The sequence below is a fragment of the Thalassobacillus sp. B23F22_16 genome (assembly GCF_043496955.1).
In the GTDB taxonomy this organism is placed as follows: Bacteria; Bacillota; Bacilli; order Bacillales; family Halobacillaceae; genus Thalassobacillus; species Thalassobacillus devorans_A.
On sequence record NZ_JBIEKD010000015.1, the window covers coordinates 1 to 56,211 of the forward strand.

Below are 56,211 nucleotides of genomic sequence, written 5' to 3' on the forward strand. Positions count from 1 at the left end.
CAGAATGGCTAATAAGAGTAACCAAAGAAAGAAGCCAAAACAGCTTCTCTTCTTAAAATTGCCCAAAAATAATTTAAAAAACCTTGGAGAGTGGGAGACTTGACAGTTTCGTTCATATCAGGAGGCTCATCACTCGCCCACGGAAAGCGAGTTGTTCCCCAACGCCCCTTTCTCTTACCCATTGTCTCGAAATCAAGTCTTCGACTTTTCGGTCCTATTGTGTAATAAAGCTATTATGAAAAATCAAAAACAAAGTTTAACAGAGCCTTAATCTAAAGAATCCAATTCAATTTCTTCCGGCAGTTTCTTTGTTGCTCCGGGAATTTTACGCGATTCGAAATCCACTACATCAGAGGAGTAAACTTTGATACTCACTTGTCCATTTATTACGTTTGTCCGGATCAGCAATGGTTGATTGTACACATTTTTAAAGGTGAAATCGGGCCCGTACCAGCTGACGGTAGCATCTCTTCCTTCAGGAACATAGGGGACTCGCTTGCTATGGGAATAGCGCTCAAGAATCTTCACTCCGGCATTATCCACTGCATTATACATCGTGGATGAAATTTGACAGATCCCTCCGCCTATCCCTTCTGTCACTTCCCCTTTGACGATAACAGGGGCAGGCTTATACCCTTTCTCTTTTGTTCGTTTGCCCACTACCTCATTGAAAGAAAATGTTTCTCCCGGAAAAACCACATGGCTGTCAATTGCTTCAGCAGCAAGCCGGATATTGTGGGACCGTTCTTTGTTTTTAGGGTTGAAATAAGTGACATAACTTCCAATTTCCTGTGTTCGGATGTTTGCCAGCAATTCGCTGTCCACTTTTGGATGAACAGTCAGTTCTGGCACCTCGATTTTCGAGCCTCCACTCCCGTACAAATAGCTGAACAACCCTTCGATGAATCTTTCCCGGTGCAACTGGCGTCCGACTTTCTCCTGGTTTATATTCCCGTTCTTCTCGATCTTGGCATTTTTAGCTTGTTCATGTACTTCCCTCTCTACCTGGACGACCAGTTGGTGAATTTTTTCCAGGTTAAAAAAAGGATCAAGCAGTTCGTTTTCAACAAATTGATGACGGTTGATGTGCTGAATCACCTCATCATCGTGGGTGATCGCTAAATCTTCATCATAAGTCATCGGTTGTATAAAAAATAAAACGGTTACTATCACATTAAGCATAGGCATCCTCCCACGGATAGTATGGCAAAGATACGCATCGTTCATGTGAAAGAGACGCACAGTTAAATTTTGGCATTGAAAAAGGAGAAGGGGTTACCCTCTCCTCAGCCTGTATCCAGTTTCTTTGGATATTATAAAAAGTCAGCTGCTTTTTTTCATAGCCTGCTGTTCTTCTGAACCTTCCTCGTACTTTTCCCAATTTATTGACTTCTCTAAAAGGATGGCCACCAGGACTCCAACAATAAAACCATTCGAGACAAGCGGCTGCACCAATGCTGGAAGCTGATTAAACAAGGAAGGATCAACAAACATGATCCCTACACCCACTAGTACCGGCCCTGCCAGTCGATGAATCGTAACCGAATTAAACTGATACCCACCCAGGCTCTTAAGTGAAGTGCCGAAAAGTTGCAAGTAAGCAACAAACAAAACAGCATTCCCAACAGTAATCGGCAAAGTTGCCAGCACCCCACCGAGGATGGGGATGATGCCTAATAATGACATCAGCCCTCCCCCAATCAGGAACGGCTTACGATTGAAAATACGGGTGCTTTCCAAAAATCCAACCGACGATGCAAATGGGGCATAAGATACAAGCCCGAACACACCCGCTGTCACCGAATAACTCCCAGTAAGCATGTAAGAGCGGAGGAACTGTCTATCAGTCGGAGTTTTTCCTAATAACTGAGAAGCAGCACGAACGGAAGCAATCGTATTGCTTAAATTAATCATACTGGCTAAAAAGGTAATCACGATAATTCCTATATTCAGGTTAGGAGGACCAAACGGGAACAATAGCAGCCCACCATTCGATTGAATGACAGTTCCCTGTTCAGAAGGAAAAAGTATCAGATAAAGCACCCATCCAGCAACCATTCCAATCAAAATTGCAAAATTACTCACGGTAGGCTTCCCTTTTATCTTCAGCAAGCTGACAAGTATGACAATTCCAAAAGAAAACAAGCTGACAGGTATATTCAGCGTACCTCCTTTATCCACTTTCAGCATGCCCTCAAAGAAGATAAGTATCAGTTGGAAGGTCAATAAAAACAAATAAACACTCATTACCATTGGCGTAAATATCCGCTGTATAAAAGTAAGCATGTTGAATAAACCCAATAAAAGGACGACAACCCCGGCAAGAATCATACCCGTAGCAATGCCACCTCCAATGGAAGTCAAACTCATCCCCATTGCTGATGCCGCTACGCTAAGGTTTAATATTAACCCCCATATGACCCCAGAAGGCCCTTCCATAAGTGGATAGCGGTGACCGATCCACCCTTGCAATACACAGGCTATTCCTGTAAAAATCAGTGCGCTTCTTAGGATGGAGGCAATTTCTTCTTGAGATAATCCAAAAGCAGCCCCTACCGAAATCGGTACCACTACCGTATTTGCAAAAATGAAAAACAACCACTGCAGTGATGCAGCAGCTGTCCCCCATGATGATAGCCGATTCATCAAAACACCTCTTCTTCATAACAGATACATTCTTTTCATTCTACTACTTTTTTCAGCTTCCAGCCATTTTCCAAAGTAAAACACAACCTTTCTCCTATTAGACCAAAGACTGTGGATAGAGAACCAGCTAAGTGTCCAAAAAAGACTGCCTCTCACATAGGAGGCAGTCTTACAGTTAACCGATATATATTCCTTTTTTCAATAAATTCATTTCCATTAGATAGGTCTCCATTGCCTGCTCTTCAGACAATCCCTGGGCGAATTTCTCAACGAAGTTGCGGAAGGTAACCGCAGTGAGAATTTGCATGATATGATATAACTCCTGATCACCCACAATATTGAGTTTACGTTTATCTATTTGAGCACTGACTTCATTGAAGTCATCGACACTTTCCTCATCACTGAATATCCCAAGAAAACTATGTTCGACTTTGTGCGTCATATTAAGAAAAGCATTCTTCATGAAACTGATATGTTCCTCCTCATGCAGCATACATTCAAACATGACTATCATCGCTTCAATCAGGTCCCCATCATGGTGTTGCAAAAAACTGATGAATTTGTCCTTCCGTTGCTTCGCCATCTTATCGAGAAGATAAAAGTAGATGTCTTCTTTCCCTTCGAAATACTGATAAAAGCTGCCGCGTGGTATTCCGGCAGCTTTGATGATATTCGCTATCGAGGCTTCAAATAATGGGACACGGGAAAATTCTTTCTCCGCAGATTGTAACAGGATTTGTTTCTTCTCTTCCGGCAAATTGAAAAATGTTTGTTTCGGCAATGTACTCCCACCATTCTCTATGTAAAGAAACACCAGCAAGTGGTGTTTCTTTTTCTAAAACCCTCTATATAAATTAAGTTTTTCCTGTCTTTTTTCTTCTTCTAAAAACGCTACAAAATGCTTCATTGCATTCATCGGCTGGGATTTCACCTGATCGGTGTAATCCTTTTTGGCCTGTTCAGTTGCAACATCGCTTCTTCCGATACGTTCCACAATGTAACGGACGCTGCGCTCCTGAATTTCGATTTGCTTATGCTTTGCTTCTTTAGATAATGCCATACCGACTGCTCCAATTAGAGCATAAATACCTACTGAGATCCAGTTAACCTGTTCGTCAGGCAGCATAAATAAAACTGTCAGCAAGTTCACTACCGAGATTGCTATTAAAGGGAAAGACAAGAAAACATATTTAGCTGCTTTTTTAGTAACAGGAGATAGGTTTCTCTCTAACTCCTCCACCTCTTGCTTGACAGAATTCGGCATATCCGTCATGGAAAAATTCATGTAATTTCCCCTTTTCTTATACTTTAATCCTTTAACAAAATTAAACTTTGATGAAGGATAAGAAATGAATGTACTATTCAATCTTCCCTTTGCGCCAGTTCCTTAATCATTGGTTTTTTACAAAATTTCACATCTATTCCTTTACCTTGTAAATCAAAAGCCAGCTTCTTCAGTCTCTCTACATAAATAGGATTGATTTCCATATGTGTATGCACCTCAATGTGACATTATGTCATGCTATACTTTAATAATATATGACACAGTGTCATAAGTCAATCTTTTTCCATGACAACATGTCACCTTCCACTACTAGTTGTGTTCCCTTAAAAATAATAAGATAATCACAATTTTTCTTTCCTCTCCTCTTGAAATCTTGACGAATTTTTGTTAAAGTACAATCAATTAAATATTTTTCTTGCTTCAATAAGTTGAAGCGGGATAGAGGTGCGAAGACCATCAGTACACAATAGGAGGATCATGAGGTCCAGCGAGAATTGTGGAAAGGGGAATTCGCCGAAGCGAAGAGAAACTCATGTTCTCAACGTTGGGTCTGCTATTGAATAAATACAGGACTGTCATATAGGCGACTATATGGAGGGCTATCTTACGCAAAGGAACGGAGTATACACGTTTCTACTGCAACAGCGATCCCTCGTTGTTGTTTTTTTAATGCGATAAATGGGAATGGCTCTATAAAACGCCTCTTATTTAAAATTTTACAAAAGGGTGTGAAAAGCTATGAATTTCGGCCAGGTATTAACCGCTATGGTTACCCCATTTGATCAAAATGGCGAGATCGATTTCAATGCTACACGTACATTAGTCAACTACTTAATTTCTAACGGTTCGGACGGTTTAGTAGTAGCGGGGACGACGGGTGAATCCCCTACATTGTCAGACTCTGAAAAGCTTGAGTTATTCCGCTTCGTTGCCCAGGTCGCAGAGGGACGAGCGGCAGTCATTGCAGGAACCGGTTCCAATAATACACGATCATCCATCGATTTGACCAAACAGGCAGAACAAACGGGTGTTGATGCAATCATGCTTACAACCCCGTATTACAACAAGCCTTCCCAGAAAGGGCTGTACCAGCACTATAAAGCAGTCGCTGAAGCAACTTCATTGCCTGTGATGTTGTACAACATTCCAGGACGAAGTGCAGCAAAAATTGCACCGGAAACAATTATCCGCTTATCTGAAATTGAGAATATCGTTTCTGTAAAAGAAGCAAGTGGTGATTTAGATGCGATGACAGAAATCATCACAAAAACCGATGCAGAGTTCACCTTGTACAGCGGTGATGACGGCTTGACCCTGCCTGTGTTAGCGATTGGCGGAACAGGAGTTGTATCTGTATCTGCTCATATCCTCGGTAATGAAATGCAGGAAATGGTCAACAGTTATAATTACGGAGATGTCAAACGCGCAGCTACAATTCACCAGGAAATCCTTCCGGTGATGAAAGCAATGTTTGCCCAGCCAAGTCCTTCTCCAGTAAAAGCAGCCTTAAACCTGATGGGCATCCATGTCGGCGACGTTCGCCTTCCGATGGTCCCATTGACAACAGAAGAAATCAATACGTTGCAGCAAAGTCTGCCACCGTATAAAGTTACAGCGGCAGGTTAAGGTAATGAAAAAGCGATGAAACCATGATGCTGGTTTCATCGCTTTATTTGTTTTATGCAGCAAGTATATGTTTATCTATTTGCTTTGATGTAAAAATACACAGAATTCCCAGCAAACATAGGCTGGCAGCGATCAGCGTGCCACCTGCAATAAAGGAAACAATTAAAAAATAAATGCCAATACCAGTTGTAAACCAGCCGATAATCAACAATAAACCAGCCAGAAACTCTAACCCTGCTTTCACTTGGATCACTTCTTCCTGCGATTAACTGAGTCTAAAAAAAGATATCGATAAAACGATCACCACTACCAATAGCTGAATGATAACGCCGGCAACACTACATATCATCCCTGTAGTGGCCAACCCTTTGCCGTCTTCATTCTTTTGATCCATTTCCTTCCTTGCTTTCTTTGCAAAAATAATACCGATTACCCCAAGTACGATTCCTGCTAAAGGCATCAGGACAAAACTCCGAGAACTAAAGATATGACAGCATGGCTATTGGGTGGTGATTTTTCACGCATGACCTTATCCCCTTTTGTGTGAATTATATCGTTGGTCGATTGCTTTGAAGAATAGCTTATTAAATGTATTCACCAGGCAACACTTATATACAAGTAATCAGGGAATAAGAATTATTTTATAGCTTCTGCCTTCCTTGCTACCTCTAATAGCTGACTTTTACTGATATCATCGTTTGCAAATACTTCATAATTCACCTCATCATTTTTCCATCTTAACGTTTTTAGATCACCATTCTTACCATATCGCCCCTGTTGGGAGTCACTGATTTCTATATCCTCTGTTGTAAAATCCAGGGCATTCCCATTCTCATTAATGGCTCGGAATAAAAAAGATTCATTTCCTTCACTAGTATACTGAATAGCAAGCATTTTCCCTTCTCCCATCTCCGGAGTATCGACCTGTATATCACTAGGTTCGAATGGTATTTCCTTTGGCACCAATGGATCAAAACTTAACGCATCCACGGCTTCTTCCACACTGGAAGTATCGTAAGTATGCATTTTTTGAGTGCTGCATCCAGCAAGTATGAAATACAATATGGCGGTGATTGTCATTAATTTTTTCAATAGAAGCATCTCCCTTTCGTGTTCAACCATTGCATTATTGAATATGACCTGTCAGAATGGGGAAGTTATACCCAAAGAAAATAAGAAGGCGACGGTGAAATTTTGATAGAAGTAAAAACATCTACTATTTCTGATGACGAACTTGATAAAGGCGTATTTGCTACAAAAGATATAGCAGAAGGTGAACTGATTCACCAGGCACCAGTACTCCCTTATCCGAATGAAGAACATGAGCATATTGAGAAAACTCACCTGGGCGACTATGTATTCGAGTATGGCAAAAACCACACGGCATTTTTGTTAGGATATGGGATGTTTTTCAACCATTCCTACCAGCCGAACGCATATTACGAAATAAATTTTGATAATCACTCATTTGAGTTCTACGCTTTCAAGGATATAAAAGCTGGAGAAGAAATCTTCATCAACTATAATGGCGAAACGGAAAACGATTCCCCGCTTTGGTTTAATGAAGATAATGATGATTGAACATGCACCCGATTTTCGGGTGTATTTTTTATACTTTAATAAAATCTAAGGCTTTCCCCATATGGACTTGGCGGTAACTAAGTTTTTCCAGTAAAATCATGAAGCTTTTTTGAAAGCTAATTAGTATACATACTGTAAGAAATAAACGAATAAGTGAGGTGTTGAAAATGTTCCCACGTATCTTTCATAAAGCAAACCGTCCTACCAAAATAGCCCTCTTAGCCGGTTCTATACTTTTGCTGCTCGGTGGTTTGATAAAACTGCTACTCCTTTAGGTCATCGGGAAAATGCGCTTCCTCTTTTGGCCATTGCAGGATTTGTAAATATAAGAGACAAAACCATGATAATTGAGCCATGTCATGTTATATGAGTGAAACCGCACCAATTATATTAGACATTTTTGAAAATAAGAGAGACAAATTTTTCCGAAAGAGAGACAGTTTTTAAAAAAAGAGAGAATTGAAGTCTTGTTATGAGACAATAGGTAAGCTAATTAGAACGACCATCACTTCTCTGTCCATATCAGCATCCTCATTATTCCCACGTTACTGTATATTCTTTTCATTTGCTGTTGGTTTTCCACCTTTCTATATGTACGAATGACATAGCCAAAAGTTTTCAATATTATCCAATTTCCTTAGAAAACCTGGCTTACACGTAGGTAGTGTTTTATTAAAAAAAGGTTCCGCTCTCCGCGGAACCTTATGTTCTGATCTCTACTTCTTCCCTTTTTTCAGTTGGTGTCCTGGTAAACTTCGGAAATCGGAAAACAATGGCCAGTAGGCCAGACAAAGCAAGCAGTATCGGATAAAAACTGTAAGGGACGATTTCCACCGGTGAAATCTTTGCTACCCCGGCAGCTGCAAGGATTTGAGCTCCATAAGGAATTAAGCCCTGTACCGCGCTTGAAAAGATATCAAGCAGGCTTGCCGACCTCCGGTTATCAATAGCAAACCGTTCAGAAATTTGTTTGGCAAGCGGCCCGGCCGTAATAATGGAAATCGTATTATTCGCTGTCGCGAGATTCACTGCTGAGACCAGACCAGCAATCCCTGATTCCCCACCTTTATTGCTATGGATTCGATTCGTGATCCTTTCCAGCAAAAATTCAATACCGCCATTTCTCCGAATCAGTTCAACCAATCCGCCAAGCAAGATGACGAGCATCGTCAGTTCCTGCATACCAGTAAAACCTTCACTGATCAACGTCACAAAGTCCATTATGGAAAATTCTCCAAGTGCCAGGCCGACAACTCCAGCAAAAATGATACCGCCAATCAACACAAAAATCACATTGACACCAGCGATAGCAAATCCAAGTACTCCAAGGTATGGCAGTACTTTGACGAAGTTGAATGGGTGGCTTTCCTCAATAGAACCTGCTGCATCGGCACTTAACACACCGAAAATGACAGCAGTTATTACGGCAGCGGGTAAAACAATAAAAAAGTTCGCTTTAAACTTGTCTTTCATTTTTGTCCCTTGTGTCCGAACAGCAGCAATTGTCGTATCAGAAATGATCGACAGGTTGTCCCCGAACATCGCACCGCTGATTATAGCACCCATTACTAACGCCACCGGGACACCTGTCTGTTCAGCAACTCCCAGTCCAATTGGAGCCAGCGCCACAATTGTCCCAACCGAAGTCCCCATGGAAATTGAAATGAAACAGCCAATCACGAACAACCCAACGACAAGCAGGCTTTGCGGAAGTATGGTAAGACCCAAATTCACCGTCGAGTCAACCGCTCCCATTCCTTCCGCTACAGAAGCAAACGCGCCTGCTAATAAGAAGATGATGACCATCAGAATGATGTTCGGATGCCCGCCCCCTTCCGCAAGCTGCATTACTTTCGTTTGGAATGTTTCTTTGCGGTTCATAAACAAGGCGGCAAATATAGCAACGAACACCGCCACAATGACCGGCATCTGATAGAAATCACCTGTAATAAGACCAGATCCGATAAATAATAAAATGAACATACCAAACGGAATCAGCGCGAACGGATTCCCTGTTATTTTTTCACTTTGCATATAAAAAACCTCCACTTTTATTATGCCCATTCCTGTTGTAATTTTGACCATGAAAAAAACTTCTTGCAGACGCAAGAAGTTACTGGTTATTTTCCTGCTTATCTGCCAAGTACCATGACTTGCTGGAATTAGCACCTTCCTATCCAGGAGGTTGCTGAAGCTTCATCGGACCAGTCCCTCTGCTTCTCTTGATAAGATCTCGATTTAATTATGGTTTGCTCATGCACTATTTTCACACTTTACAATAGAAAGAAGCTAGATGCAATAACTTGATTTTTCCATCCTCCCCATCGCCAATTAAAGAAATGCACCAATCGATCGTTGACAGGTGCATTTCTTGTTATTATTTAAATTTATAAACTCGAGCCTCATAAGGCTTGAATTTAACAGATTTTAAATTTTCCTCTGAATCAATCTCATAGTTGCTGAGCAAAAGCTCTGCCTCTTTATTCTGTAAGTTTGCCGGCAGCTCAAAATCAGCATCTTCTTCAAAAAGATTCGTGACAACCAATACAACCTCATCCTCCAACGCGCGAGTATAAGCATAAATACTATCGTGGTCTTCTAATACAAGGTCATAGCTGCCATAGATAAGAACGTCACTCCCTTTTCTCAAATCAATCAGCTGTTTGTAGTAATGGTAAATGGAGTTTGGATCCTCTATCCCTTTTTGTACATTGATTTCTGCATAATTCGGATTAAGCTTCAACCACGGCGTCCCAGTTGTAAAACCGGCATTCCTGGTATCGTTCCATTGCATCGGCGTCCTTGAATTGTCGCGGCCGTTTTTCCAAATGACCTCCATGATCTCTTCGTGAGATTTCCCCTCTTCTAATTCGTTGAAGTACATATTTTTAATGGCTACATCATTATAGTCCTCGATGGAATCAAACTTAGTATTGGTCATCCCGATCTCCTGCCCCTGGTAAATGAACGGCGTTCCCTGCATCAAAAAGTACATGGTCGCCAGACATTTTGCCGACTTATCCAGAAATTCCTTATCATTTCCCCAGGTCGAAACAGATCTCGGCTGGTCATGGTTTTCCAGGAATAAAGCATTCCACCCCCTGCCTTCCAGCCCCTTCTGCCATTTGGTTAAAATTTCTTTCAAGGAGTGGATATCAAGTCCGCCATCGGTATTTTTACCCCAGAGGTCAAGATGCTCGAATTGGAAGATCATATTGAACTTGCCGTTTTCCTCCCCGACCCATTTATCGGCTTGCTCGACTTTAACACCGTTAGCTTCACCAACAGTCATAATGTCGTAATTGTCAAATGTCTTTTCTTTCAATTCTTCCAGAAAAATCTGAATGCCTTCACGGTTCATATGACCTTCGAAGGAAGGGACAAACTTCTTGTTTTCCGGGTTAGGGAGATCTGGGAAGCCCGGGATCTTTTTAATATGGGAAATCGCATCGATTCGGAATCCGTCAATCCCTTTATCGAGCCACCAATTGACCATTTCATAAAGATTTTCACGCACTTCCGGATTCTCCCAATTCAAATCGGGTTGCTTCCGGGAAAACACATGCATGTAATACTCCTTGGTCTTCGCATCAAACTCCCATGCTGACCCGCCAAAAATTGATTCCCAGTTGTTCGGCTCCTTGCCGTCTTTTCCAGGATGCCAAATATAATAGTCCCGAAATGGATTGTCTTTGGAAGAGCGGGATTCGATAAACCACGGATGCTCATCAGAAGTATGGTTGATGACAAGATCCATGATCAGTCGCATACCACGCTTATGAACCTCTCTCAACAGCTGATCGAAATCAGCCATTGTTCCAAACTCCTCCATGATACCTTTATAATCACTGATATCATAACCATTATCATCATTCGGCGAGCTGTAAATCGGACAAATCCAAATCACATCTATTCCAAGATCCATCAGATAATCCAGCTTGGAAATAACACCCTGTATGTCGCCGATGCCATCTCCATTTGAATCCATAAAACTTCGCGGATATACTTGATATGCTACTGCTTCTTTCCACCATTTTCTGCTCATAATAGACTGCTCCTAACCTGTTGTCGTTAAATTATATCGTTAATGTGCAATCGATTGCACAAATAGACAAAAAAATAACAAGGTCAAACAACGACCTCTACTAGTTTCTCTTCATTTATCGTATAATTGCTTTTATCTATTGTCAAGCAGTAATTGAAATCGATTACATCCATTTGCTGTGCTGTTTATCCTTTACTTGTATATCTCCAATTATTTGGTATTATATAAAGGATTGATTGTTAGCGTCTTCTTCAACTATAAGTCAAACTTAAAGGAGTAATTTGATGGAGAAGGAATTCAGATATATCGGAGAAAAAATAGTAGATCATCGTTATGAATTGACAGAAACCTTTAATGAAGAAGTAATGAAGGTATATCCGGAAAATTTCGCTGAAACCGGTATGCCCGAAGCGGAATATTATAAAATTCGAGCGGATTTATTCAAATCCTTCGGAGAAGTTTTATATAAAGATGAAAAAGAAGTGCAGCAAAAGGTTTATGAGTGGGCAGAAGTAGCTGCTAAACGAACGATCGACTATCATGTATCCCTGACGGAGGCTCTTCGGGTCCTCTCCTTCTTTCAACCCACCATCTGGCAATTTTTTCAGGAGGAATTAGATCAGGAACATATCACTCCAAGGACAGTCATTGAAATATCCAGGAAAATTGACCGGCTCGTCGATATCGTAACCCGCGTATATGGCAGAGTACATGAAGAACACCAGCAGATGATAGCAGATACCGCGCATAGTGCCCTGGAAGAGCTGTCAGTTCCTATGGTGCCGATCGCAGAAGGACTTGCCGTCATCCCGCTTGTCGGGGCTATCGATACCCGCCGGGCCGCTTTAATTAATGAAGTCGCCCTGACAGAAGCAAATCGTCTTGGCCTCGAAGAAGTGATATTTGATATTTCTGGTGTTCCAGTATTAGACACTATGGTAAGTAATGAGTTGTTCACAATCATCAATTCATTGAGCCTCCTTGGCATCGACACCCGAATCAGCGGAATCCGTCCTAAAATAGCTCAAACCATCACTTCATTAGGTATCAACTTCAAAGGGATCAAGACATTCGCAAGTCTTCACCAAGCGCTCGAAGACTGCGGAATAAAAAGAGTAGAGGTAGATGCTCACATAAAGTAACAGAATACCAAAGACAGTTGAACCGTAGAAGCTCTTATTGCAGGGCTTCTTTTTAAATCGCTCATAAGCTAAAATCCTTCACTTACAAAAACTTCTGAATAGAATGATATTTATCTTGCATCTCCATTGCTCTCGTTAAATTACGCCGCTATAATGAGTATATTATTCTTTTTTCGAAGGAGGAACTTGGTTTGCCTATCAATATTCCCAAAGATTTACCAGCAGGAGAAATTCTTTCAGAAGAGAACATTTTTACGATGGACGAAGAACGGGCGAAAACCCAGGAGATCCGTCCTTTGAACATACTGATCCTGAACCTGATGCCAGAAAAAGAACGGACCGAGACTCAATTGCTGCGGTTGCTCAGTAACTCTCCACTTCAAGTAAATGTCGAGTTTTTACATACCGCTACTTATGAGTCGAAAAATGTGAGCAAGTCACACTTGCAGCAATTCTATAAAAGCTTCAAAGATATCAAACACCAGCGTTTTGACGGCATGATCGTGACCGGCGCGCCAATTGAACAGTTGCCGTTCGAAGAAGTGGTATACTGGGAAGAACTTACGGAAATTATGGAATGGACAAAAGACCATGTCACTTCCGTCATGCATATATGCTGGGGGGCTCAAGCCGCACTTTATCACCATTATGGTATTGGTAAATATGAATTGCCTCAAAAGTTGACCGGAGTTTTTAAACATCGCTTACTACAGGACAATATTAAGCTTGCCCGAGGCAGTGATGATGAATTTGTGGTGCCTCACTCTCGTTATACCAGTGTTCCTGAGGAAGAAATACTGGCACACGATGACCTGATTCTCTTATCTTCTTCTGAGGAAGCTGGCCCATGTACGATCCTTTCGAAGGATCAAAAACACGTAATGATCACCGGCCACATTGAGTATGATGCCGAAACACTAGGAGACGAATACCACAGGGATACAAATAGAGGGCTGGATCCTCATGTACCTGTTGATTATTTCCCCGACAATGACCCAGAGAAGAAGCCATTAAACCGCTGGCGTTCTCATGCGTATTTAATGTTCTATAATTGGCTGAATTACTATGTATATCAGGAAACGCCGTTCGCCTGGAAATAACGTAAAAACTTATTTAAAGGGAAAAAAATAGATAGACAGATTCCAAAAATTGTATTATTATATATACAGGTTTAAGCTTTATCAAATTGAATAAAACTCCAAAGGGGAGTAGCTGACAGTTATGTCGACAATACGTGATCATTGATCACCGGCTTAACTGGCAACATTACGTTGTTTGCGAGACCTTTGCCTAATGCGGTAAAGGTATCAATATGGACTTCATAAGACCTTTACCATGTCATTGGTAAAGGTTTTTTTATTGCCTGTAAGGGGGAGGACAGTATTTAATCTTTATATCTATCACTTCAAATATGTGGGTAACGAGGTAAAACATCCTTTATGTCAACTTTAGATCAGGGAGGTAACATCGTTGATTACGAAAGTGTTAAGCAAGCTAAAAATCGGATCACCTAAAGTGGATTTGATCTTAAATAGGAACGAGCTCACCCCTGGCAGCACCGTCTCCGGTTCCTTTCATTTACATGGCGGCTGGGTAAGCCAGAGGGTGAACCGGCTGGAGTGCGACTTGGTGAAAGAACAAACTGGCAGAAAACCAGAATTCGTCGAGCCCGTAACCACGGTATTAATGTCAAAGACTATTGAAGCGAATGATAAAACGGAAATCCCTTTCCACTATCAGTTACCGGAAGAACTTCCACCCACCACAGATACCATTACCTACCGCTTACGAACAAAGATTGTTTTTAAGGATGATGTCAAAAGCTTTGATCATGACGAAATCATCATTAGTAATTAAAAAACAACTAATATAAAGGAGCACATGAATTGGACATTTCTTTATTGATGGAATATGGATGGGTATTATTGATTCTCATTGGTTTAGAAGGTATTTTGGCAGCAGATAACGCCCTCGTCATTGCTACGATGGTAAAACACCTGCCGGCGGAAAAAAGAAAAAAAGCATTATTTTATGGGTTAGCTGGCGCATTTGTATTCCGCTTCGGATCTTTGTTCATCATTTCCTACCTGGTGCACATTTGGCAGGTTCAGGCGATCGGTGCCCTCTACTTGTTCGGCATTGCTGTCTATCACCTATTGAAAAAGCATGTACTGAAGCCGAAGTTGAAAGCTGTAAAAGAAGTGAAAAAGGGGTCAGGATTCTGGGCAACTGTTATTAAAGTAGAGTTGGCTGACATTGCATTTGCCGTCGACTCCATTCTCGCTGCTGTTGCCTTAGCAGTCACATTACCAATGACCAGCATGCCTGAAATTGGTGGCATGGATGGCGGTCACTTCGCCGTCATCCTTGCTGGAGGAATCATCGGCCTTATAATCATGCGATTTGCAGCCAGCTATTTTGTCGGCCTGCTCGACCGTAGACCAGGTCTCGAAACTGCTGCCTACCTGATTGTCGCCTGGGTTGGTGTTAAGCTAGCCGTCTATACCCTGGCTCATCCAGAACTCGCCATCCTTACAGAAGGCTTTGCTAAAAGTGCCGGCTGGAAAATAACCTTCTGGTCTGTCCTGCTTTCCATTGGTGTTGGAGGCTGGTTTTTATCTAAAGAAAAACCTCATCAAGCTGTAGAGAGCAAACCTGTTGTACAGAATTAAGCATATAAAAAAACTGCTGGAATTCCAGCAGTTTTTTGCTTTCAGGTGGAATAATAGAAAATTTTCAACGATAGTTTACCAGGTAAACACAGGGATATATTAATAGTCTTGCTAGTAATGACGATCGTCTGTATTACTCATTCCTACCCGCCCTATATTGATTTTACTTTATGTAAAACCTGGGATTACCAGGAATTCCATTATAATCCTAACCAATTAGGAATCCACATTGTAGCATTTTCCCAGTAGGTAATAACAAATAGTATAAGTATCCCCATGATCAGAAATGGTGCTACTGCCTGGACCAGTTTTTCAAAACGGACCTCTGCAATAGAGGAAACGATAAATAGCCCAGTACCAACTGGTGGAGTTAACAAGCCTATCGTTAAATTGATACAGATGATAACCCCGAAATGGATCGGGTCAATTTCAAATGTTGTAAGCAGTGGCATAAATACAGGAACCAGTATGATTAAAGCTGCTATTCCATCCAAAACGGCTCCTAACAATAGAAGAAAAATATTCACTAACAGTAAAAACACAATTGGGTTATCAGACAAAGATGTCATCCCAGTAACTATCGCTTGAGGAATTTGTTCAAACGCAATCATCCATCCAAAGATATTGGCCATTGCAATAAGGAAGGTAACCGTTGCCGAGGTGAGTACCGTGTTGATAAGAATATCGGGAATTTTTCTCCACTTAAGCTCTTTGTAAAAAAAAGCTCCTACAATATAGGCAACCACAGATGCTATTGCTGCTGACTCCGTCGCTGTAAACGCACCGCTGATAATACCAGCTATTATAATGAAAGGAACTAATAAAGCTGGTAATACACTAAATGTACTTTTAAAGATTTCTTTCCATGATGCTCGTTTACTTTTCTGGAAGTTATATTTGTATCCTATTAAACTGATCAGCACTATAAAACCTATCCCATATAGGAGTCCTGGTATAATACCAGCCATAAACAAACCACCTATCGACGTCCCCGACAAGGTCCCATATATAATGAATATCATACTTGGGGGAATAATAGGTGCTACGATTGATGATGCCAATGTCAGGGCAGAAGAAAAATCCTTATTGTAACCTTCCCTTTCCATTTCAGGCACCATTACTTTACTCATCATAGCTGCTTGTGCATTAGCAGACCCCAAAATAGAGGCTAGAAACATATTGGATACCACAGTCACATAAGCTAACCCTCCCCTAACATGACCAAATAGAACTTTAGCAAACTTCACAAGTCTTGTTGTGATGCCTCCCCCATTCATCAATTCTCCTGCCAGCATGAACAACGGAATAGCCAACAAACCGAAGTTATCTAGTCCAGAGTACATCCTCATGGGGGCGGACTCCATCAAAGTAGTATTCCCCTCCACTAAAAAGTACAAGATCGTTGTCATACCCAGGACAAGTGAAATTGGTATTGCCATAAATAAAAAAACAAAAAACATAATCACAACTAAAACACTCATTGACTCTCATCCTTTCTGAAAAAGTCAATTAGATTGGAAAATAGATGAATGGCTGCAAAGCTAAGCCCAAGTGGAACAGCCATATAGGGAATCCACATAGGCAATAGCAATGTAGTTGATTTTTGGTAGGCAACGCTTGGGGATAAAATCCAATTCACACTGTAGAAGATCAATATAAGTAGAAAAAGGAGCATAAAAATATGCCCAATAACGGATATGAGTTTTCTTATATTGTCAGGAATGAACTCCATTACTATCGTGACACTAGCCTGGGACTTATATTTCAGTCCCAGACTGCCACCAATAAAGCTGATCCAAATCAACAGGAAAATGGAAACTTCACCTGCCCACGATAAAGGAGATTGCAACAGATAACGAAATACTACCGCAACAGCCAAAACGACAGCCATACAAAACATCAGGATAACCGCAAGTATTCTTTCTATTTTTGAAATCCCATAACTAATTGCCTTCATCTGTTCAACCCCCTAGGTCTTATCGAAATGTATCAATGAACTCTTGAATAAGCGGATCCTTCGCTCCGTATTTTTCATCGAACATTTCAATCTGTTCACTAAATACAGAGGAATCGAGCTCATAGATATTCATGCCATTATCTTGTAACTCCTGTTTGAATTCCTCTTCTTGTTCTGCTCTTGTCATAGCCGTATATTCAGCTGCTGCTTTAATAGATTCTCTAACAATTTGCTGGTCGGCTTCGGACATACCTTCGAAGGTAGATTTATTCGCCATAGCAATTGCAGGCCAGACCATGTGGTTGGTAACAGCCCCGTGATCGACAACTTCGTAATATTTATTTGTGATGGCAGCATCGAGATCCATATCCATTCCATCAATGACCCCAGTCTGTACTGCTGAATATACTTCCGGCAGTGGAAGCCCCTCGGTGCCAGCCCCTGTCGATGTATAGAAATCCTGCATCGGAGGACTAGGGGTTACACGCAGCTTCAAGCCATCCATATCTTCTGTGCTTTTTACTTCCTTATCTTTAAAAAGCATTACGCGCTGTCCTGCAAAAAGGTAATCCAATCCCACTAATCCCTGTTGATCTAAAGTGCCAAGTATCTTTTTAGCCACATCCGAATCTCTCGCATCATTTGCGGCTTCCAGATCTTCAAAGGCGTAAGGAGTGAACCAGGCAGCAAACGCTTCCTCTCGGGAACTCATATAAGCTGCAGTTATTAATCCAAAATCAATGGAGCCTCCTACAATTTGTTCTACCATATCTGCTTCTGTACCAAGTTGGCTGGAAGGGTATATTTCCAGTTGCATTCTTCCATCAGACCTTTGATCAAGTTCTTCCTTGAATTTTTCAGCTCCTTTATGCCACATGTGAGAAGGGGGAGTGATATGTGCCAATTTAAATGAATAAGTCTCACCGTCCTGTGCATTGGCATCTTGAGTTGCACCGGTATCGGAAGAGTTATTACAAGCTCCTAGTGCCAACAACATGAATGCAAATACGAGCAGATATAATCTTTTATTCATAAAATTTCCTCCTATTAATTTAATAAGCAATCGGGAAGGACTTTTCACTATCTCTCTAGTAGACAGGGGCTGGTTGTTCCCATCCTAATAACAAAGCTGCTTCGTAATGCTTTCCTTGCAGCAATAGTTTGCGAATTCTCGTGGAAGAGATGGTGTCACCTCCAGCACAACGAACGGTCTCAGTTAAACTAACCTGGAAATGCTTTGATAATTTGGTCACATCACCAGTTCGATTCTTTCCAAACCGGAAATCCCGCCCTACATTTATTTCTTTTGGAGAAACTCTTGTAAGTTCCTCAATAAAACTATCAGCAGACCTATTAATATAGGATTGATCAAAGTTGGCTACTACAATATGGTCAACCCCTAACGTGGCTATTCTGCTAATTTTTTCTTCCACTGTCGTTAAAACCTTGGCGCCTTGAAAATAAGATCGGGGAGGAGGATCGAATGTGTAAACTAAGCTTGGAACCATGAGTTCCTTACTTCTTTGGACGGCCTGTAAGATGACTTTCTGGTGGCCGCGGTGTACACCATCAAAAGCACCAATGGCGACCACCGCTCCCGGTAAATCTGGTGTTCTATTATCATGCGCTTTCATAGGGACCACCTCTTTCAGTAGAAGTTAACAAGCTTACCAATCACTTTTCATTCTCACTGTCGGCTTTTGTTACACCGGCAACAGCCCAGTTTTCCTTTTCAACTTCTTGAATGATGATACGTACTTTTTCTGAATCAATCGTTAAACTTCGGACAATGGCTTCATTTACTTCTTTTATTAATTGTTTTTTTGTATCTTCACTACGTCCCTTCACGATATGGAGGAAAGCAACGGGCATGATTATACCTCCTTATGAAGCAGTGACATCCAATTTCATTTTTCCTAACGTGCCGAAATCCACTTCAATATCATCTCCATCGTAGACATGTACAGCTTCCGTAATTCCTCCAGTCAGGATAACCATTCCAGGATCAATGGACAGACCAAGTCGATTAATCATCTTGGCAAGTTCCATAATGGAACGAACGGGATGGCCAAGGACGGCAGCACCCGAGCCGGATTGAACAACCTCACCATTTTTATAGAGTGACACTGGCATATCACTAAGAGAAGTATGGTACGGCGAATAGGCTTGATCTCCAAGAAAAAACTTGGAAGAGGATGCGTTATCAGCCACTACATCTTCTAACGTGAAGGAAAAATTTTTATAACGACTATCAATCACTTCTACTGCAGGCATGATGAAGTCTGTCGCTGCCCAAATATCCCTGGGAGTAAGGTTCTCTCCCTTCAATTCATCTTTCATTACGAAAGCAACTTCCGGTTCTACCCTTGGATGAATTAACCCACTAAGTTCCAATTTTCGATCAGCTACTTCCATCGACTGAGTAAGACGTCCATATATCGGTTCTTTGACTCCCACAGATTCTTGTTTAGCCCGGCTCGTCAGTCCCATTTTCCAGCCAATCATTCGATCTCCACGTGCGCCTGCCAGCTCCCCCCACAAACTTTGTATTTTATAAGCATCTTCTACTGATAAATCAGGATATTGGAGGGTTAGCTTTTCCATTTCCTCTGCATCATTTTGATGTCTATCCACGTGCTCTGCTAACTTTTTCAAATCTATTGCTTTGGTTTTCAAAAACTTACGCTCCTTCCGTCTTTATGTATTTTATTTGGTAAATCTTACAGAAGCTTCACCCAGCTGGTCGATCCTTACAGAAAATTCATCGCCCGGCTTTGCATTAACTGCTGCAGACAACGCCCCTGACAAAATCACTTCACCTTTCTTCAAGGAAATATCATATTTAGCCAGCTTATTTGCAAGCCATGCGACACATTTGGCCGGATTTCCCAGCGCTGCAGAACCTTTTCCTGTATTCACCCGCTCCCCATTCTGAAAAAGTTCCATGTTCAGCCGCGGAAGGTTTACCCCTTGAATAGGGACAGCGTTATCACCAAGTACATACAGGCCAGATGATGCGTTATCAGCAATGGTGTCCGGGAGGGTGATTTTCCAATCAGAAATCCTGCTATCTACTATCTCAATGGCCGGCATCACAGATTCTGTGGCTTTAATGACATCTTCCACAGTGATAGAAGGCCCTCGCAATTCTTCTTTTAATATAAAGGCTACCTCCCCTTCTACTTTTGGCTGCAGGACTCTATGTGGGGGAATTTCCCCGCCATTTTCAACTGCCATAGTATCCAGGAGATGTCCGTAATCAGGTTCATCTACTCCTAACAGCTCTTGCATGGCAATAGAAGTTAACCCGATCTTCTTACCCACCACCTGATGGCCCTCGTTTACTTTTTTCTCGATATTTACGAGTTGGATCCGGTAGGCTTCTTCCATAGTCAAATCGCTTTTAATATCTATTAATGCCTGCATACTTTGCTGTTGTTTTTCTGCTTGTTCTAACTGACTGGACAAATCATCCAAATCACTGCTCCGTATTTTTCTAGTCAAGAAGCCAAACCTCCTTCCTTTTTAGATTCACCACTAGAGTTTGATGGTGATATTCGATAATTCACTATAAAATTCAAAGCTGTGTATCCCGCCTTCTCTGCCAATACCACTTTGTTTCAGTCCCCCAAAAGGTGTACGTAAATCTCTTAGGTACCAAGTGTTAACCCAGATAATTCCCGCTTCTATTTGGTGGGCTACCCGGTGGGCACGACGTAAATCATTTGTCCAAATAGTGGTCCCCAACCCATAATGGGTATCGTTTGCTTGCTCTATTACTTCTTCTTCTCTATCAAAAGGCATTACGGTCACTACAGGTCCGAAAATCTCTTCTCGTACACACCTGGAATCACGGTTTAGACCAGCTACAATAGTAGGCTCAATAAAGTAACCTTTGTGTATCCCCTTCGGACGATTTCCCCCCGTAAGGATTTCTCCTCCTTCTTCCTCCGCTATTTGAATATAATGATTCACACGCTCATAATGCTCTTTCGAAATGACAGCCCCTACTTTTGTCCCCGACTCAAATGGATCTCCTACCCGTAGTTCTCTCGTTTTCGTTACAAACTTCTCCAGAAATTCGTCATAAACTTCCCGTTCCACATAAATTCTGGATCCGCAAAGACATACTTCCCCCTGGTTCATAAAACTGGACTTAAGCGTTGTTTCAATCACTTCATCGAGGTCAGAGTCAGCGAATATGATATTTGGGTTCTTACCCCCCAGTTCATAGGAGAGTTTTTTCAAAGTAGGTGCAGCAGCCTTCATGATTGCTGTTCCTGTCTTGGTCTCTCCAGTGAACGTTATCGCATCTACATCTTCATGTTCTGTAAGTGCTGCCCCCGCAGAATTCGGGCCAAACCCATGTACCAAGTTGACTACCCCGTCCGGAACACCAGCCTCTTGAATAATTTCCGCCAGTACTGTAGCAGTCATCGGTGTCCATTCGGCAGGTTTCATTACTACTGTGTTTCCTGCTGCAAGACATGGGGCCATTTTCCAAGTCAACAAGAGTAATGGTAAATTCCATGGGTTGATCATCCCCACTACGCCTACAGGACGGCGGATGGAATAATGTAATGCCAGATCATCTTGTTGGTAGGATTCCGTTCCTAAAGATGTCAAGAAGTCTGCAAAGAAATGAAAATTATAGGCTGCCCGAGTAATATCAACTTCCAGGGCCATTTCATAAGGCTTTCCGGTATCCATTGCTTCCAATGCGGCTAATTCTTCTTTTCTATCAATAATTAAATCTCCAATACGGCGTAAAATTTGTGATCTTTGTGCCGTAGTAATGTTAAGCCATGGCCCTTTTAGAGCAGTCCTGGCTGCTTTAACGGCCAAGTCAACCTCTTCGTATCCACCTTCCGCTACTTTGCCCATCACTTCCTCTGTAGCTGGATTAATATTTTCAAAGGTTCTCCCATTCTCAAAGTCCATATAATTCCCATTGATAAAGTGACGACAATCAATAGGTTGAACCTTTTTTCCGTGCATTTCCTTTATAGGCATGTAATGTCCTCCCTTACTAAATCTCGAATTGACTTTAAGGAAAGATGGTGACTTAACGCCACCATCTCATTCTTCAATTTCAACAATCATTTCAATCTCGATGGCTGTCCCGCCTGGAAGCTGTGCCATTCCAACTGCTGAACGGGCATGACGCCCTTTTTCCCCAAACACTTCAACCAGAAGATCAGAGGCCCCGTCGATCACTTTGGGCTGATTTATAAAATCTTCTGTACAATTCACCATTCCTAATAATTTGACGACACGCTTCACTTTACTTAATTCTTTAAGCTCAGCTTTTAAAACACATAACAGATTCAGCATGGATATTCGTGCGGCTTGATATCCTTCTTCAACACTTAAATCTAATCCAAGTTTCCCATGGTATTGATCTACCCCCTGACCAGCAGTGAAGATCAGATTACCTACCTTTACGTGGCTCACATAATTCCCCACCGCCGAGCGAACAGGAGAAAGTTCAAGACCGATGTTTTGCAGTTTCTCCTCTGGAGTTATTACTTTTTGTTCCATAATTTAACCTTTTCTCCTTTACGTTTAAGAATCGGAGCGCATTCTCCCCTAATAACATGCTTTTCTGTGCTTCAGTCAGATTGTCCATTTCATCTACTACTTTCCCAGGTGGAATTTCCCGCAATAAAAATGGATAATCGGAACCCATCATCACTCGGTCGTGGCCAAAACGATCAATCAAGTAGTTGATATTAAGAGAATCATAGTTTAATGAATCAAAATAAAAGTTCTTCACATAATGGCTTGGCGGATGAGGAGTCAATCGTAAATGCGGCCATACTTCCCACCCTTTATCCAGTCTTGGGAGGATATACGGGAAGGAGCCACCCCCATGCGCAAAACAAATCTTCAAATTCGGAAACTTTTCGATTACTCCGCTCCAAATCAAGCTGGCGGCTGCCAGTGCTGTTTCACTGGGCATTCCTACTGTGTACATAAAATTGTGTCGGGGCGTGCGATCTTTCGCCATGGTCTCCCAGGGATGAATGAATAAAGGTACATTCCATTCTTCAGCTTTTTCGAAGAATTCGAGGAATTGAGGGGAGTCAAGGTTCTCCCCATTGATATTTGTACCAATTTCAATTCCATAAAGGTGGAGCTCGTTTATACATCGTTCCATTTCTTTGATGGCAGCTTTTACGTTTTGCATAGGAACTGTACCCAGGCCAATAAACCGTGCCGGGTTTTCTTTAACAGTTTCCGAAATGAAATCGTTTTGTATTTTAGCCATCTCTGTGGCAGCTGTTACGTCTGCCCAATAAGAAAAGGTGACCGGAATCGGGGAAAGCACCTGAATATCTACACCCTCCCGATCCATATCCTTAATCCTTTTTTCCGGGTCCCAAACTTGATCGGTAACTTCCCTGAATACGTTGCCTTCGATCATAATATTTGCACCACAAGCACAGGTTTGATTCAAGGTGGGCCATTTGCCCTCATACTTTTCTGTAAAGTCAGGTAAATCTTTTGGAATAATATGTGTGTGGAAATCTACCCTCATGCCTTCCATTCCTTTGCTTCAGGAGGCATGACATACCCGCACTTATCACAAGTTCGAAGTTCCTCACTTCCGTTGAAAGTTTCAATCGCTTCCTTAACTTGTGTTCCTATGTCAGTCAATTGCACAGTAGCACGGTGCATTTCATGGTTACAGTTATCACAGAACCACGAGAAACTCTCAAGCTCTCCTTCTCCCCTTTTACGCTCAATCACTATGCCATAGGAGTCTGCCACCCGGTGTGGAGAATGAGGGACATGCGCTGGAAGCATGAACATCTCTCCTTCTCCAACTTCTACGATTTCACGTTCTCCCTCTCCATTGATACATTCTACAAAGGCGCTTCCTTTCACCTGATAGAAGAACTCATCAGCAGGGTCGATATGGAAATCACGACGCTTGTTAGGTCCCCCAAGAAGCATCGCAATGTACTCGGAATCTTCCCATAGCACTTTATTATTTACAGGCGGTTGCAATAAATGTTTGTTTTCCTCAATCGTTTTCTGTAGATCCATCACCCTGGATTTCAGTAAAGATGTAGATTTAGTAGACATGATAAATCCTCCTTGTGTTTATTTATCTATCAAACTGTTTTGTAACCGCTTTCACAAAGCGTTAATATAACCCAAATCTTTAGAAATATTTTCTGCTGTGCTCACAACATTTTTAATCATATCATCACGGTTTTTGCCATTCATATAAGTGATTGGCCCTACCATATTCAAGGACGCAATTATTTGGCCGGTATACGAACGGATAGGTGCTGCTATTCCATATAAACCTAGTTCATTTTCATTGTTGCTTATTGCATAACCTTGTTTTTTGATTTGTCTTAACTCTTCTTTCAACGTATCAAGCTCTGTAATGGTATTTGGCGCAAGCTTCAATAGGCCTTTAGATATCGTTGGCTTAAGAAACGATGGATTATAAGCCAGTAATACTTTTCCGGTACTCGTACAATAGGCTGGTTTGGTAGCACCAATATAAGTTGGTACTGGGAGGGAATCTTTCGACTGCACTTTTAGAACAAAGCGAACTTCCCCGGCATCAAACATTCCGATGTGCACGGTGCCATGAAATTTTCTAACCAGTCGTTCACAAAAAGGAGTGGCTTCATTGTAGATGTCCTGCTGGTACATAACATGATTGCTCCATTCAAGAAGCTTCCAGCCTAAACGATACCTTCGACGGCTATCTTGTATTAGGATCCCTTCCTGACATAACGTACGTACAAGGTGGTTCACCGTGCTTGGATTCATTCCTAACTTCTCTGCAATTTCTAAATTACCAAGTGCAGGTTCATCATTAGTAAAACAATTTAGAATTTTGGAAACTTTCCGAACAGACGAAATCACTTAGCTTCCTTCCCCCTTATTCCTATAACGTTTATAAGTAATTTTTCCCATATTAACCAGTATAAAGGAATTACTTAAATAAACGCTAACCAGCCCTGACGAAAATTGTATATTTAGGTCGTTTGTACCTGGTCGACTTTCGTTCCTTTCAAAGCCTCATCTACCATTTCAAATTTATTCTTACGTTTGAATCCGTTATAAAAACGTCCCAGCCTTCTGACAGGATCACCAGAATAATAACGCTCATATTGAAGCAGACGTTGACCGAATGCTTCTCCACTTAAATCCCAGGCAAGCTTGAATAATTGCACCCTTTCTTCTGAAGAAACTCCTTCACGTCCTACATAATATTTCTCTGTAACGCTCCTGAGTTCAGGGTTAACAAAGTCTGCTTCTGATGGGGACATCAACAAACCGCCCGCACCGATCGTCTGAATAACCTCGACTGCTCTCGGGTACATTTTTGGCAGCATACCACGGATAGTCTCCAGCGGGGTACCTGCTGGCATCACTTCCCCATGAGGCAATGTTTCATACTCATATTCAGAAACACGGAGTAACGACCTTATAGCTTCTACTGACTGCATCAACTCTCCCAGTTGGGTCTGAACATTTAAATATCCATCGACACCGATAGAGTCCGCAACCCTGGCAGCCACTTCCGAAGCAAATTGCAGCTTGATTAATCCTCTTACGCCCGATTGATGTGCAGGCTGTTGACCAATGCCTGTTTTAGGATACAGCAGGTTAGCGGCCTCTACGTTTTGATTGATAAATATTCTATGTTTAGGGACGAACACATCATTAAATACAAGAAGGGCATCCATTTCTTCGTATCGGGAGGAAAGCGGATGATCGAACAGGGAACGCTTTCCATCCTGGGCCGGCTCCCGGCAAATGATCTGTAATCCTGGTGTATCTAATGGTAATGCGAATGCGATGGCATATTTTTCGTCTCCTGGTTTAAATCCAGGAAAAGAATAGATAATAACTTCGTCTGTGATCGGGGCAAGAGTTGCAAGCATTTTTGCTCCTCGCACGACAAAGCCATCTTCTCTGTCTTCAACCACCCCTAAATGAGTAAACTCATCACTTTGCTCATGAGAAGCCTTACTCCGATCATTCTGTGGGTTAATTATGGCATGCGTTAAGAAAAGGTCATTATCACGAATATACTTGTGATAGTCAATCATATTTTTTGCCCATTCAGGATCATACTGTTCAAGGAACCACGAGTTACTCGCCATCGCTGTTACGGTCACATTCAAGAAATCCGGTGTCCTCCCCATTAGCCCAAATGTGGCTCTTGCCCAAATTTCAAAAAGTTTTGAACGCGCTTTCAAATCTTCGTATGACTTTGGTACTTTGAAAGCCTGAGAAACCCTTTCCCCATTCTCCTCGCAAATATAAGTAACGTCATCTCGGTATGCAGGGTCATTTTGCATATCATAAAGTTTGGCAATTTCCTTAATTGGCTGATGAAAAACCGGCTCGTTGTAAACGTCCGTAACTTTTTGGCCACCTAGCCATACTTCCGGCTGCCGTGATTTCAAACCTTCTATATATTCCGCTCCAGTACGAATCCCCATAACAGTTGTGCCTCCTTCAATTAATCTGTAACATAGTTTTCAATAGCTTTTGTCTGACGAAATTTACCTTTGAAAAATACTAAGCCATCATCTTCCTGATACGTATAATTCTTTACTTCACCTAAAAATAAAACATGGTCTCCACCATCGTATTCTTTCCATGGACTACATTCGATGGTCGCTAATGCTCCCTTTATTTTGGGACCGTATTCACTTTCTTCCCACTCGATCGTTAAGCCTTGTTGTTCACGGCCGGCGAATTGCCAGGCAATGGCTTCTTGGCCTGAGGATAAGATATTTACAATGAAACTCTTGTTCTTAAGACTTTCATAAGCCTTAGCATTCTTATCAATAGATACCAAAATAAGAGGAGGATCCAAGGATACAGATGTAAAAGAGTTAACCGTAATCCCTTTCTTAACCTCATCATCTTCACTCCAGGTAACAACCGTTACACCAGTGGCAAAACTTCCCAAACAATTTCTTAAATCGCGCACATCCATTTTCGTTATTCCACCTCCATAAGTAAATTCTGTAAACACTATACAAAATAATGAAATAGTAAAAAGCCCAAAATTTCATATTATGAAATTTTAGGTTATTTTTTTAATATTTCTGATTAAATCGACTAATTTTTTTATTCTGAAACTTCAAACAAGAAAAAAGACAGTGATCCTGTCGACTCACTGTCCGAGGATTAATCGAGCTTTTAGGTAATTGCTAGCAATAGTTTAAAGCTTGTACCTCGTTAATCACTTTCACCATATTCTTCGTCATATAATTCTCCTGCTCTCCAAACCAAATATACTTATAGCCATCCACTTCCGGTGTCTCCTTTTTTGTATACCGATGAATAAAGCAGGAGGAACAACTCATTTCCGCGGTATTGGGAAGCTTGTCAACTTTCAGTAAAAACAGATGAAGACCTTTCTTGGGGTTGTAGTCGAACACCCCTAAATCGACCAGTTTATCCTTAGGAATATCCAAGTTGGTTTCTTCTCTCACTTCTCGAACACAGGTTGACCTTGGGTCTTCCTCTTCCCCAACTTCTCCTTTTGGCAAGTCATAGAACCAATTGCCTGTAGAGTGACAGCCAAGGAACATCTCTCCATTTGACAGTATCAACCCCGCTGATAGCTTTTTCATGTCTACTCACCTGACTTTTTAACTTATATCTTCCCCTTCGCTTTCGTTATTAAATCATACAAAATTAAACCGGTGAGTGATAACCTCACCGGTTGTGAAAAACTTTTTCTCTTCGTTAAAAGTGCAAATGATCCATCGGATAAATAAACCGCTTCTGTTTTGGTGTAGTTATTGTTAGAATGCCGTCCTGGTAAATAATTTCTGTATCTTTTTCTGAAATAAGGAATGGCAGAGTTATCGAGCGTTCTGCTTTGTGTGCGGACTGCTCTTTATGATAATACTTGTTAGTTTCATCAATTGTTTCGGTGATTTCCCTCTTCTCAGCAGAAATCCATAATTGATTCCCTGATATTTCTACTCTCACTTGGTCTTTATCAAATTCCGGGAGCTCCGCTTTTACAATCACTTCTGTTTTAGTTTCTTGAATGTTTACTGGGAATGTTGCTGTATGGAAGAAAGGCTTCAGCTGCTTCATCGTTCTATCGAAAAAGGTATCAACGGAGCGGAGGAAATCGTAAAATCTTTCATCGAACAAATTTGGCAGGTTGTTTTTCTTTGAGCCCATCGGTCACCCCCCCTTATTCTTTACTCACTAACAAGTTATGTTATATGGGCGGAATTGTACCAGCTAACCAGGTAAATTGGGCGCAAGCAAAACCCGAAGTGAAAATACTGATTATTTCCAATTTTACTATTATAACCAATTGTATTTACCATTCAATTATTTTCCTATAAAATGACAATGCTAGAGACGGAAGGGGAGATAAGGATGTTGAAAAGATTATTTCTAATCACGGGATTGCTCATCGCCCTTGTTGCAGCTGGTTGTTCTCAATCAGGCGCTGATGAGGAAAATGAATCTAACGGTCAGGAAACAAAAGAAAATGAAAGCGCTGATAATAATGGTGAAGCAGATGAAAAAGCAGTGAAGTCCGCTTTACTTAAGACTCAAATGAACCTTGCTGAGGAACTTCGCCCGCTTCACTCGAAGATTGCTGGCTACGAAGCTATGAAAGCAGATGAAGAAAATCAGCCAGAGGAAGAAGAATTGCAGGCAGCTGGTGAGGAAGCGCAAGCTGTAGCAGGAGAAGCTGTGAGCGCGGTAGAAAGCTTTGAAGTCAGTGAGGAATTGCCTGATAACATGAAAGAGGATTACAACAGTGCGCTTGATTCACTGAAAGTATATTATGAGGAAGCACAAAGTTCATTAGAAGAAGCACCCGCAGAAGCGGACTTATCAGGAGCACAAGAAAACTTTGACCAATTCCAGGAAAAACTGGACAGTATTTATGAAGAGGCAGGATTGCTGCCAGTAAATATGAGTTCGGAATTAAGCTAAACGAGTTAAGCAGGAGGAGAGAGCCCTTCTGCTTTTTTGTTAACCTTGCCAATTACCATTACCGCTCAATGATTGTATAAAAAAAGAAAACCAGACCGGGCGCAAAACCGCATGGGCTGGTTCTTCTTTCTTTTTATAAAATTCCAATCGACGCCAGCAAGATAACAAATGCAACAGAGATTATTGGAATAAGGACGGCTACGACGAAAATGTCTTTGTAACTGTCTTTATGGGTCATACCGGTGATAGCGAATAACGTCAATACTGCGCCATTATGTGGCAGCGCGTCAAGGCCGCCGGATGACAGGGATGCGATCCGGTGAAAGGCTTCCGGACTGATGCCCGTGTTTTGTGCTATTTCGTAATACTTGGAACCAAGTGCTTCCAACGCGATTCCCATCCCCCCAGATGCGGAACCGGTAGCACCGGCTAAAATATTTACGGCGATCGCTTCTGAAATGAGCGGATGTCCTTTGACTCCCATCAGTAATTCTGTCAGACGTTCGAACCCCGGCACCTCACGAACAACGGTACCAAAACCGACCGCCGCACTCGTATTGATGATAGCGATGACGGAGCCGTTTGCCCCTTTGTTCATCGATGAAATGAAGCGTTTGAATTTACCCGGGTTCAATACCATAATCAACAGGATACCAGCGATCAAGGCTGCGACAACATCCCATCCAAATACATTCAATGTAATAAGTACAGTTAATAGTGGAAGTACAGAAAGAAGGAAGTTCGGATCGTCCTCTTCTTCCACTTCCATCATATTTTTATCATTTGGCTCGGTGAAGACTTCCCCTTTGTTGGTCAGTTTCTTTTCCTGCCACCTTAAATAAAAATATCCTCCTACCGCCATGATGATAGCAGCGATAATCCCCATCGCAGGCGCTGCCATAGCGTCTGTCTGGAAATACTGCATCGGAATCAGGTTCTGAATCTGCGGTGTTCCCGGAATGGCTGTCATCGTAAAGGTAAACGCCCCTAACGCGACGGTTGCCGGGATAAGTTTTCTAGAGATGTTCGCCTCACGAAAAAGTGATAAAGCAAGTGGATAAACCGCGAAAACGACGACGAACAAGCTGACGCCTCCGTAAGTCAAGACTGCTGCGGAAGCGAGTACTCCAAGAATGGCACGTTTTGTTCCAATCAATTTTGTCAATGCGACAGCGACCGACCGGGCCATGCCGGTGTCTTCCATCAATTTCCCAAAAATAGCCCCAAGCATGAAGACCGGGAACCATGCTTTAGCAAAATCAACGAACCCGCCCATATACGTATCCTTATAGGCGTCTAACAGATCGAGACCGCCCGTGACCGCTACGACTCCCGCAGCGATCGGGGCCACCCAGATGATGGACCAGCCAAGATAGGCCAGTGCCATCAACACGATGAGACCTAATAATATTCCAAGCATGTTGATTCCTCCACTAGTTGAATAGTTTCTCCCAAACCTCTTTTATTTCTATCGTTATACGATTTCTACAAGCATGGCGATGCCCTGGCCTCCCCCGATGCACAAGGACGCAATGCCGTATTTTTCGTTTCTGCGTTTCAGTTCTTTAATGACGGTATACAAGACACGAGTGCCGCTTGCACCAATTGGATGGCCAAGTGAAATGGCACCACCATTGACGTTTACTTTGTTACGATCCAGCCCAAGTTCTTTTTCTACAGCCAGGTACTGAGCGGCGAACGCTTCATTGACCTCGATCAAACCGATGTCATCCAGTGACAGGTCCGTTTGCTCCAATGCTTTTTTGATGGCTGGTACTGGGCCGATGCCCATGTATGCTGGATCGACCCCGGCTACACCCCATGATACGATTTTCGCAAGCGGGCTCAGGTTCTTTTCTTCTACAAAACTTGCACCAGCGAGTACGACTGCTCCAGCCCCATCATTGATACCGCTTGCATTTCCGCCAGTGACGGTGCCGTCTTTTTTGAAGGCAGGCTTTAGCTTTGCCAGCCCTTCAGGCGTCGTGTCCTCACGAATATGTTCATCAGTGTCGACAACTGTAGTTCCTTTACGGGATTTTACTTCAACTGGTACAATCTCTTCCTCAAATTTACCGTTATTGCGTGCTTCCGCTGCGCGTTTGTGGCTTTCTGCTGCATAGGCGTCCTGCTCTTCCCTTGAAATCTCGTATTTCTTTGAAAGATTCTCAGCTGTAACCCCCATGCCTTTTCCAATATATTCGTCCGTCAACGCAGCCCACAGCATGTCATCGACTTTCGGTGTACCAAGCTTGGTACCGAAACGGCTTCCGCGCATGGCATAAGGGGATTGGCTCATGTTTTCCACCCCGCCAGTCAGGGCAACTTTCCCTTCCCCGAGCTTGATGGACTGGGCTGCTGATACGACAGATTGCAGTCCCGACCCACACAGTCTATTAACTGTAAGTGCCGGGCTTTCCATCGGCACAGCGGATTTCAATGCAATATGCCTTACCATATATGGGGCGTTATTCGCGGAATGGATGACATTTCCCATCACGGTCAAATCAATATCCTCAGGCGTTATGCCACTCCGCTTGATCGCTTCTTTGCTGACGGTTACCCCAAGATCGGTCGGATCAACGTCTTTCAATGAGCCCCCGAAGCTTCCGAATGCTGTCCGTGCACCTTCTAAAATATATACGTTTTCCATATTGGCTTTCCTCCTTTTATTGAGCGGTATATCCGCCGTCGATGACAACTGCCTGCCCGGTTACCCCTTTTGCCTGTTCACTGGCCAGGAACAAGGTGTAGTCCGCAATCTCCTGCACTTGGAGCAGGCGTTTTTGCGGTACTAATGGATAGATAACTTCTTCTAAGACTTTTTCTAGCGATACGTTACGATTTGCTGCCAGGTCTTCCAGCTGGTTACGGACAAGCGGGGTATCAACATAGCCTGGGCAAACGGCGTTCACGGTGATACCGTGTTCCGCGCCTTCCAATGCGGTAACTTTTGTCAGACCGATGACGCCATGCTTGGAGCTGTTATACGCAGATTTACCTGCAAAACCGACCAATCCGTTGATGGAAGCCATATTGATAATACGGCCAAAGCCTTGTTTTTTCATGATTGGGAAGACATGCTTGGTAGCCATAAACGGTGCCACCAGCATAACTTTTGTAATGAACTCAAATTTTTCCGTTGGAAAATCCTCAATGGATGCTACGTGCTGAAGACCAGCATTATTAATCAACACATCAAGACGTCCATATTTTTCTACCGTCTGGTCGATTGCCTGCTGTAACTCTTCCTCTTTCGTTACATCACATTTAACGCCGATGCACTCATATCCTTCATTACTAAGCTTCTTCACAGCTGCCTGTAATTTTTCTTCGTTAATATCACTAAAAGCTACTTTAGCGCCGTTTTTGGCAAACTCTACTCCGATTTCATGACCAATCCCGCTGGCCGCTCCTGTAATGAAAACTACTTTGTTATCTACCATTAACTTCATCCCCCTGCTAAAAAATTAAAATGTTGCCGATAATAGATTTTCGCTGACCTTCAACTCTGCGCCAGTTGAATCAATTACTTCATCTACTGTCCATCCTTCTGCGACTTCCACTAAAAGAAGCCCTTCATCCGTCACATCAATCACGGCACGGTCCGTGATGATACGGTCAACCACACCTTCACCTGTAAGCGGCAATGTACATTCCTTAAGAATTTTCGGCTCCCCATGTTTATTGACATGATCCATGATGATGACGATCTTCTTCGCACCATGTACAATATCCATGGCACCGCCCATGCCTTTAATCATTTTTCCGGGAATCATCCAGTTTGCCAGGTTACCAGTTTCTGAGACTTCCATTCCGCCAAGGATGGCAAGGTCCAGATGCTCCCCGCGAATCATCGCGAAAGATTCTGCACTGCTGCAGTAAGATGCTCCAGGTGCCGCAGTTACCGTTTCTTTACCTGCGTTAATTAAGTCTGGATCAACTTCCTCTTCGTATGGGGAGCGACCGATACCGACCAATCCATTTTCAGACTGCAGCACAATCTCTTTATCTTCCTGGATGTAGTTGGCTACCATTGTCGGCATCCCGATACCAAGATTGACGTAGAAACCGTTTTCAATTTCGCGCTCTGCTCGTTTTGCAATTTTTTCTCTTACTAGTGCTTTATCCATGTTCACTGCCATCATGTATCCCTCCTATTATGCTTCTTTTCTCAAAGTCAGACGTTCGATGCGCTTCTCCTGTTTGCCTTCGATTAATCCCTGTACGTAAATACCAGGTGTATGGATGTTATCTGGATCCAATGAGCCGACATCTACCAGCTCTTCCACTTCTGCAATTGTCGTCGCACCGGCTGCTGCAATCTCCGGATTGAAGTTGCGAGCCGTCTTATTATAAACAAGGTTTCCAAGGCGATCGCCTTTGGCAGCACGGATAAGACTGAAATCCGCTTTCAAACCTGTCACCATCAGATAGTCTTTTCCATCAAAATTCCGCACTTCTTTCCCTTCCGCAATTGGTGTACCTACGCCTGCTGGTGTATAGAAAGCTGGGATTCCGGCACCGCCGGCACGGATACGTTCTGCCAGCGTCCCCTGTGGCGTCAGCTCCACTTCCAGTTCTCCTGCCAGCACCTGACGTTCGAATTCTTTATTTTCACCAACATAAGAGCCGATCATTTTATCAATCTGTTTATTTTCAAGGAGCAATCCAAGCCCCCAGTCATCCACACCACAGTTATTGGAAATCACCGTCAAATGCTTCACCTTTGATTCTACTAATGCCAAAATCAGGTTCTCCGGGATGCCTACCAGACCAAATCCTCCAACCATGATTGTCGAGTAATCTTTGATATCTTTTACTGCTTCTTCAAATGATGTATAAATAGTTTTCATCATGCTACACTCCCTTCACCTTTTAATAATGCAAGAAGCGTGCCAACTTTTATTATGAGTAGAAATTCAATAATGAAGGGGGATTCACTTGAAAGCGCTAACAATTGAATTACGGATTTTTGGAAAGTTAACTGTAATCCTATCATCATAATGATGAAAACCCTTTCTCGCACAACAAAAAAGAAACCATTCCAGAATCGCGGAATGGTTTTTCCGAATTTTCGGAATGGCTTATAGGTTATACTTTTTCGCTTTGTCATACAGGCTTGATTTTCCGATGCCAAGCATTACCGCCGCTTTCCCTTTGTCTCCATGAACTTTTTTTAATGTCCGTTCAATCGCCTGGCGTTCTGCCGTTTCCATAATCGCCTTCAAGCTTCGATCCTCATCCACTAACAGTGCGTCCGGCTTAATGTGATCCGGCAGATCATCCAATTCAACCATTTCATTGCTCGTCAGGTGGACAGCTGCCTCGATGACATTTTCCAGCTCGCGGACATTTCCCGGCCAGTGATACTCAAGGAAGCAGTCATACACGTGCGGTTCAAAATCGACGACCCGCTTTCCGATCCGCTCGGTCACCTTTTCCAGTAAATATTTTGCCAGTACCCGGAGGTCCTCCGGTCGTTTCCGAAGCGGTGGAATATCAATCTGGACAACATTAATTCGGTAAAATAAATCTTCCCGGAACTTCTGCTGTGCTATTAACTCCTCGAGTGGCTGGTTAGTCGCAGCAATAATCCGTACATCAACTTTCTGCGGATTAACCGAGCCGATTGCTTCGACTTCTCCTTCCTGCAGGACGCGAAGAATTTTCACCTGGGCCTGGAGAGGCATATCCCCAATTTCATCGAGGAAAAGTGTTCCGCCGTCTGCCATCTGGAACTTTCCTGGCTTGCCGCCTTTCTTGGCACCAGTAAAAGCACCTTCCTGGTAGCCGAACAGCTCTGACTCGAGAAGGTCAGCTGGAATTGCAGCACAGTTGACCTTGATGAATGGCTTTGTGTTACGTTCACTCAAGTGATGGATACTGTGCGCAAACAATTCCTTTCCTGTCCCGCTCTCCCCACGCAGCAGCACAGACACATCCCCTGGAGCCACTTTTTTAATTTTATCTTTTAATATGTGCATCTCCGAAGAATTGCTGATGATATCATGAAGAGAATAAGAAACTCCGTTCAGTTTTTTCATTTGATTACGGTACGTTTCCAGCTCCAGGAACAAATCTTTGATATGACTGTTCAGCTTCAGCCATTCCTCCGTATCACGGAATAACACCATACCGAGTGCACCGACCACTTCTCCATCTGCACGGAGCGGAATCCGATGAGCGATCATATAATTACCGCGGATATACTGCAGGTCCGCAAGTTCTTCTTTTCCTGTTTCCGCAACGATGTGCATCCTGGTATTCTCAATCACATCGGTTACATGCTTCCCGCGGACACCCTCTTTATCTACTTCGAGAAAATCACAATAACTATCATTCATATAAGAAACAAAACCATTGCGGTCCACGACGACAATACTATGATTGACATTACCGAAAATCGTCTCTAATATTCCATCCCTGTAATCTTTTAATATATCAAGCATTCATCCACGCTCCTGATGTAAAATCTCTTTGCTGTCTATTTTACCATGAGAGCGATTTCAATCCATCTCCCAATATTTACGAGCTGCTTTATCTGCAGTCACTTTATAGATGTTTTTCAGTGTGGTATGTATGTTATTCAACGTGACCAGTACAAACCCGAGCATAATGAACGTTACAATTTCTCCTGTGAAAAATGCAACGATTCCTAATAAAATCATATAAACGGTATTCCATACATTGTTCATAACGCTTCGTCCCCCTTGATACTCGCTGGCATGACACGTCATTGATTTGTCTCCTATCCAGCTGCTATTTCTCTCTTTTTTTAAAATTTGTCTCTCTTATTCTCGAAAGTGTCTAATATAATTTTAATATTGTCTCTCTTACTTCCTCTTTTTCCTCTCATAGGATATAGATTGTCTCGTATAATAATAAATTGTCTCATAAACCTGCATTTCAAGTTACATACTCACCAACCACAGTGATACACATAATATAGAAGAAAGTATCACGGAGGTGGCAACCTATGATCCATACTGTCAAACCAGGCGAAACACTGACACAGATTTCCCGTGATTACCGGAAGCCATTGGCTCAAATCATTCAGGCTAATCCCACCATCACCCCTGACCTCATCTATCCTGGCCAAGCGATTAATATCCCCGGCTTACCTAACCCGGCCTCCATTCCTTATAGCATTGATATTTCCCTCAATAACCGAACGCTTCGCTTACTAAGGAATGGTGTTTTGCAAAAGCAATATCCAATTGCGGTAGGCAGGATACTTCATGGTACTCCCATAGGAAATTATGTAGTCATCAATAAAGCCCCAAATCCGGGAGGACCATACGGCACTATGTGGATGAGTCTTTCAAAACAACATTATGGCATCCATGGCACCAACGATCCAAGCTCCATTGGAAAAGCAGTCTCTCGTGGCTGTATCCGAATGTATAACAAGGATGTCGAAGAACTGGCTCGCACGATCCCTATCGGAACAGGCGTATACATCCATCCCTAACCTGTCATCTTTTTACCACAGGTATTAAGATATCAAAATGAGGATCGCTTAAATCACGATCAGCTGGATAGCGTTCATGCTTAACAGGAAGCTCGTCGTAATATTTACGTTCATCCTTATAAGGTATATAGCTGATTTCTTTGAACCACCTATAAATTTGCGTGTATGTTTCTCCAATGTCCCTACCCCGTTCATGATAGACATGTAAATAAGTAAGTTCAGGTATAATTATTTCAATCATACCTTTAGGAATTTGCTGACTTTTATTGACTTCATAGACAGAATAATGGGTGAATCCATCAGGTCTGAGATGATAGGACAATCCCAGTTGAAGGTTGCGATCAACAGCTTCCTCGAGCTCTTTAGCCCTGTCTTTCATATGGTAAATGGTTTCTTTCAATGTACTGACTTCAGCATAAGCCCCTTCCCATTTCAAGCCAACTCCACGATATCCAGGAAGTGTTACAATGTTATATTCCATAATTGCATCCTCCTCTGTTCTTTAATAACATTAGACATTTCCCGCTGGTTCCCTTCCAATTTCTACAAAAAAGAATAAAAAATCCAGCAGATCGCATTCTGCTGGATTTTTCACTCTTTATTTTATAATAGTAGAACCTTGAAGCAGCTCGGGCTTGGCACCAAGTGTCAGTAAAAACAACTTGGAATCGCTGATACTTTTATACTTCCTCATGATTTCTATTAACTCTTCTATATAAGGGTTTTCTTTCAGTTTGTTCACCTCTTGCTGGTAAAGATGAAGAATAGACCCTCTCAAATACTTCGGCTCATATTCAGGTAGGTCTTCATCTCTTAACAAGGATCCCATATATCCATACTTCAACTGCATCTGTCTTGTAAGGCTGACTACATGAACCAGCTGTTCGCATAACTCCGGGTACTCCTCTTTCAATACCTCTAAATCTTCCTTCGCCTCATACAAATCATTCAATCCAGCCAGCATGTATGCCATTATACTTCCACCCCTTTTTCCCATGGTTTCTCTAAGCCGATCATCCGTGTCAGTTCTTTACTGTGTTCTTTACGTTTTCTCCGTCGTTCCGCACGTTCTTTTCCGGATTCATATAAAAACTTTTCCTCTTCCGATTCGGGAACAATCTCTGGCACTTTGATCGGTTTTTTGTTCTCATCCAATGCTACAAAGGTGAGAAAAGCAGTCGCTGCCATCTTCCGTTCCCCGGTAATCATATCTTCGGCAATGACTTTGCAGAATATTTCCATCGACTTGTTGCCAGTGTAGGAAACATAAGATTCCACACACACCGAATCTGTCTGGTGTATCGGATGCAGGAAGTCGATTGAATCCGTCGAAGCGGTCACACATTCTTTTGCCCGTGCATGCCGACGTGCCGATAACGTAGCGTTATTATCCAATTTTTTCATCAATACACCGCCAAACAGTGTATTGTAATTATTTAAATCGTTGATCATCACTTGATCGGTATTCACAACCAGGCTCTCTTTTGGACTCTTTGTTTCGGTCATACTTCATAACCCTTTCTGTGATGTGGTATTTCTCAAACGTTTGATAATCCAAGTCTAAGCCTGTGTCTCCTATAAGTGAAATGGATATTTATCATGAATTGGATAGATAAAATCTATGCAAATGCTTTCATCCATGCGCTAAAGCAATAGTTAATGTCACAATAACCCTAAAAAAACACCTCTTATTCAGAGGTGTCTTCCATCAGGCGCTCTTGAGTGAACTTGAGCCATTCTTTTGTGGCAAAAGATAAATAATGATTTTTTCTCCAAATAATAGCCAGATCCCACTCAATTACAGGTTTTACAACTTTAATAATACGGACGTCTTCTTTCAACAGCTTTGACACACTGTAGGGCAAAATAGAGATACCTAAATCCGCTGTAATCATTTTTCCGATGAAATCCCATTGCGAACTTTCTGAGACCACCTGAGGGAGAAATCCTGCTTCCTTACAAGCCGATCTGATACGTTCATTCAGCGCAAAATCCTTATTGAAGAGAATAAATGATTCATCACTCAATTCTTCCAGTTTAATTTGCTTCCTGGAAGCGAGTTTATGTGATGGCGGCACGACCACCCGCAACTCTTCCTTCATAAAAGAAAAATGGTGGAACTCTTCTTCCTCGGTCGGCAGTACTGCAATTCCCACATCAAGATTATCGTTAATGATATCTTCCTCAATTTTTCTTGTTCCGTTCTCTATTAACTGAAAAGTGATATTAGGATAAAGCTGGTGAAACTCTCCCAGGATACGGATAAATTGATCGGCATCCATGATTGGCGGCAGTCCGATTCTAATGTGTCCCTTCTGTAAACCAATCAAATCATCCAGTTCTGTCTGCAGGTTGTCAAACGCTTTATCAATGGTTTGAGCCTGATCCAGTATTACTCGTCCTGCATCGGTTAGCACCAGCTGTTTTCTGGAGCGATCGAACAGTTCAACGCCAAGTTCCTCTTCCAGGTTTTTTATCATTTTACTGATTGTCGGCTGTGTAACAAATAAATGATCAGCAGCTCGTGTAAAACTGCTGAACCGTGATACTTCTATAAAATACTTCAAATGTCGGATATCCATGGTTTCACCTTTATTCTTTTCAATAGTTATAGTCTTACTTTAAGATAATTATTTTCTTATGTAAATCTGCTGCTCCTTTCGAATAATGCAAATGTTTCAACTTTGCTGGAAAGTGGTATTGTCTACCATTACATGGAAAAGGAGCTTGATATAGTGAAAGATCCTCGTGACGCAGCAGCTAATATGAGTGAAGATAAAAAAGACGACATCATGCAGAATTTCCAGAACTTCAAGGATTATTTAGGTGACCAGGTTAATAAAGGTGAAAAACTTGGACTTGGCGAAGAGGGACTTACGAAAGGCGCCAAGCGTGTGGGTGATTACCTTGCTAAAAACGAAGATCCAAGAAACCGCGAAGAAAAATTGCTTAATGAACTTTGGAAGTTTGCCGACGAAGACGAACGGAAGCATATGGCACATGTCCTAGTAAAACTAGCTGACTCTACTAACTAATTTAATGATGGAATAAGAGGGCCGGGGCCGCATAACTCCGGCCCTTTCATTCGTACCAGGCTTTTCTTTGGTATTGATTCCGGTCCCTGTGCTCTTTCTGATAATCCTTCCACTCCTTCTTGAAAGAACACTCATTCGTGTTCCTCCTCGCTTGTATACATATCCACGTATTCAGCAGGAATTCCTTACACATCGAAAATTCAACGGATTAACCTAAACCCTGCATCTAGACCAGCCTTACTATAAATTTTACATACAGTGATTCTTATTGCTTGTATTTTATTTAGATGAGTCGGTATATTTTAATAACGAGATTTTTATAAGCGGTTCCAAAGTGAGGTGATTAAGATGAGAGATCAAAAAATCGTCCGGAGAACAATAACAAGATTTGATCAGGGAGAATTTTCACAATTGGAAGATGATATTGTCACTGAGTTTCCACTGACAATTTATATAAATGAAGAAGAATTTGCAACGATGGTCTGTACGCCAGCCCACCTGGAAGAAATGGTAATCGGATTTCTGGCTTCTGAAGGTGTCATCCGTTTCCGACGTGAAATCAAAAATTTTCAAATTGATGAAGAGCAAGGCTTTGCTTACATTGACATTGAAGGCAAAATCAATACCCAGCGTGATTTTTCCAAACGGTTTATCGGTTCCTGCTGCGGAAAAAGCAGACAATTTTATTTTCAAAATGATGTCCAGACCACCAAAACCTCCACCTCAAAAACAACGATAACTGCTGACCAATGCATTAAACTAATGGATATGATGCAGGCAACCAGTCATGTCTTCAAAGGTACCGGAGGTGTTCATAATGCGGCAATCTGTACTGGAGATGAAATGATTGTTGGACGTGCGGATATTGGCAGACACAATGCACTGGATAAACTATATGGGCATTGTCTGTTGAATCAAATTTCCGTGCGGGATAAGGTGCTTGTTTTCAGCGGGAGGATTTCTTCGGAGGTCCTGACGAAGGCGGCGAAGATTGGGGTTGGAATCGTATTATCTAAATCAGCGCCAACTGATTTAGCGATTGATTTAGCATATGACTTGAATATCACGGCTGTCGGATTCATTCGTGGCGGCTCCTTCAACGTATATTCACACCCTGAACGTATTACCGTGTAGAATTTAACAAAGCCTGGCATCAATTAAATGAGTGCCAGGCTTTGTTTTGTTTTTAAGCAGAACGGTATGTTTCACTATCTCCCTCATTGGAGTTGAATATTACCTGATCCAGCGCAAAGCTTTTGCTTCCATTAATCAGGAAGTAAAGTGACATGGCGAGCAACACTAAATCAAGCTCATAGCCTGCTCCTTGGCCATTTCCCATGAATCCTGCTGCAAGCTTCACTTTCAAAATTGCGCCTGCCATTAAGACCACAAACAGGCCTGAAATGACTCTTGTTCCTAATCCCAACAATACTGCCAGCCCGCCAGCTAATTCAAGCAAGGCTACCGCATACGCGAGAAATCCAGGTAATCCGATACTATCGAACCAGCCAGCCGTATTACCTATTCCATCTTGGAACTTAACAAGACCATGGATAAAGAAGGTAAGCCCTAATACAACACGTAATATCACTTGACTCCATGCATATTTATTATTCATCATTATTTTCCCCCAATGTAATTTTTTATCATTTCCCAAACTGCCAGACGCTGTGACTTAGGTTTCCATATCGGTAGCTTCTATGAGTTAATTTAGCGCTTCTTTCCTCATCGGCCGCTCCCATCGCATAAAAAATCGGAATAAAATGCTCATTTCCATAAGGAGGGACTGCTAAATCAACGGCAGGAGCCTCTTTTTTATAATTATATAAGGATTCAAGATTCCACTTGGTCATTTGCTCTTCCAGCCAGTCATCAAACTCCACTGCCCAGGCATCTGTCTGTCCGTTGTCCTGATGCAGCTTTACAACTCCAAGATTATGGACAGTGCCTCCACTTCCTATAATCAATACATCCTCTTTTCTTAAGGGAGCCAGAGCCTTCCCAATTTCATATTGCTGCTGTGGGGTCAAATGGGGATTGACCGACATAGAAACCACCGGCACATCTGCTGCTGGATAAATCATACGCAGAACCACCCAGGCCCCATGATCCAATCCTCTTGTTTTATCAACCTCATAAGGTATCTCCTGCTGTGCAAAAGCTTCCTTTATTTTTTTTACTACATCTGGAGATCCTTTGGCAGGATATTCAATTTGATATAAAGCTTCCGAAAACCCTCCAAAATCATAAATAGTACGGTATTCTTCTACATCGCCTACCTGCTGAACCCCTGATTCCCAATGAGCTGAGAAAAGTACAATCGCTTTCGGCCTCGGCAATGCTTCCCCTAATCCTTTCAAATAACTTGTGTACTGATTATCTTCAAGGGCAAGTAACGGTGCCCCATGCGCTACAAAATAAGACGGCATCATATCGTTACTTCACCTCCCCTTCACTGTTTTGTTTCCTAATATGAATATTAGTTACATATATATTAACAACGAGCCCTCTGGAATGTCAACTGTTTTTTTGTTAATATAGATATATGTTTCATAAAAGAAAACAACCGGAGTGAATGAACATGGATATAGGATCCACTATTCGAACAATCAGGCAAAGAAAAAAGATTACGATCGCCAAAATGAGTGAGGGAACTGGACTGTCGAAAGGATTTATCAGCAATATGGAAAATAACAATACATCCCCTTCGATTTCTACATTGCAGACAGTGGCTAATTTCTTAGAAATACCGCTTCCCTACCTGTTATTAGAAAAAAATCAGCGTATGAACGTAGTTAGAAAAGATGAGCGCCGAGTGACGACTCATAATAAAGATCAATTGAAGGTCGAGCATTTAACCTCTAAAGGCGGACTTAAAATGAAACGGGTGGAAATTCCTCCTGGAGCCTCTACAGCAGAAGGCCATGCCCACAATGGAGAAGAGGTCCACCTCGTATTAAGTGGGAAGATTTATGCACAACAGGGAGAGGATTGTTACACCCTGGGAGAAGGAGACTCTTTCAGTTGGAATGCTTCCGTCCCTCACTATGTGAAGAATAACGAGGATGAAACGGCGGTCGTACTGATCGCCCAGTATACGGACACGGAGCTCGAAGACATGCTATAATGCTTGGCGAACTTGTGTTGGGTTGCCCCGCCAAAGTTTTATTTTTCACTCATTCTCTTTCCAATTAAAAAAACTTGGATTGTCGCAAAGTACTTATGGCGAAAGCCTTAGTCTTTTCTTATACATTAACCCTTTAATAAAGTTTTATGTTTTTTTAAAGTAAATAAAAGAGGCAGCACCTCGCTGCCTCATTCTTCTAAATCTGTTTTCTCTTCTATTTTCATTTTAAGCAAAAGAACGAGATGATCCTTATCAATCATTTCTTCGATCGATGCTTCACTGGAAAAGTCCTGGACTTTAATAGAATCCTTTGTGGAAGCTTGCCTGTATCCTCCAAGCGTCACCGTTTCACCTAGTTCCAGCTCCAATTTTTCATCCCCTAGCCCATACCCCCACGCACTTGCTAAGTTTTCATTGAAACCTTCTTCCATTCTTTTGGCTGATTGCGTTACCCCAGGGGCATATAAGAAAATTGAGGGCTGCTTTAGCTCAGGGCTTATTATCGCAAGTCCAAGATTACCCTCATCCACTTCATTCGGGCTCATTCCGTAGGACAATTGCGTGACTGGGTCAGGATCCTTTTCTCCATCTTGGTACCTTTCTACCCACACATTTACCCATCGTTTATCTGTATTGGGTAAATAGAATTCAAAACTCCATAACATACCCATACTCAACTCTTCAAATGTCGCCGCATATTTAGAATCCTCTGCCTTAGAGATCGTTGCCTGTTTGCTCGTAGTCTGTTCACAGCTGGAACTAATGACGGCAATAACCATGATAAAAATAATTGTATAAACTTTGCGCAAAGAACCTCTCCTTTATCTATTGGCTCTGGTAAAAATCAGGAGCGATTTTACAATTATAGCTCCCTTTAATGGAAGACTCAGTTTCGATAGTTGTTGTTTCCGTTACGGTAGTAACGGTTAGGAGGGCCGGGAAATCACTCGCTTTCCATGGGGGTACGGTGAGCTTCCTCGTGCTAAAGCCCTGCGGGATCTCACCATGTACTATTCTCCCATCGGAGTCTCGCAATTTCCCGTACCTCCTTCCGTGTATGAGAGAAACGGAAACATTAATATACAGTCCTTCAACAAAAGGAGAATTACTTATAAATTCAGGATTTAACCCTCAACCTCAAGCCATATTATTCGGTGATCGCGGAAGACTTCTTCAGCTATGCGGGGGGCGTTTCTCCATCCTTCGGATGGGATGGATGGGAAACTGCGAGAATCCCGTGGGAGAAGGATCTAGGCGAGATCCCACAGGGCAACAGCCCGAGGAAGCTCGCCAGTTCCCCCACAGGAAAGCGAGTAGTTTCCCAGCCAGCCCTGACTCTTTTATGGTAACGAACCCTTACAATTTTGAAACTGAGTCTTCCACAATTCGGCCCTATTGTTGAATAATCCTTTTTTTGAAATATCAACAACAACGTATAGCAGAACCTATCTATTAGAAATGGTCTTCTATCGTTTTCATAATATCGTATGGGCCTGTTTCCTCGTTGGAAGTAATAGCCATTTTTATATCCAAAGCTGGATAAACAGCAGAATGAAAGCTTACTCCAGGATCGTACCCCATCACATGATATTTAAAAATATCCTCCTTCTTCATATTAATCCATAATCCATATCCATAATGAACATCGTCCTTTACACATACTTGGGGAGTCAGCAGCATTTGAGTGATTTCTCTATTCACCAATTGATAGCTGAAAAGTGCTTCCCAGAGTTTAATCATATCGGGAGCTGTGCTGAAGGCACCTCCATCAGCCCCACCGATAGCAGGGATGGAATAAATGTTTGTCCGCCATGTTTCTCCTTTTTCATCATCTATGTATCCTAATGCAGTATTAGAAGGAAGGTGATCCATGGGAAAATAGCCGGAATCTTTCATGCCACATTGCTGAAAGACTTCCGTTTCTATAAAGTCAGTAAATTTTTTACCTGTCTGTTCCTCAATCACTAATCCCAATAAAATAAAGCCAGCATTGTTATAGTGAAATTTTTCTCCAGGGTTGAATTTCATTTGGTTATTCTTAAATAAAGGAAGAAAATCACGTGAGGACCTCATGGTGTACACGGGTCGTTCTTGCCATAAAGCTTCAAAGTCATCCATAAGCTCTTCATCGTAATAATCTGGAATTCCTGATGTATGTGACAATAGATGATGAATGGTTATGTTTCTATCAAAATGCGGAAAATCTATATCCAGGCAGTCATGCAATTTGGATTGAAAAGACAGGAGTCCTTTCTCGACTAATTGGCAAATACCAATTGCGGTAAACAGCTTGCAGCCAGAGGCTATGCCAAATCGTGTGTGAATAGTATTAGGAAGCTTTTCGGATCGGTTCGCATAGCCATAAGCCGCTTCTCCCACTATTTCATTCTCTTTCTTCATGTAGATGACACCTGAAAAGTCATTTTTACTACCTGCTTCTTCCATCAGCCTGTCCCAATCACTTCTTCCCATCCTAACTCCCCCTATAATAGGTTCAACTGATCCTGGATTGATGTCTTTTATGTTTGTCATACACAGGATTATAAACAAAGGTACCAGCTATCAACCTGATAGAACCCTCCTAGCTTCTAAAAAGAGACTCCCATTCTATTCTCAGAATCCCCATCTTAATCGCATCATAATGAGTTCCATCAACCATACGTGCCTGCCTGATTCTTGCTTCCTCTTTCATACCAGCCTTTTCGGCAACTTTTATCATCCTGCTGTTCCCGGACCATGTAGACATACCAAGCCGGTGAATGTCCGTAGCCTGAAACAAATAACTGATCCAGCGTTTGTATGCTTCGGTTCCATAACCGCCATTCCAGTAACGTTTGTCATAAATGACGATACCAGTCTCCAGCCAGTCGGTATGTTTATCAATCCAATAGGAGCCGACCGTTCCAATCAATTTGTTACCGGCTAAAATGACAAGTGTGTTAGGCACTTGGCCTGTGATGAAGTAGTTCATTTCCCAGCTTTCTCTATACTCATCCATCGTCATTTCCAGTTCTGGTATATAGGGACCGTTCCACTTTTTAGCTGCTTGTTCTTTCTCCTCGAATTTCCAATAATACAACTCGTCGATGTGTCTGGTTGTTGCTTCAGTCAATGTAATCTTGTCTCCAACTAGTTCTATCATGATAAGTTATTTACTCCTCATTTGGTTATCCACCGTTTTTTTATAAAAGACTATGGTTGTATACTGATTCAACCTTTCGATGATTCCTGTCTTTTGGTAGCCTGCTTTTTCATAAAAGTAACAATTCCGTTCTTCTTCCAATATGGTCGCCAACTCCCAGCTATCCGCATCCGGATATAAATGCTCGACTGCATGAAGAGCCTGTTGAGCAATACCTTTTCCTTGATAAGCTGGCAAAATGAACATCGGGCTGATCCAATACTCTTCTTCTTTCCAGAACACATATATAGCACCTATCAGTACGTTTTCATATAAAACTTTATGGAAATCGCCATCTGGGTTGTTTATTCTGGACACCACTCGTTCGAGGGGCTCATTTGCAGGATTGGTATCATAATCCTTATATTTTTCTAATAACGGGGTAAAGGCCTCAACCTGGATTTCATAAATAGCAGAAGCATCATCCAAGGTTGCTGTTTCTATACGAACGTCCATCTTTCTCCTTCTTTCTAAAAGCAGTATAAATTTCTATGAAAGAAAAGTTCTATCCAATTATTTCAAATTCAGAAGATTAACACAATATTTTTTGTCAATAAAAAAAACGCCTACCAGCAGTTAGGCGTGTAATTATAAAATGATCATTTATGTTTCCCTATAGTGAATCCTTCGAATAAACGTCCTCCGAATGGCGCTAAAATGCTGTCGACTATGCATAGGATATCCACTTTCACACCAGTTGTATAAAACTTGTCGAAAGCCTGGATGAATTCTCCGGCGAAAGTTTCATCGTAATTTTTCAGGGCCCTTACTGTCCATTTCGAATTACCGATCCACTGGTTGTTCGTGCGTAAAACGAATTCACTCGCCAATGACGCCAACTCATTAGCAATGAACAATGCTTCCCCCCGGTCTGAAGCACCGATGAAATCCTCGAGTGTATCCGTAAGAAAGTAGCGCTTCGTTGTGATGGTTTCCTCACTCCAAGTTTCTGGCCCCTTATCCAACAAAGCATTTGCTTCTTGTTTGATACCATGGATGATTTCATTATCCTTAAGAATGATACCTTCTGAAACCATTCGCGGCATGGAAGGCCTTGCCCGCTCGCAATCACTCTTAAAAAAATCTTTATAGGATATCATGTTATGTACAAAAACTTCAACCGGCCAGCCAAATTCAAGGAAGGACTGGCGATAAGAAGCGGATATTTTCTGATCAAAAATGACAATATCTAAATCAGATGTTTCGGTAGCTTCACCACGGACGACACTCCCGGCTAATAAAGCACCCTGACAATCAGGGTAATGAGCCTTAATAAATTGGTAAGCTGCATCATCAGGCTTCATCTATTTCTCCTTTCAGCTGTCTCGTAATATAGTCCGTTCTATGATTTTGCGCGCCCGATCATCCATATTTTTGGGCAAAGCTGTTGTAGAAAAATACTGTAGATCCAAGCTCTCCCCATCATCCATCGTTAGTTTCCCATATGGTTCGACCGCCTGGTATACACCGATCACATTATAGACTTCATCGCCATTCGGATATTGGAAATAATATTCCTCACCAGACAATACAGACAGGAATCGTAACGATTCGGCTTTTAAGCCGGTCTCTTCAAACAACTCCCGTTCGGCGGCTTCTTGTAAACTCTCACCGGGTTCCATATTGCCTCCCGGGAGCCCCCATTCTTTCGTATCGGAACGATGCTGAAGAAGCAGTTCTTCCGCATCATTGAAAACGAGAATGGTAGACCCCGGTAGTATCAATGGGCGGGTCCCAATTAATTTTCTAATATCCTTCGTATAGTCTGAGATAGGAACAACTCCTTTTCTATCTTTTGGCCTGAGAGTAGAAACGTTTAAGGCGTTCTTTCACTCGTGAAAAGCATCAACCATTCGATTCAGAAAGTCAACTGTTTGTTTTTCTTCCTTTATGATTGTTTCAATCTCGCTTCGTTCTTTATTCAATAAACAAGCAATTTTCTTCGCGGCAGTACGATGCGAAGAAGGAGTCATATATTCATAGATATCTTTAATCTCCTGGTATGTTTTAGCAGGTAAAGACTTTGGTAAAGCCTTCAGCCCCAACATTGCCCTGCCCGGTACATATCTATGTAAGACCACATAGGAAAGGTGTCTCATCACCTGCCTCAACATTTCAACGGCCCACGTATCATTCCCCCGCTCGGAGGCTTTTTTATATTGAAAGAGAAACCAGGCCACATCAAGGACATGGTCATGGAATTCTTCTTTTGGTAAAGACAGATGCTGATCTGCTTCAAAATACTTCATAGTATTCTCCGGGTCATATAATACAGTGAAATAATCTTTGTTCTGAAAACTTTCTTCTGTCACCGTAAACAAATCGATATGCAGCCAGTCGTCGTAAACAGCTATTATCTGTGGCGCAATAATAAAAATATCATCATAAAAAATGATTTCCCTATAGGAAGTAAGGTGGTCCAAACGCCGGGAAAGAAACGACTTTTCCTCTTCTTCCTTAACCATACAGTATAAATCGATATCAGAATGTTCATCATGCTCTTGCCGGCCCATCGAACCTTTCAGAAAAACACTCTGAACAGCAGAATCCCTCTTTAAGCTGTCAACAATCATTTGCACTGCTCTTTCCTGCCTCACATGCTTCCCCCCCCCCTTTTTCTGAAATAAAAGATTACGTCATTGTACCTTTAATTTTCTTCATTTTCAATATGAAATATTGTTCTGGAAAAAGAGACCGGGTTTAAAGCTCTTCCATTTGCTTTTTCATTTTAATAGGTTATACTTATTTTATACAAAGATTGAACATATGTTAGAAAAGGGGAGTGAATAGATGTATAAACTTGTTAGAAATACTGCACAACAAAACGAGACATTAAAAAATCCACTTGATCATACAGATAAGGTTTTTGAAGATTACCAGGATGCAAAGCTCTTAGCGGCAAAGTTGAACACCTATATCAAATACAATTTACATTGGAAAGTAAAGAGTTATTTCGAACATTGATTGTTCCCAAACTAAAAACGATGCTGGGATAGCACCGTCAAGATAACTGTTTATTGGGTTGGTTTTGTTCAATTTTTAAATCCTGGAGGTAAGATCTTATCTCTTGTTTACTTTTTAATACAATCACCTCTTTACCTGAAGCTTGCCAGTGCTCAAGCCGTATATACATCTTTCTTTTGCGATCTTTATAGGTAGTAACTATGTATCTCACAAATTTCCACTCCATTTTTTCTTTGCAGCCTGCTCCAATATCAGGCCTTGTCTTTCCAAGGTTCGTCACCCATCTCTTCAGTGCCCGATAAAGACAGATATAACGCGGAAGCTCTAAATAAATAATAGTATCCGCACGATCTTCTCGCACACCAAATGTCTTACTATAATTCCCTTCTATTATCCATGTATGCCGTTCAGAAATTCTCCTCTGTGCTTCCTCAAATTCTTCGAATGGTGCTTCGATCCAATTAGGCTTCCAGTAAAACGCATCTAAATGATAGACATCTATCTGCAAAATTTCCCCGAGTTCGCTTGCAAAGGTGGACTTTCCCACACCTGCTGAAACACCAATTACCATTAATCGCTTCATTTTCCTTCGTCCCTTCAACTATTTCCAGAAACAGACTTGCAGCCTATTATTGTCCAAGTCATAAAAATCAAAATAACGATTTGTCCCATCGGCTTCAATCTCACTTACCTTTACATCACTTTTTAATAATTTTTCATAGGTCTGGTTAATATCTTTCGTGAAAAATATCGGATAAGTCGTTTTCTTTCCTTGACCTGGATGTCCTTCTTCAATCGTTAATGGCACTTCGCTCTCCCCAATGGCAAAAACTCGATAACCCTCGCCCTTAAATACTAAGTCTAATCCCAATACTTTTTGATACCAGGCACTGGATTGGTCTAGATTGGTGACACTCAAACATATCGTATCTAATCGCTCAAACATAATCCTTTTCCCCCTTTTCATTTTTTATTCCATAACCATACTTCTCTTCCAGTCATACCGTCTCCTTCTTTAAACAAAATTTTTATCAATGAAAAGCATACTATTCACATTGAACTTATCGTACAATTAAAGTTACAAATAATAGGAGGTCATTTACTATGCAAAAAACACTTAATGAAACATCTCATCATTTAACAGGAGGGAAAGCAAACTAGTAAAGAATAGCTGCTTTACCTCCTGCAAGCCTATATCAAATTAGCCTCAGGAGGAGCCTATGAAGAAAAATACATTAGCAGCTCACAATATTAAATTTCTATTTTTAGCTAAAATTTTCGGGAGCATTCGGTTTATCGCTCCGGTATTGACCTTGTTCTATTTTGCGCGTGGGTTAGATGAAGCTCAAATCCTTCTTGTGATGACTTTTTTCAGTATCGGAGTTCTAGTTGGGGAAATTCCTACAGGCATCTTCGCTGATCGCTTTGGAGCAAAAACTTCTTTTTTAGCCGGATCTTTACTGGGAATCGCCAGTCATGCGTTATTGCTTTTTGCTTACGATCCTTGGATATTTTTTATCAGCAGCGCCTTAACCGGACTGGCCGCTACGTTCTTCAGCGGTGCTGATGAGGCATTGATTTATGAATCCCTCGTATTATCCAATGAACAGCACCTGATGGATAAAGCGATGGGGCGGATCGGATCTGCCACTTTCCTAATCTCCATCCTTGTCGTTATCATTGGGGCCTTTTTAGCAAAAGATTTGACGAATGAACAATTCCAACGCTTAATACTACTCGGGGTCGGGTTCATGTCGGTGGAATTTGCTTTACTTTTATTCATTAAAAACCCGCCTCAGCAAGGAAACTATAACGACCATGTATACTCCCAGTTATCGGAAGGTTTCCAGGCCATAAAGAAAAACCCGGAAGTGCTTTGGATGTTCATGAATGTTTCCCTTGTATTCATCCCGGCAGCAGCCATCTTTGAACAATTCGATCAGAAACTGTTGGTGGATGCTGGTCTGCCGGTATATTTAATCGGTATTGTCTATGCGGTCAGTTCTTTAGGTGGCTTTGTCGCTTCTAATATGATCGGCTGGATGACGGCGAGAATCAATCGGGTAAGCCTTTTGTTCTTAACAGGAATGCTCGCAGTAGCAGGACTGACGGCAGCAGCTTTGTTTCACACTTTTTTATGGGTAGTCCTCGGAGTGTTACTAGTCCTTAAAATTGTTAATGCCATCAGATATCCTGTCTATTCCCAGCTTTCCAATGACATCATCCCATCGAAGGTAAGAGCGACGACCATATCACTATTATCGATTCTGGATTCCGGTTTCGACATCATTATTTTTTTATCGGTAACTGGAATGGCATTATCAGGCTTTACTCCAATGCTCCTGGCTTGTGCAGCAATCGCCTTGCTTGGGGTTATGATCCCCGTCTTACCACGAAAGGATAGTTTACAAAACGCCCGGGTAAAAAAACTGTCATAAAGATAAAAAGAGCGTTTGGGTTGATCCAAACGCTCTTTTATTTGGAAAGTTATAATCTTTTTGTGAAAAATACTGATCAAAACTATTATCCTAATTGCTTTCTACCACCATATCGGCACTCTTTATCGGCTGTTCGCTGTCCAGGTAATATTCTTCAGCCTTCCAATAGCGATTGATAAACTTCGAAATATTTGCTCTTATTTCCTCTTTCTCCCGGAGGAACCGTTTCTCGCGCGGACAATCCAGATACACGATATAATCAAAAAAATGTTTCCACTCTTTGCGTTGAAGGAATATCCCTTCTATTATCAAGAGACAATTTTCCGGAAGAGTGATGGTGTGGAATTGGTGTGTATCTGATCCCTTATCATAATAAGGCAAGGCCACCTCAGAAGCATACTTGAGTTTATCAAATAATTTCACGCGCAAACCCTCTACATCCCACTGAAGATGATAATATTCATACCATTCTTCCTGACCCGTATCATACCGGTTCTCTCGTGTTACGATATGGTCATCGATATGGAAGGTACGAAAAGGGATATTCTCTGTTTCAAGCCTTTTCTCTAATTCCTCCGTAAAGGTAGTTTTTCCAGAACGGCTTAACCCGTCAATTCCTATTATAAAACGCCGCCCTTTCACCTTATCGATTAAAAAATCTTTCAGCTCATTGACTTCTGAATGCACTGCCCTTCACCTGCTTCACACTTACTTTTCTAATTTTTCGCGTAAACATATACTTCCTGGCCGGCCAGAACCATCCGCTTTTCAAGCTGCATGCCGATTTTCTGGGCAACCTGCCGAGAAGCCATATTACCAGGCTGAATGATGGCAATGAACCGCTTGATCCCCAACTGATAGTGGCCGTAATCAAGGAAAGCCTTGGCTGCTTCCGTAGCATAACCTTTGCCCCAATATTCCCGGGCAATCCAGTAACCGATTTCAATTTCCTGCTGACCATCGAGTTCGCGTGGAACTAATCCGGCATGTCCGACAGGTACATTATCTTCCGTTCGGACGAGCATCTTGAACCCCATATCCTCCCCGTGTTCATATGTACGGTAGATCCATTGTAAAAACTCTTTCGCCTCATCTTTATTCTTTGGTGTGCCCTCACCAATATATCGGACCATCTGAGGGTCAGCCAGCATATCTGCCAAAAAATCCATATCATCCTGTTGATAAGAACGGACATCCAATCTTCTTTCTGTATAAATTTGCATTTAAAAAACACCTCTGCTCTCTAATTTCTAGTTGTGGTTGTTTAAATTAATTATCTAAATCGTCCTGGAGAAACCCCTTTTTGCTGGCCCTCCTTGTTTCCTCTTCTTTCTCCAGCCGCTCACCAATTCGGGAACTATTAATTCCATCACGTACAGCAGCTTTAATGACCAAATAAAAAATAAATATAGAAACTATGTACAGCAAAATCCCCATACAAATCCCCCGTTGTTTACCTCTATGTTAGTTGTTTTCCTTTTTTTCATGCAACTAAAGCGTGCTGGTGGCTCCTGCTTCGGCAGGGTATAAAAAAGCTTCACCTCCATTTCTATTGTGTTGAACAAGATGACGTGCTATCAGCCAATTTTATGTGGGTACTCGATGCGGATGGACACAATCTCTCCGCAATTCTCACAGAATGTGTAAATCTTATTGGATCCCATACTCATTGGTTTCCCTAAAGGCCTTACATGTGTGTAATCTGTACCTTCCACAAGTTTAGTTCCGCTGCATTTCGGGCACTTGCTCTTGCTCAACTACACCATCTCCCTATTATTTTTTTAATAGCTTACTATTAAATTCGCTTTTTTCCGCTTAATTCCTGCAAAAAGACGCCTTCTTATTTCTAGAAGGCGTCTTCAGTCACTCATATTCTTTTTCAATAGCTTTGGTGCTTCTCACTGTATCGATTGGTCGTACTCTAGCCTCAATTGCTTCCCGTTTCGGTTCCAGGAATGGCGGCAGGGATAATTTCTCCCCTAGTGTTTCGTAAGGTTCGTCCCCCATGAATCCAGGTCCGTCCGTCGCAAATTCAAACAGAATTTGGGGAGCGACATTACTATACAACGATTCGAAAAAGTGACGGTTCACATAACCGGAAGTCCTGAAATTAAAGCTTTCCATCCGCTGCTGCCATTCATCCAATACCGAGCGATCTTCGACCCGGAAGGCAGCGTGATGGACTGTTCCGTATCCTTGGCGCGCCGGTGGCAGTACAGGGTTATATTCGACAACCACTTGTCCCCCATTGCCGCCTTCTCCCACTTCGAATAAATGAAAAGCGCCGTCCTGATCAATCTCTTTAAATAGGAGCACTTGTTCCATCACTTTTTTGAAGTAATCGATATTGTCAACACGGACAAACAGCGGTCCAAGGCCCGTAATGGCGTATTCTAATGGAATTGGCCCATCCTGCCATGGTGTACCGGGATGAACGCCACGATCATTTTCATCCGAAACCAATTGGTATTGCTGATCATCAAAGTCCACAAATGGAAGCACCTTCTTGCCGAACTGTTCCTTGACCCCTTCATGCTTCACTTCCAAACGATCAAACCGCTTAACCCAGTAATCTAATGCTGTGTCATCTGGTACGCGGAAAGATGTTTTGGAAATCTCATTCGTCCCATGGGTGCCTTTCGGGATGCCAGGAAAATCGAAAAACGTCATATCGGTTCCAGGGCTTCCTTTATCATCCGCAAAAAACAAATGATAGGTACGGATATCGTCCTGGTTAACTGTCTTTTTCACCAGCCGCATGCCCAGGACATAAGTGAAAAAATCATAATTCTTTTCAGCACTGCTGGTAATTGCGGTTACGTGATGGATACCTTTCAAGTGATTCATCTTGTTACCTCCTTGAAAACTTATCTATTTACGTTCAATAATTATTTCGATTTCAAGATAAATATAATACGTAGAATATTTCCTGTCAAACAATAGTGTTTGCCCTGTTCACCTTAATTATTGTGACTTTGTGAGCCCTTTAAGCCACTTCTAGTTAAAGAACAAAAGCGCAAGCGCCTTGCTCACCCCCGACAAGCTTAAGACAAGCCTCGGAGTGACGTTTTTTGTACTTTTATACCAATTAAGTTTAAAAAGGTTTAAAGTATAAGTAAAACTAAGGCTTTCGCCATAAAGCGTTGGCGATAAGCCAAGTTTTTCTAATCACAGAGAGGATTGACTTAAGACCTCGAGGGGGTAGGCGCTGGAGCTGGAAGTGACCCACCACCTAAAGTTATCAACAAAGAAATCATTTTATAATTTCCATGACTACAAAAAAAGTACATCCTTAGTAAAAAAGAATGTACTCTTGAGGGCTTTTAACATTGATATAAAATGGTCTGGGCTACCCCAATGAAATATTCGGATTCGACGATAATATGGTTCAGGACGACTTTAGCCGTAGAATTACTGCTGATTGGTGCGCTATCTTCCATCAGGCTGCGGCAAAAGTTGATGAATTGCTGGCTTTGGGTCAGACAGAACGAGATAAGCTGCAAAATGTCCTGATACAATCTCGGGGAAACTTGTCCTTTCGAACGATTGACCGTTTCAATGTAACGGACTACTTGCTGATGCGCAGCAGCAAAATCCTTTTCCCATCGGGCTAACGCCTGTACATATTGAGTTTCTAAATCCGGAACGAGTTCACGGATCACTACGGTATGCTCTTCTTCTTGATGTTTCCAAAATTCTGCTTCGTCAAGGACACGTAAAGGCATCTGATGACCATAGTAAAATTGCAAGAATACACCCTCCATTATATTATTTACTCCTATCATTCTATGAAGGATAAATTCAAAAAATGAACCAGCAATCAGATAAAGATCACTGGTTCAATACGTATTGTTATACAGGGGTTGCTTGTTTTTTACTAGTAATGACGAAATCCTCCAGCTTCAGTTTTACCTTATTGGCAAGCGTATCGCCTACCGGACAAGTTTTCTCGATAAAAGCGATGAATTCCGCTACTTTTTCTCTTGGCGCCTCTGTATCTATATGAATGGTATAGCGGATATCACTGAATCCGCAACGAACATCAGACTTATGCATGAAACCATCGGTGTCAAGGTCGCCTGCTACCTCAACACGAAAACCATCAAACTCAATTCCAAAATGACGAGCATACGCACGTGCGACAATCGCCTGGCAGGCTCCTAAGGCATTTAGTAATAGTTCAACCGGGCTCATCCCTGTATCGGTGCCACCCATTTGAACAGGTTCATCTATAGTCACCTCAAAATTTCTTGACTTTGCGGTTACCTTCATTCCTTCTTGCAGTTGTACAGTTGCATAAAATGTTGTGTTTGGCATGTTGATTACCCCTTCCGGTATCTTGTTATAGTTTTATTATAATCATTTCCAGGAATAAAACCATGGACAAAATGTGAAATATTGAGCAATTTAAAAATGAAGAAAGCTGCAGTTGATCTGCAGCTTTTCAGAAACTAATAAAACTAAAGATATACCCACCAATCACACCTAAAATCACAATAAGCCAGGCTGGTACTTTCCATATATTCAACAGTGCAAAAAGAATCGCTCCTAAGGCAAAGTCAGCTCCGGTAAATATAGAGCTTTTAAGGACAGGGTCATAAAAAGCAGCTAACAATATTCCTACGACACTGGCATTAACACCCATAAGTACGCCCTGGAATGATTTTCTCCTGCGCAATTCATTCAAAAATGGCAACGCCGCAATGATTAATAAAAAAGACGGTAAGAAAATTCCGATGGTTGCTACGAGGGCACCAGCTATTCCTTCCATCATCGTTCCCAGATAGCTGGAGAAGGTGAATAAAGGTCCTGGAACAGCCTGAGCCATACCATAGCCTGCCAGAAATTCATTCGCTGTCAGCCATCCCTGAGGTACAACTTCCCGCTCAATCATTGGGAGTACGACATGGCCGCCTCCAAATACTAAGGAACCGACACGGAAAAAGGTATCAAAGATACTTAAGAGTGGATTATCTGTTAATTTTGTTAACACCGGCATCATAACAAGCGTAAACACAAGAATGCCAAGTGACGTAATGCCAAGTTTTTTAGAAATATTCACATGGAACGT

General features: G+C 41.9%; 67 protein-coding genes and 2 riboswitches (1 of these 69 only partly in view). Of the genes, 12 read left to right on the top strand and 55 right to left on the bottom strand.

The window, feature by feature from the left end:
• Positions 1-267 precede the first annotated feature (267 nt).
• The 5 genes from ACGTNI_RS12495 to ACGTNI_RS12515 form a co-directional block, all read right to left on the bottom strand.
• Positions 268-1,182: a VanW family protein gene (locus ACGTNI_RS12495; protein ID WP_394462871.1), complete on the bottom strand. Its 915-nt coding sequence runs from the start codon at positions 1,180-1,182 to the stop codon at positions 268-270.
• A 141-nt stretch (positions 1,183-1,323) separates the two neighbouring features.
• Positions 1,324-2,646, bottom strand: coding sequence for a uracil/xanthine transporter (locus ACGTNI_RS12500; protein WP_394462873.1), 1,323 nt, complete (start codon positions 2,644-2,646; stop codon positions 1,324-1,326).
• Positions 2,647-2,821: 175 nt separating this feature from the next.
• A complete protein-coding gene (locus ACGTNI_RS12505) occupies positions 2,822-3,427 on the bottom strand; it encodes a TetR/AcrR family transcriptional regulator (protein ID WP_394462875.1) in 606 nt (201 codons plus the stop codon).
• Positions 3,428-3,481: 54 nt separating this feature from the next.
• Positions 3,482-3,931, bottom strand: coding sequence for a DUF5392 family protein (locus tag ACGTNI_RS12510; RefSeq protein WP_394462877.1), 450 nt, complete (start codon positions 3,929-3,931; stop codon positions 3,482-3,484).
• 77 nt (positions 3,932-4,008) lie between these two features.
• Positions 4,009-4,134 (bottom strand): hypothetical protein, encoded by a 126-nt coding sequence (locus ACGTNI_RS12515; protein WP_394462879.1) that lies wholly within the window; start codon positions 4,132-4,134, stop codon positions 4,009-4,011.
• A 228-nt stretch (positions 4,135-4,362) separates the two neighbouring features.
• Positions 4,363-4,541: riboswitch (Lysine riboswitch) on the top strand.
• A 128-nt stretch (positions 4,542-4,669) separates the two neighbouring features.
• Between ACGTNI_RS12515 and dapA the strand changes: the two genes are divergently transcribed.
• Complete coding sequence (dapA, locus tag ACGTNI_RS12520; protein WP_394462881.1) at positions 4,670-5,557, top strand: 4-hydroxy-tetrahydrodipicolinate synthase; 888 nt, start codon at positions 4,670-4,672, stop codon at positions 5,555-5,557.
• A 52-nt stretch (positions 5,558-5,609) separates the two neighbouring features.
• On the opposite strand, the gene ACGTNI_RS12525 is transcribed toward dapA, so the two are convergent.
• The 3 genes from ACGTNI_RS12525 to ACGTNI_RS12535 form a co-directional block, all read right to left on the bottom strand.
• Complete coding sequence (locus tag ACGTNI_RS12525; protein WP_394462883.1) at positions 5,610-5,801, bottom strand: hypothetical protein; 192 nt, start codon at positions 5,799-5,801, stop codon at positions 5,610-5,612.
• Positions 5,802-5,822: 21 nt separating this feature from the next.
• A complete protein-coding gene (locus ACGTNI_RS12530; protein ID WP_394462885.1) occupies positions 5,823-6,017 on the bottom strand; it encodes a DUF4190 domain-containing protein in 195 nt (64 codons plus the stop codon).
• A gap of 176 nt (positions 6,018-6,193) precedes the next feature.
• Positions 6,194-6,649, bottom strand: coding sequence for a DUF4367 domain-containing protein (locus ACGTNI_RS12535; protein WP_394462887.1), 456 nt, complete (start codon positions 6,647-6,649; stop codon positions 6,194-6,196).
• A gap of 102 nt (positions 6,650-6,751) precedes the next feature.
• On the opposite strand from ACGTNI_RS12535, the gene ACGTNI_RS12540 reads away from it, so the two are divergent.
• Positions 6,752-7,138 carry an SET domain-containing protein gene (locus tag ACGTNI_RS12540; RefSeq protein ID WP_085505383.1) on the top strand — a complete coding sequence of 129 codons (387 nt, stop codon included), beginning with the start codon at positions 6,752-6,754 and terminating at the stop codon, positions 7,136-7,138.
• 702 nt (positions 7,139-7,840) lie between these two features.
• On the opposite strand, the gene ACGTNI_RS12545 is transcribed toward ACGTNI_RS12540, so the two are convergent.
• Positions 7,841-9,172: a Na+/H+ antiporter NhaC family protein gene (locus tag ACGTNI_RS12545; protein ID WP_394462888.1), complete on the bottom strand. Its 1,332-nt coding sequence runs from the start codon at positions 9,170-9,172 to the stop codon at positions 7,841-7,843.
• Between the two features lie 95 nt (positions 9,173-9,267).
• Positions 9,268-9,370: riboswitch (SAM riboswitch) on the bottom strand.
• Positions 9,371-9,515: 145 nt separating this feature from the next.
• On the bottom strand, positions 9,516-11,183 hold the full coding sequence (locus ACGTNI_RS12550; protein ID WP_394462889.1) for a glycoside hydrolase family 13 protein: 1,668 nt from the start codon (positions 11,181-11,183) through the stop codon (positions 9,516-9,518).
• A 284-nt stretch (positions 11,184-11,467) separates the two neighbouring features.
• On the opposite strand from ACGTNI_RS12550, the gene ACGTNI_RS12555 reads away from it, so the two are divergent.
• The 4 genes from ACGTNI_RS12555 to ACGTNI_RS12570 all read left to right on the top strand — a co-directional run bounded on the left by ACGTNI_RS12555 (position 11,468) and on the right by ACGTNI_RS12570 (position 14,997).
• Positions 11,468-12,325: an STAS domain-containing protein gene (locus tag ACGTNI_RS12555; RefSeq protein ID WP_394462890.1), complete on the top strand. Its 858-nt coding sequence runs from the start codon at positions 11,468-11,470 to the stop codon at positions 12,323-12,325.
• Positions 12,326-12,516: 191 nt separating this feature from the next.
• The gene (gene metA / locus ACGTNI_RS12560; RefSeq protein WP_394462891.1) at positions 12,517-13,425 is read left to right on the top strand and encodes a homoserine O-acetyltransferase MetA; all 909 of its coding nucleotides are present in this window, start codon (positions 12,517-12,519) and stop codon (positions 13,423-13,425) included.
• A gap of 370 nt (positions 13,426-13,795) precedes the next feature.
• A complete protein-coding gene (locus ACGTNI_RS12565; RefSeq protein WP_394462893.1) occupies positions 13,796-14,182 on the top strand; it encodes a sporulation protein in 387 nt (128 codons plus the stop codon).
• Positions 14,183-14,211: 29 nt separating this feature from the next.
• On the top strand, positions 14,212-14,997 hold the full coding sequence (locus ACGTNI_RS12570) for a TerC family protein (RefSeq protein WP_394462895.1): 786 nt from the start codon (positions 14,212-14,214) through the stop codon (positions 14,995-14,997).
• A 200-nt stretch (positions 14,998-15,197) separates the two neighbouring features.
• Here ACGTNI_RS12570 and ACGTNI_RS12575 read toward each other — a convergent pair whose 3' ends face one another.
• The 16 genes from ACGTNI_RS12575 to ACGTNI_RS12650 form a co-directional block, all read right to left on the bottom strand.
• A complete protein-coding gene (locus ACGTNI_RS12575; protein ID WP_394462897.1) occupies positions 15,198-16,478 on the bottom strand; it encodes a TRAP transporter large permease in 1,281 nt (426 codons plus the stop codon).
• A complete protein-coding gene (locus tag ACGTNI_RS12580; RefSeq protein ID WP_394462899.1) occupies positions 16,475-16,954 on the bottom strand; it encodes a TRAP transporter small permease in 480 nt (159 codons plus the stop codon). Before ACGTNI_RS12580 ends, ACGTNI_RS12575 begins: the two co-directional genes overlap by 4 nt.
• A 19-nt stretch (positions 16,955-16,973) precedes the next feature.
• Entirely contained in the window at positions 16,974-17,987 is a 1,014-nt protein-coding gene (locus ACGTNI_RS12585; protein WP_394462901.1) for a TRAP transporter substrate-binding protein, read from the bottom strand.
• A gap of 55 nt (positions 17,988-18,042) precedes the next feature.
• Positions 18,043-18,588, bottom strand: a complete 546-nt coding sequence (locus ACGTNI_RS12590) for an FAD synthetase (RefSeq protein WP_394462903.1) — start codon at positions 18,586-18,588, stop codon at positions 18,043-18,045.
• Positions 18,589-18,628: 40 nt separating this feature from the next.
• Positions 18,629-18,826 (bottom strand): 2-hydroxymuconate tautomerase family protein, encoded by a 198-nt coding sequence (locus ACGTNI_RS12595; protein WP_394462905.1) that lies wholly within the window; start codon positions 18,824-18,826, stop codon positions 18,629-18,631.
• Between the two features lie 12 nt (positions 18,827-18,838).
• On the bottom strand, positions 18,839-19,630 hold the full coding sequence (locus ACGTNI_RS12600; RefSeq protein ID WP_394462907.1) for a 2-keto-4-pentenoate hydratase: 792 nt from the start codon (positions 19,628-19,630) through the stop codon (positions 18,839-18,841).
• Between the two features lie 30 nt (positions 19,631-19,660).
• A complete protein-coding gene (locus ACGTNI_RS12605) occupies positions 19,661-20,380 on the bottom strand; it encodes a 2-keto-4-pentenoate hydratase (protein WP_394463090.1) in 720 nt (239 codons plus the stop codon).
• A gap of 111 nt (positions 20,381-20,491) precedes the next feature.
• Positions 20,492-21,967 (bottom strand): aldehyde dehydrogenase, encoded by a 1,476-nt coding sequence (locus tag ACGTNI_RS12610; protein ID WP_394462909.1) that lies wholly within the window; start codon positions 21,965-21,967, stop codon positions 20,492-20,494.
• Between the two features lie 66 nt (positions 21,968-22,033).
• Complete coding sequence (locus tag ACGTNI_RS12615; protein WP_394462911.1) at positions 22,034-22,495, bottom strand: RidA family protein; 462 nt, start codon at positions 22,493-22,495, stop codon at positions 22,034-22,036.
• The gene (locus tag ACGTNI_RS12620; RefSeq protein WP_394462913.1) at positions 22,443-23,495 is read right to left on the bottom strand and encodes an amidohydrolase family protein; all 1,053 of its coding nucleotides are present in this window, start codon (positions 23,493-23,495) and stop codon (positions 22,443-22,445) included. The genes ACGTNI_RS12615 and ACGTNI_RS12620 overlap by 53 nt, the downstream gene beginning before the upstream one ends.
• Entirely contained in the window at positions 23,492-24,007 is a 516-nt protein-coding gene (locus tag ACGTNI_RS12625) for a 3-hydroxyanthranilate 3,4-dioxygenase (protein WP_394463092.1), read from the bottom strand. Before ACGTNI_RS12625 ends, ACGTNI_RS12620 begins: the two co-directional genes overlap by 4 nt.
• Positions 24,008-24,097: 90 nt before the next feature.
• The gene (locus ACGTNI_RS12630) at positions 24,098-24,847 is read right to left on the bottom strand and encodes an IclR family transcriptional regulator (protein ID WP_394462915.1); all 750 of its coding nucleotides are present in this window, start codon (positions 24,845-24,847) and stop codon (positions 24,098-24,100) included.
• Between the two features lie 113 nt (positions 24,848-24,960).
• Positions 24,961-26,436, bottom strand: coding sequence for a 4-hydroxyphenylacetate 3-hydroxylase family protein (locus ACGTNI_RS12635; protein WP_394462917.1), 1,476 nt, complete (start codon positions 26,434-26,436; stop codon positions 24,961-24,963).
• Between the two features lie 20 nt (positions 26,437-26,456).
• The gene (locus ACGTNI_RS12640; protein WP_394462919.1) at positions 26,457-26,939 is read right to left on the bottom strand and encodes a flavin reductase family protein; all 483 of its coding nucleotides are present in this window, start codon (positions 26,937-26,939) and stop codon (positions 26,457-26,459) included.
• Between the two features lie 217 nt (positions 26,940-27,156).
• Positions 27,157-27,582 carry an NUDIX domain-containing protein gene (locus ACGTNI_RS12645; RefSeq protein WP_394462921.1) on the bottom strand — a complete coding sequence of 142 codons (426 nt, stop codon included), beginning with the start codon at positions 27,580-27,582 and terminating at the stop codon, positions 27,157-27,159.
• Positions 27,583-27,697: 115 nt separating this feature from the next.
• Complete coding sequence (locus ACGTNI_RS12650) at positions 27,698-28,147, bottom strand: Hsp20/alpha crystallin family protein (protein ID WP_394462923.1); 450 nt, start codon at positions 28,145-28,147, stop codon at positions 27,698-27,700.
• A gap of 204 nt (positions 28,148-28,351) precedes the next feature.
• Between ACGTNI_RS12650 and ACGTNI_RS12655 the strand changes: the two genes are divergently transcribed.
• Complete coding sequence (locus tag ACGTNI_RS12655; protein WP_394462925.1) at positions 28,352-28,921, top strand: hypothetical protein; 570 nt, start codon at positions 28,352-28,354, stop codon at positions 28,919-28,921.
• Positions 28,922-29,054: 133 nt separating this feature from the next.
• On the opposite strand, the gene ACGTNI_RS12660 is transcribed toward ACGTNI_RS12655, so the two are convergent.
• The 7 genes from ACGTNI_RS12660 to ACGTNI_RS12690 all read right to left on the bottom strand — a co-directional run bounded on the left by ACGTNI_RS12660 (position 29,055) and on the right by ACGTNI_RS12690 (position 35,619).
• A complete protein-coding gene (locus ACGTNI_RS12660) occupies positions 29,055-30,341 on the bottom strand; it encodes a GntP family permease (RefSeq protein WP_394462926.1) in 1,287 nt (428 codons plus the stop codon).
• A gap of 54 nt (positions 30,342-30,395) precedes the next feature.
• A complete protein-coding gene (locus ACGTNI_RS12665) occupies positions 30,396-31,574 on the bottom strand; it encodes an acetyl-CoA C-acetyltransferase (RefSeq protein ID WP_394462928.1) in 1,179 nt (392 codons plus the stop codon).
• A gap of 16 nt (positions 31,575-31,590) precedes the next feature.
• The gene (locus ACGTNI_RS12670) at positions 31,591-32,367 is read right to left on the bottom strand and encodes a 3-hydroxybutyrate dehydrogenase (protein ID WP_394462930.1); all 777 of its coding nucleotides are present in this window, start codon (positions 32,365-32,367) and stop codon (positions 31,591-31,593) included.
• Between the two features lie 24 nt (positions 32,368-32,391).
• Complete coding sequence (locus ACGTNI_RS12675; RefSeq protein WP_176223899.1) at positions 32,392-33,066, bottom strand: 3-oxoacid CoA-transferase subunit B; 675 nt, start codon at positions 33,064-33,066, stop codon at positions 32,392-32,394.
• Between the two features lie 15 nt (positions 33,067-33,081).
• Positions 33,082-33,777 (bottom strand): CoA transferase subunit A, encoded by a 696-nt coding sequence (locus tag ACGTNI_RS12680; protein WP_394462932.1) that lies wholly within the window; start codon positions 33,775-33,777, stop codon positions 33,082-33,084.
• A 231-nt stretch (positions 33,778-34,008) separates the two neighbouring features.
• Complete coding sequence (locus tag ACGTNI_RS12685; protein ID WP_394462934.1) at positions 34,009-35,373, bottom strand: sigma-54 interaction domain-containing protein; 1,365 nt, start codon at positions 35,371-35,373, stop codon at positions 34,009-34,011.
• Between the two features lie 57 nt (positions 35,374-35,430).
• Positions 35,431-35,619: a hypothetical protein gene (locus tag ACGTNI_RS12690; protein WP_394462936.1), complete on the bottom strand. Its 189-nt coding sequence runs from the start codon at positions 35,617-35,619 to the stop codon at positions 35,431-35,433.
• Between the two features lie 281 nt (positions 35,620-35,900).
• Here ACGTNI_RS12690 and ACGTNI_RS12695 point away from each other — a divergent pair, with 281 nt between their 5' ends.
• Positions 35,901-36,395 (top strand): L,D-transpeptidase family protein, encoded by a 495-nt coding sequence (locus ACGTNI_RS12695; protein ID WP_394462938.1) that lies wholly within the window; start codon positions 35,901-35,903, stop codon positions 36,393-36,395.
• A gap of 4 nt (positions 36,396-36,399) precedes the next feature.
• Here ACGTNI_RS12695 and ACGTNI_RS12700 read toward each other — a convergent pair whose 3' ends face one another.
• From ACGTNI_RS12700 to cidR, 4 genes are all read right to left on the bottom strand, one after another.
• A complete protein-coding gene (locus ACGTNI_RS12700; RefSeq protein ID WP_394462940.1) occupies positions 36,400-36,876 on the bottom strand; it encodes a GyrI-like domain-containing protein in 477 nt (158 codons plus the stop codon).
• Between the two features lie 117 nt (positions 36,877-36,993).
• Entirely contained in the window at positions 36,994-37,368 is a 375-nt protein-coding gene (locus ACGTNI_RS12705; RefSeq protein ID WP_394462942.1) for a hypothetical protein, read from the bottom strand.
• Positions 37,368-37,901 (bottom strand): acyl-CoA thioesterase, encoded by a 534-nt coding sequence (locus ACGTNI_RS12710; RefSeq protein ID WP_394462944.1) that lies wholly within the window; start codon positions 37,899-37,901, stop codon positions 37,368-37,370. Before ACGTNI_RS12710 ends, ACGTNI_RS12705 begins: the two co-directional genes overlap by 1 nt.
• Positions 37,902-38,083: 182 nt before the next feature.
• Positions 38,084-38,977 (bottom strand): cidABC operon transcriptional activator CidR, encoded by an 894-nt coding sequence (gene cidR, locus ACGTNI_RS12715; protein ID WP_394462946.1) that lies wholly within the window; start codon positions 38,975-38,977, stop codon positions 38,084-38,086.
• A gap of 153 nt (positions 38,978-39,130) precedes the next feature.
• On the opposite strand from cidR, the gene ACGTNI_RS12720 reads away from it, so the two are divergent.
• A complete protein-coding gene (locus ACGTNI_RS12720) occupies positions 39,131-39,430 on the top strand; it encodes a DUF3243 domain-containing protein (RefSeq protein ID WP_394462948.1) in 300 nt (99 codons plus the stop codon).
• Positions 39,431-39,778: 348 nt separating this feature from the next.
• On the top strand, positions 39,779-40,564 hold the full coding sequence (fdhD, locus tag ACGTNI_RS12725) for a formate dehydrogenase accessory sulfurtransferase FdhD (RefSeq protein WP_394462950.1): 786 nt from the start codon (positions 39,779-39,781) through the stop codon (positions 40,562-40,564).
• A 52-nt stretch (positions 40,565-40,616) separates the two neighbouring features.
• On the opposite strand, the gene ACGTNI_RS12730 is transcribed toward fdhD, so the two are convergent.
• Together ACGTNI_RS12730 and ACGTNI_RS12735 are read right to left on the bottom strand one after the other, a co-directional pair.
• Positions 40,617-41,048 (bottom strand): DoxX family protein, encoded by a 432-nt coding sequence (locus ACGTNI_RS12730; RefSeq protein WP_394462952.1) that lies wholly within the window; start codon positions 41,046-41,048, stop codon positions 40,617-40,619.
• A 28-nt stretch (positions 41,049-41,076) separates the two neighbouring features.
• Positions 41,077-41,862: a dioxygenase family protein gene (locus ACGTNI_RS12735; protein WP_394462954.1), complete on the bottom strand. Its 786-nt coding sequence runs from the start codon at positions 41,860-41,862 to the stop codon at positions 41,077-41,079.
• A 149-nt stretch (positions 41,863-42,011) separates the two neighbouring features.
• Here ACGTNI_RS12735 and ACGTNI_RS12740 point away from each other — a divergent pair, with 149 nt between their 5' ends.
• Entirely contained in the window at positions 42,012-42,557 is a 546-nt protein-coding gene (locus ACGTNI_RS12740) for a helix-turn-helix domain-containing protein (protein WP_394462956.1), read from the top strand.
• Between the two features lie 188 nt (positions 42,558-42,745).
• On the opposite strand, the gene ACGTNI_RS12745 is transcribed toward ACGTNI_RS12740, so the two are convergent.
• The 9 genes from ACGTNI_RS12745 to ACGTNI_RS12785 all read right to left on the bottom strand — a co-directional run bounded on the left by ACGTNI_RS12745 (position 42,746) and on the right by ACGTNI_RS12785 (position 49,648).
• Positions 42,746-43,366 (bottom strand): hypothetical protein, encoded by a 621-nt coding sequence (locus ACGTNI_RS12745; RefSeq protein WP_394462958.1) that lies wholly within the window; start codon positions 43,364-43,366, stop codon positions 42,746-42,748.
• Positions 43,367-44,009: 643 nt separating this feature from the next.
• Complete coding sequence (locus tag ACGTNI_RS12750; RefSeq protein WP_394462960.1) at positions 44,010-45,029, bottom strand: serine hydrolase domain-containing protein; 1,020 nt, start codon at positions 45,027-45,029, stop codon at positions 44,010-44,012.
• A gap of 109 nt (positions 45,030-45,138) precedes the next feature.
• On the bottom strand, positions 45,139-45,699 hold the full coding sequence (locus ACGTNI_RS12755) for a GNAT family N-acetyltransferase (RefSeq protein ID WP_394462962.1): 561 nt from the start codon (positions 45,697-45,699) through the stop codon (positions 45,139-45,141).
• Between the two features lie 6 nt (positions 45,700-45,705).
• Positions 45,706-46,194 (bottom strand): GNAT family N-acetyltransferase, encoded by a 489-nt coding sequence (locus ACGTNI_RS12760; RefSeq protein ID WP_394462964.1) that lies wholly within the window; start codon positions 46,192-46,194, stop codon positions 45,706-45,708.
• Positions 46,195-46,337: 143 nt separating this feature from the next.
• On the bottom strand, positions 46,338-47,042 hold the full coding sequence (locus ACGTNI_RS12765; RefSeq protein ID WP_394462966.1) for a nucleotidyltransferase domain-containing protein: 705 nt from the start codon (positions 47,040-47,042) through the stop codon (positions 46,338-46,340).
• A 12-nt stretch (positions 47,043-47,054) separates the two neighbouring features.
• Entirely contained in the window at positions 47,055-47,510 is a 456-nt protein-coding gene (locus tag ACGTNI_RS12770) for an NUDIX hydrolase (protein WP_394463094.1), read from the bottom strand.
• A 57-nt stretch (positions 47,511-47,567) separates the two neighbouring features.
• Positions 47,568-48,335 (bottom strand): nucleotidyltransferase domain-containing protein, encoded by a 768-nt coding sequence (locus ACGTNI_RS12775; RefSeq protein WP_394462968.1) that lies wholly within the window; start codon positions 48,333-48,335, stop codon positions 47,568-47,570.
• A gap of 404 nt (positions 48,336-48,739) precedes the next feature.
• On the bottom strand, positions 48,740-49,285 hold the full coding sequence (locus ACGTNI_RS12780; protein ID WP_394462970.1) for a P-loop NTPase family protein: 546 nt from the start codon (positions 49,283-49,285) through the stop codon (positions 48,740-48,742).
• A gap of 18 nt (positions 49,286-49,303) precedes the next feature.
• Positions 49,304-49,648 (bottom strand): VOC family protein, encoded by a 345-nt coding sequence (locus ACGTNI_RS12785; RefSeq protein WP_394462972.1) that lies wholly within the window; start codon positions 49,646-49,648, stop codon positions 49,304-49,306.
• Between the two features lie 274 nt (positions 49,649-49,922).
• Here ACGTNI_RS12785 and ACGTNI_RS12790 point away from each other — a divergent pair, with 274 nt between their 5' ends.
• Positions 49,923-51,140: an MFS transporter gene (locus ACGTNI_RS12790; protein WP_394462974.1), complete on the top strand. Its 1,218-nt coding sequence runs from the start codon at positions 49,923-49,925 to the stop codon at positions 51,138-51,140.
• Between the two features lie 90 nt (positions 51,141-51,230).
• On the opposite strand, the gene ACGTNI_RS12795 is transcribed toward ACGTNI_RS12790, so the two are convergent.
• The 7 genes from ACGTNI_RS12795 to chrA form a co-directional block, all read right to left on the bottom strand.
• The gene (locus tag ACGTNI_RS12795) at positions 51,231-51,827 is read right to left on the bottom strand and encodes a kinase (RefSeq protein WP_394462976.1); all 597 of its coding nucleotides are present in this window, start codon (positions 51,825-51,827) and stop codon (positions 51,231-51,233) included.
• 29 nt (positions 51,828-51,856) lie between these two features.
• Positions 51,857-52,363, bottom strand: coding sequence for a GNAT family N-acetyltransferase (locus ACGTNI_RS12800; protein ID WP_085505325.1), 507 nt, complete (start codon positions 52,361-52,363; stop codon positions 51,857-51,859).
• Between the two features lie 46 nt (positions 52,364-52,409).
• On the bottom strand, positions 52,410-52,577 hold the full coding sequence (locus ACGTNI_RS12805) for a hypothetical protein (protein WP_394462978.1): 168 nt from the start codon (positions 52,575-52,577) through the stop codon (positions 52,410-52,412).
• A gap of 426 nt (positions 52,578-53,003) precedes the next feature.
• Entirely contained in the window at positions 53,004-53,987 is a 984-nt protein-coding gene (locus tag ACGTNI_RS12810) for a ring-cleaving dioxygenase (RefSeq protein WP_394462980.1), read from the bottom strand.
• A 476-nt stretch (positions 53,988-54,463) separates the two neighbouring features.
• Positions 54,464-54,889 (bottom strand): DUF2935 domain-containing protein, encoded by a 426-nt coding sequence (locus tag ACGTNI_RS12815; protein ID WP_394462982.1) that lies wholly within the window; start codon positions 54,887-54,889, stop codon positions 54,464-54,466.
• A 103-nt stretch (positions 54,890-54,992) separates the two neighbouring features.
• Positions 54,993-55,457 carry an OsmC family protein gene (locus tag ACGTNI_RS12820; protein ID WP_394462984.1) on the bottom strand — a complete coding sequence of 155 codons (465 nt, stop codon included), beginning with the start codon at positions 55,455-55,457 and terminating at the stop codon, positions 54,993-54,995.
• A 127-nt stretch (positions 55,458-55,584) separates the two neighbouring features.
• Positions 55,585-56,211, bottom strand: partial view of a chromate efflux transporter gene (chrA, locus tag ACGTNI_RS12825; RefSeq protein ID WP_394463096.1) — the 3' portion only. It continues 546 nt past the right edge of the window; the window shows 627 of its 1,173 coding nt (coding positions 547-1,173); its start codon lies beyond the right edge, outside the window; it ends in the stop codon at positions 55,585-55,587.

Bases quoted from the DNA above. Each gene is read 5' to 3' on its own strand.
- ACGTNI_RS12495 (WP_394462871.1), bottom strand. From the start codon at position 1,182: ATGCTTAATGTGATAGTAACCGTTTTATTTTTTATACAACCGATGACT.
- ACGTNI_RS12500 (WP_394462873.1), bottom strand. From the start codon at position 2,646: ATGAATCGGCTATCATCATGGGGGACAGCTGCTGCATCACTGCAGTGG.
- ACGTNI_RS12510 (WP_394462877.1), bottom strand. From the start codon at position 3,931: ATGAATTTTTCCATGACGGATATGCCGAATTCTGTCAAGCAAGAGGTG.
- ACGTNI_RS12515 (WP_394462879.1), bottom strand. From the start codon at position 4,134: ATGGAAATCAATCCTATTTATGTAGAGAGACTGAAGAAGCTGGCTTTT.
- dapA (WP_394462881.1), top strand. From the start codon at position 4,670: ATGAATTTCGGCCAGGTATTAACCGCTATGGTTACCCCATTTGATCAA.
- ACGTNI_RS12530 (WP_394462885.1), bottom strand. From the start codon at position 6,017: ATGCCTTTAGCAGGAATCGTACTTGGGGTAATCGGTATTATTTTTGCA.
- ACGTNI_RS12545 (WP_394462888.1), bottom strand. From the start codon at position 9,172: ATGCAAAGTGAAAAAATAACAGGGAATCCGTTCGCGCTGATTCCGTTT.
- ACGTNI_RS12550 (WP_394462889.1), bottom strand. From the start codon at position 11,183: ATGAGCAGAAAATGGTGGAAAGAAGCAGTAGCATATCAAGTATATCCG.
- ACGTNI_RS12555 (WP_394462890.1), top strand. From the start codon at position 11,468: ATGGAGAAGGAATTCAGATATATCGGAGAAAAAATAGTAGATCATCGT.
- ACGTNI_RS12575 (WP_394462897.1), bottom strand. From the start codon at position 16,478: ATGAGTGTTTTAGTTGTGATTATGTTTTTTGTTTTTTTATTTATGGCA.
- ACGTNI_RS12580 (WP_394462899.1), bottom strand. From the start codon at position 16,954: ATGAAGGCAATTAGTTATGGGATTTCAAAAATAGAAAGAATACTTGCG.
- ACGTNI_RS12585 (WP_394462901.1), bottom strand. From the start codon at position 17,987: ATGAATAAAAGATTATATCTGCTCGTATTTGCATTCATGTTGTTGGCA.
- ACGTNI_RS12590 (WP_394462903.1), bottom strand. From the start codon at position 18,588: ATGAAAGCGCATGATAATAGAACACCAGATTTACCGGGAGCGGTGGTC.
- ACGTNI_RS12595 (WP_394462905.1), bottom strand. From the start codon at position 18,826: ATGCCCGTTGCTTTCCTCCATATCGTGAAGGGACGTAGTGAAGATACA.
- ACGTNI_RS12605 (WP_394463090.1), bottom strand. From the start codon at position 20,380: ATGCAGGCATTAATAGATATTAAAAGCGATTTGACTATGGAAGAAGCC.
- ACGTNI_RS12610 (WP_394462909.1), bottom strand. From the start codon at position 21,967: ATGCCTATAAAGGAAATGCACGGAAAAAAGGTTCAACCTATTGATTGT.
- ACGTNI_RS12615 (WP_394462911.1), bottom strand. From the start codon at position 22,495: ATGGAACAAAAAGTAATAACTCCAGAGGAGAAACTGCAAAACATCGGT.
- ACGTNI_RS12620 (WP_394462913.1), bottom strand. From the start codon at position 23,495: ATGAGGGTAGATTTCCACACACATATTATTCCAAAAGATTTACCTGAC.
- ACGTNI_RS12625 (WP_394463092.1), bottom strand. From the start codon at position 24,007: ATGGATCTACAGAAAACGATTGAGGAAAACAAACATTTATTGCAACCG.
- ACGTNI_RS12635 (WP_394462917.1), bottom strand. From the start codon at position 26,436: ATGGGGATTCGTACTGGAGCGGAATATATAGAAGGTTTGAAATCACGG.
- ACGTNI_RS12640 (WP_394462919.1), bottom strand. From the start codon at position 26,939: ATGGATGTGCGCGATTTAAGAAATTGTTTGGGAAGTTTTGCCACTGGT.
- ACGTNI_RS12645 (WP_394462921.1), bottom strand. From the start codon at position 27,582: ATGAAAAAGCTATCAGCGGGGTTGATACTGTCAAATGGAGAGATGTTC.
- ACGTNI_RS12650 (WP_394462923.1), bottom strand. From the start codon at position 28,147: ATGGGCTCAAAGAAAAACAACCTGCCAAATTTGTTCGATGAAAGATTT.
- ACGTNI_RS12655 (WP_394462925.1), top strand. From the start codon at position 28,352: ATGTTGAAAAGATTATTTCTAATCACGGGATTGCTCATCGCCCTTGTT.
- ACGTNI_RS12660 (WP_394462926.1), bottom strand. From the start codon at position 30,341: ATGCTTGGAATATTATTAGGTCTCATCGTGTTGATGGCACTGGCCTAT.
- ACGTNI_RS12665 (WP_394462928.1), bottom strand. From the start codon at position 31,574: ATGGAAAACGTATATATTTTAGAAGGTGCACGGACAGCATTCGGAAGC.
- ACGTNI_RS12670 (WP_394462930.1), bottom strand. From the start codon at position 32,367: ATGGTAGATAACAAAGTAGTTTTCATTACAGGAGCGGCCAGCGGGATT.
- ACGTNI_RS12675 (WP_176223899.1), bottom strand. From the start codon at position 33,066: ATGGCAGTGAACATGGATAAAGCACTAGTAAGAGAAAAAATTGCAAAA.
- ACGTNI_RS12680 (WP_394462932.1), bottom strand. From the start codon at position 33,777: ATGAAAACTATTTATACATCATTTGAAGAAGCAGTAAAAGATATCAAA.
- ACGTNI_RS12685 (WP_394462934.1), bottom strand. From the start codon at position 35,373: ATGCTTGATATATTAAAAGATTACAGGGATGGAATATTAGAGACGATT.
- ACGTNI_RS12690 (WP_394462936.1), bottom strand. From the start codon at position 35,619: ATGAACAATGTATGGAATACCGTTTATATGATTTTATTAGGAATCGTT.
- ACGTNI_RS12695 (WP_394462938.1), top strand. From the start codon at position 35,901: ATGATCCATACTGTCAAACCAGGCGAAACACTGACACAGATTTCCCGT.
- ACGTNI_RS12700 (WP_394462940.1), bottom strand. From the start codon at position 36,876: ATGGAATATAACATTGTAACACTTCCTGGATATCGTGGAGTTGGCTTG.
- ACGTNI_RS12705 (WP_394462942.1), bottom strand. From the start codon at position 37,368: ATGGCATACATGCTGGCTGGATTGAATGATTTGTATGAGGCGAAGGAA.
- ACGTNI_RS12710 (WP_394462944.1), bottom strand. From the start codon at position 37,901: ATGACCGAAACAAAGAGTCCAAAAGAGAGCCTGGTTGTGAATACCGAT.
- cidR (WP_394462946.1), bottom strand. From the start codon at position 38,977: ATGGATATCCGACATTTGAAGTATTTTATAGAAGTATCACGGTTCAGC.
- fdhD (WP_394462950.1), top strand. From the start codon at position 39,779: ATGAGAGATCAAAAAATCGTCCGGAGAACAATAACAAGATTTGATCAG.
- ACGTNI_RS12730 (WP_394462952.1), bottom strand. From the start codon at position 41,048: ATGAATAATAAATATGCATGGAGTCAAGTGATATTACGTGTTGTATTA.
- ACGTNI_RS12735 (WP_394462954.1), bottom strand. From the start codon at position 41,862: ATGATGCCGTCTTATTTTGTAGCGCATGGGGCACCGTTACTTGCCCTT.
- ACGTNI_RS12740 (WP_394462956.1), top strand. From the start codon at position 42,012: ATGGATATAGGATCCACTATTCGAACAATCAGGCAAAGAAAAAAGATT.
- ACGTNI_RS12750 (WP_394462960.1), bottom strand. From the start codon at position 45,029: ATGGGAAGAAGTGATTGGGACAGGCTGATGGAAGAAGCAGGTAGTAAA.
- ACGTNI_RS12755 (WP_394462962.1), bottom strand. From the start codon at position 45,699: ATGATAGAACTAGTTGGAGACAAGATTACATTGACTGAAGCAACAACC.
- ACGTNI_RS12760 (WP_394462964.1), bottom strand. From the start codon at position 46,194: ATGGACGTTCGTATAGAAACAGCAACCTTGGATGATGCTTCTGCTATT.
- ACGTNI_RS12765 (WP_394462966.1), bottom strand. From the start codon at position 47,042: ATGAAGCCTGATGATGCAGCTTACCAATTTATTAAGGCTCATTACCCT.
- ACGTNI_RS12780 (WP_394462970.1), bottom strand. From the start codon at position 49,285: ATGAAGCGATTAATGGTAATTGGTGTTTCAGCAGGTGTGGGAAAGTCC.
- ACGTNI_RS12785 (WP_394462972.1), bottom strand. From the start codon at position 49,648: ATGTTTGAGCGATTAGATACGATATGTTTGAGTGTCACCAATCTAGAC.
- ACGTNI_RS12790 (WP_394462974.1), top strand. From the start codon at position 49,923: ATGAAGAAAAATACATTAGCAGCTCACAATATTAAATTTCTATTTTTA.
- ACGTNI_RS12800 (WP_085505325.1), bottom strand. From the start codon at position 52,363: ATGCAAATTTATACAGAAAGAAGATTGGATGTCCGTTCTTATCAACAG.
- ACGTNI_RS12805 (WP_394462978.1), bottom strand. From the start codon at position 52,577: ATGGGGATTTTGCTGTACATAGTTTCTATATTTATTTTTTATTTGGTC.
- ACGTNI_RS12810 (WP_394462980.1), bottom strand. From the start codon at position 53,987: ATGAATCACTTGAAAGGTATCCATCACGTAACCGCAATTACCAGCAGT.
- ACGTNI_RS12820 (WP_394462984.1), bottom strand. From the start codon at position 55,457: ATGCCAAACACAACATTTTATGCAACTGTACAACTGCAAGAAGGAATG.